Source organism: Pseudomonas sp. ANT_J28, assembly GCF_008370005.1.
GTDB lineage: Bacteria > Pseudomonadota > Gammaproteobacteria > Pseudomonadales > Pseudomonadaceae > Aquipseudomonas > Aquipseudomonas frigoris.
Genome location: NZ_VOBM01000039.1, coordinates 1 through 57,671, shown reverse-complemented (window position 1 = coordinate 57,671; position 57,671 = coordinate 1). Strand labels below are relative to the sequence as shown.

The 57,671-nt window shown below is 55.8% G+C and carries 49 protein-coding genes, 4 tRNA genes, 1 pseudogene and 1 riboswitch (1 of these 55 running past the window's edge); of the genes and pseudogenes, 26 read left to right on the top strand and 28 right to left on the bottom strand.

The features are described 5' to 3' along the window. From FQ187_RS23485 to FQ187_RS23445, 11 genes are all read left to right on the top strand, one after another. Positions 1-651, top strand: the final stretch of a protein-coding gene (locus tag FQ187_RS23485) for an undecaprenyl-phosphate glucose phosphotransferase (protein ID WP_149631294.1). The gene continues 741 nt to the left of window position 1, outside the view; only the last 651 of its 1,392 coding nucleotides appear in the window; its start codon lies beyond the left edge, outside the window; the stop codon is at positions 649-651. 251 nt (positions 652-902) lie between these two features. Further along, the gene (locus FQ187_RS30970; protein ID WP_371925553.1) at positions 903-1,271 is read left to right on the top strand and encodes a UDP binding domain-containing protein; all 369 of its coding nucleotides are present in this window, start codon (positions 903-905) and stop codon (positions 1,269-1,271) included. A gap of 1 nt (position 1,272) precedes the next feature. Continuing rightward, the gene (locus FQ187_RS30965) at positions 1,273-1,488 is read left to right on the top strand and encodes a UDP binding domain-containing protein (RefSeq protein ID WP_371925552.1); all 216 of its coding nucleotides are present in this window, start codon (positions 1,273-1,275) and stop codon (positions 1,486-1,488) included. After that, a complete protein-coding gene (locus FQ187_RS23475; protein WP_149631293.1) occupies positions 1,485-2,192 on the top strand; it encodes a WecB/TagA/CpsF family glycosyltransferase in 708 nt (235 codons plus the stop codon). The genes FQ187_RS30965 and FQ187_RS23475 overlap by 4 nt, the downstream gene beginning before the upstream one ends. Positions 2,193-2,202: 10 nt before the next feature. Continuing rightward, the gene (locus tag FQ187_RS23470) at positions 2,203-3,288 is read left to right on the top strand and encodes a glycosyltransferase (protein WP_256667416.1); all 1,086 of its coding nucleotides are present in this window, start codon (positions 2,203-2,205) and stop codon (positions 3,286-3,288) included. Continuing rightward, positions 3,285-4,397 carry a glycosyltransferase gene (locus FQ187_RS23465; RefSeq protein WP_149631292.1) on the top strand — a complete coding sequence of 371 codons (1,113 nt, stop codon included), beginning with the start codon at positions 3,285-3,287 and terminating at the stop codon, positions 4,395-4,397. Before FQ187_RS23470 ends, FQ187_RS23465 begins: the two co-directional genes overlap by 4 nt. Further along, positions 4,394-5,689, top strand: a complete 1,296-nt coding sequence (locus FQ187_RS23460; RefSeq protein ID WP_149631291.1) for an O-antigen ligase — start codon at positions 4,394-4,396, stop codon at positions 5,687-5,689. Before FQ187_RS23465 ends, FQ187_RS23460 begins: the two co-directional genes overlap by 4 nt. 32 nt (positions 5,690-5,721) lie before the next feature. Continuing rightward, a complete protein-coding gene (locus tag FQ187_RS23455; RefSeq protein ID WP_149631290.1) occupies positions 5,722-6,657 on the top strand; it encodes a glycosyltransferase family 2 protein in 936 nt (311 codons plus the stop codon). Between the two features lie 41 nt (positions 6,658-6,698). Then, the gene (locus FQ187_RS23450; protein ID WP_149631289.1) at positions 6,699-8,117 is read left to right on the top strand and encodes an oligosaccharide flippase family protein; all 1,419 of its coding nucleotides are present in this window, start codon (positions 6,699-6,701) and stop codon (positions 8,115-8,117) included. Positions 8,118-8,146: 29 nt separating this feature from the next. Continuing rightward, on the top strand, positions 8,147-8,305 hold the full coding sequence (locus FQ187_RS30025) for a hypothetical protein (protein ID WP_178122752.1): 159 nt from the start codon (positions 8,147-8,149) through the stop codon (positions 8,303-8,305). A 129-nt stretch (positions 8,306-8,434) separates the two neighbouring features. After that, complete coding sequence (locus FQ187_RS23445; protein WP_178122751.1) at positions 8,435-9,910, top strand: family 16 glycosylhydrolase; 1,476 nt, start codon at positions 8,435-8,437, stop codon at positions 9,908-9,910. 229 nt (positions 9,911-10,139) lie between these two features. Here FQ187_RS23445 and FQ187_RS23440 read toward each other — a convergent pair. After that, a tRNA-Arg gene (locus FQ187_RS23440) sits at positions 10,140-10,216 on the bottom strand. A gap of 292 nt (positions 10,217-10,508) precedes the next feature. Here FQ187_RS23440 and FQ187_RS23435 point away from each other — a divergent pair. Then, positions 10,509-10,742 carry a hypothetical protein gene (locus FQ187_RS23435; RefSeq protein WP_149631287.1) on the top strand — a complete coding sequence of 78 codons (234 nt, stop codon included), beginning with the start codon at positions 10,509-10,511 and terminating at the stop codon, positions 10,740-10,742. 22 nt (positions 10,743-10,764) lie between these two features. Next, positions 10,765-10,944 (top strand): PA3371 family protein, encoded by a 180-nt coding sequence (locus tag FQ187_RS23430; protein ID WP_056741414.1) that lies wholly within the window; start codon positions 10,765-10,767, stop codon positions 10,942-10,944. Here FQ187_RS23430 and phnN read toward each other — a convergent pair. Together phnN and FQ187_RS30020 are read right to left on the bottom strand one after the other, a co-directional pair. Further along, a complete protein-coding gene (gene phnN, locus FQ187_RS23425; RefSeq protein ID WP_149631286.1) occupies positions 10,919-11,491 on the bottom strand; it encodes a phosphonate metabolism protein/1,5-bisphosphokinase (PRPP-forming) PhnN in 573 nt (190 codons plus the stop codon). The genes FQ187_RS23430 and phnN overlap by 26 nt on opposite strands. Positions 11,492-11,611: 120 nt before the next feature. Further along, positions 11,612-11,767, bottom strand: coding sequence for a hypothetical protein (locus FQ187_RS30020; RefSeq protein WP_178122750.1), 156 nt, complete (start codon positions 11,765-11,767; stop codon positions 11,612-11,614). 110 nt (positions 11,768-11,877) lie between these two features. Here FQ187_RS30020 and FQ187_RS23420 point away from each other — a divergent pair, with 110 nt between their 5' ends. Continuing rightward, entirely contained in the window at positions 11,878-12,204 is a 327-nt protein-coding gene (locus FQ187_RS23420) for an Arc family DNA-binding protein (protein ID WP_003178899.1), read from the top strand. 104 nt (positions 12,205-12,308) lie between these two features. Here FQ187_RS23420 and mgtE read toward each other — a convergent pair whose 3' ends face one another. Next, positions 12,309-13,751 carry a magnesium transporter gene (gene mgtE, locus FQ187_RS23415; protein WP_134417954.1) on the bottom strand — a complete coding sequence of 481 codons (1,443 nt, stop codon included), beginning with the start codon at positions 13,749-13,751 and terminating at the stop codon, positions 12,309-12,311. A 319-nt stretch (positions 13,752-14,070) separates the two neighbouring features. Between mgtE and FQ187_RS23410 the strand changes: the two genes are divergently transcribed. Continuing rightward, positions 14,071-14,592 (top strand): cell envelope protein SmpA, encoded by a 522-nt coding sequence (locus tag FQ187_RS23410; protein ID WP_149631285.1) that lies wholly within the window; start codon positions 14,071-14,073, stop codon positions 14,590-14,592. Between the two features lie 19 nt (positions 14,593-14,611). On the opposite strand, the gene FQ187_RS23405 is transcribed toward FQ187_RS23410, so the two are convergent. The 7 genes from FQ187_RS23405 to ltaE all read right to left on the bottom strand — a co-directional run bounded on the left by FQ187_RS23405 (position 14,612) and on the right by ltaE (position 20,580). Then, positions 14,612-14,688, bottom strand: a tRNA-Arg gene (locus FQ187_RS23405). Positions 14,689-14,759: 71 nt separating this feature from the next. Further along, positions 14,760-14,836, bottom strand: a tRNA-Arg gene (locus FQ187_RS23400). A gap of 107 nt (positions 14,837-14,943) precedes the next feature. Beyond that, positions 14,944-15,034: transfer RNA gene (locus FQ187_RS23395), tRNA-Ser, on the bottom strand. Positions 15,035-15,096: 62 nt separating this feature from the next. Beyond that, positions 15,097-15,285 carry a carbon storage regulator CsrA gene (gene csrA / locus FQ187_RS23390; RefSeq protein ID WP_002554426.1) on the bottom strand — a complete coding sequence of 63 codons (189 nt, stop codon included), beginning with the start codon at positions 15,283-15,285 and terminating at the stop codon, positions 15,097-15,099. Positions 15,286-15,472: 187 nt separating this feature from the next. Continuing rightward, entirely contained in the window at positions 15,473-16,714 is a 1,242-nt protein-coding gene (locus FQ187_RS23385; protein WP_129437628.1) for an aspartate kinase, read from the bottom strand. Positions 16,715-16,804: 90 nt separating this feature from the next. Beyond that, positions 16,805-19,429: an alanine--tRNA ligase gene (gene alaS / locus FQ187_RS23380; protein ID WP_149631284.1), complete on the bottom strand. Its 2,625-nt coding sequence runs from the start codon at positions 19,427-19,429 to the stop codon at positions 16,805-16,807. A gap of 146 nt (positions 19,430-19,575) precedes the next feature. Beyond that, on the bottom strand, positions 19,576-20,580 hold the full coding sequence (gene ltaE, locus FQ187_RS23375; protein WP_149631283.1) for a low-specificity L-threonine aldolase: 1,005 nt from the start codon (positions 20,578-20,580) through the stop codon (positions 19,576-19,578). Between the two features lie 196 nt (positions 20,581-20,776). Beyond that, positions 20,777-20,946: riboswitch (FMN riboswitch) on the top strand. 102 nt (positions 20,947-21,048) lie between these two features. On the opposite strand from ltaE, the gene FQ187_RS23370 reads away from it, so the two are divergent. Further along, positions 21,049-21,558 carry a 6,7-dimethyl-8-ribityllumazine synthase gene (locus FQ187_RS23370; protein ID WP_007943897.1) on the top strand — a complete coding sequence of 170 codons (510 nt, stop codon included), beginning with the start codon at positions 21,049-21,051 and terminating at the stop codon, positions 21,556-21,558. A gap of 38 nt (positions 21,559-21,596) precedes the next feature. Here the strand turns inward: FQ187_RS23370 and astE are convergent, their stop codons facing one another. The 7 genes from astE to FQ187_RS23335 form a co-directional block, all read right to left on the bottom strand. Next, positions 21,597-22,607 (bottom strand): succinylglutamate desuccinylase, encoded by a 1,011-nt coding sequence (astE, locus tag FQ187_RS23365; RefSeq protein ID WP_149631282.1) that lies wholly within the window; start codon positions 22,605-22,607, stop codon positions 21,597-21,599. Between the two features lie 12 nt (positions 22,608-22,619). Then, a complete protein-coding gene (locus FQ187_RS23360) occupies positions 22,620-22,907 on the bottom strand; it encodes a hypothetical protein (protein WP_033056735.1) in 288 nt (95 codons plus the stop codon). A 19-nt stretch (positions 22,908-22,926) separates the two neighbouring features. Further along, positions 22,927-24,273, bottom strand: a complete 1,347-nt coding sequence (gene astB, locus FQ187_RS23355; protein WP_149631281.1) for an N-succinylarginine dihydrolase — start codon at positions 24,271-24,273, stop codon at positions 22,927-22,929. Positions 24,274-24,428: 155 nt separating this feature from the next. Further along, the gene (gene astD, locus FQ187_RS23350) at positions 24,429-25,898 is read right to left on the bottom strand and encodes a succinylglutamate-semialdehyde dehydrogenase (protein ID WP_178122753.1); all 1,470 of its coding nucleotides are present in this window, start codon (positions 25,896-25,898) and stop codon (positions 24,429-24,431) included. Further along, positions 25,895-26,920, bottom strand: coding sequence for an arginine N-succinyltransferase (astA, locus tag FQ187_RS23345; RefSeq protein ID WP_129437640.1), 1,026 nt, complete (start codon positions 26,918-26,920; stop codon positions 25,895-25,897). The genes astD and astA overlap by 4 nt, the downstream gene beginning before the upstream one ends. A gap of 53 nt (positions 26,921-26,973) precedes the next feature. Then, the gene (gene aruF, locus FQ187_RS23340) at positions 26,974-27,993 is read right to left on the bottom strand and encodes an arginine/ornithine succinyltransferase subunit alpha (RefSeq protein ID WP_008154316.1); all 1,020 of its coding nucleotides are present in this window, start codon (positions 27,991-27,993) and stop codon (positions 26,974-26,976) included. A gap of 223 nt (positions 27,994-28,216) precedes the next feature. Continuing rightward, positions 28,217-29,437, bottom strand: a complete 1,221-nt coding sequence (locus FQ187_RS23335) for an aspartate aminotransferase family protein (RefSeq protein ID WP_149631279.1) — start codon at positions 29,435-29,437, stop codon at positions 28,217-28,219. Between the two features lie 287 nt (positions 29,438-29,724). Between FQ187_RS23335 and FQ187_RS23330 the strand changes: the two genes are divergently transcribed. Next, on the top strand, positions 29,725-34,590 hold the full coding sequence (locus tag FQ187_RS23330; RefSeq protein WP_149631278.1) for a leucine-rich repeat domain-containing protein: 4,866 nt from the start codon (positions 29,725-29,727) through the stop codon (positions 34,588-34,590). 32 nt (positions 34,591-34,622) lie between these two features. On the opposite strand, the gene FQ187_RS23325 is transcribed toward FQ187_RS23330, so the two are convergent. The 7 genes from FQ187_RS23325 to acs form a co-directional block, all read right to left on the bottom strand. Further along, a complete protein-coding gene (locus tag FQ187_RS23325; RefSeq protein ID WP_149631277.1) occupies positions 34,623-35,603 on the bottom strand; it encodes a GlxA family transcriptional regulator in 981 nt (326 codons plus the stop codon). Positions 35,604-35,849: 246 nt separating this feature from the next. Next, on the bottom strand, positions 35,850-36,614 hold the full coding sequence (locus FQ187_RS23320) for an ABC transporter ATP-binding protein (RefSeq protein WP_008154324.1): 765 nt from the start codon (positions 36,612-36,614) through the stop codon (positions 35,850-35,852). A 27-nt stretch (positions 36,615-36,641) separates the two neighbouring features. Further along, positions 36,642-37,766, bottom strand: coding sequence for a M14 family metallopeptidase (locus FQ187_RS23315; RefSeq protein WP_149631276.1), 1,125 nt, complete (start codon positions 37,764-37,766; stop codon positions 36,642-36,644). Between the two features lies 1 nt (position 37,767). Next, the gene (locus tag FQ187_RS23310; protein WP_008154328.1) at positions 37,768-38,466 is read right to left on the bottom strand and encodes an ABC transporter permease; all 699 of its coding nucleotides are present in this window, start codon (positions 38,464-38,466) and stop codon (positions 37,768-37,770) included. Then, positions 38,463-39,152, bottom strand: coding sequence for an ABC transporter permease (locus FQ187_RS23305; RefSeq protein WP_111451529.1), 690 nt, complete (start codon positions 39,150-39,152; stop codon positions 38,463-38,465). The genes FQ187_RS23310 and FQ187_RS23305 overlap by 4 nt, the downstream gene beginning before the upstream one ends. A gap of 91 nt (positions 39,153-39,243) precedes the next feature. Continuing rightward, positions 39,244-40,017 carry an ABC transporter substrate-binding protein gene (locus FQ187_RS23300; RefSeq protein WP_149631275.1) on the bottom strand — a complete coding sequence of 258 codons (774 nt, stop codon included), beginning with the start codon at positions 40,015-40,017 and terminating at the stop codon, positions 39,244-39,246. 703 nt (positions 40,018-40,720) lie between these two features. Continuing rightward, the gene (gene acs / locus FQ187_RS23290; protein WP_149631273.1) at positions 40,721-42,676 is read right to left on the bottom strand and encodes an acetate--CoA ligase; all 1,956 of its coding nucleotides are present in this window, start codon (positions 42,674-42,676) and stop codon (positions 40,721-40,723) included. Positions 42,677-43,090: 414 nt separating this feature from the next. Between acs and FQ187_RS23285 the strand changes: the two genes are divergently transcribed. From FQ187_RS23285 to FQ187_RS23275, 3 genes are all read left to right on the top strand, one after another. Next, positions 43,091-43,354 carry a DUF2790 domain-containing protein gene (locus FQ187_RS23285; RefSeq protein ID WP_123368728.1) on the top strand — a complete coding sequence of 88 codons (264 nt, stop codon included), beginning with the start codon at positions 43,091-43,093 and terminating at the stop codon, positions 43,352-43,354. A gap of 46 nt (positions 43,355-43,400) precedes the next feature. Next, positions 43,401-43,637, top strand: a complete 237-nt coding sequence (locus FQ187_RS23280) for a hypothetical protein (RefSeq protein WP_149631272.1) — start codon at positions 43,401-43,403, stop codon at positions 43,635-43,637. A 518-nt stretch (positions 43,638-44,155) separates the two neighbouring features. Next, positions 44,156-45,406 (top strand): ribonucleotide-diphosphate reductase subunit beta, encoded by a 1,251-nt coding sequence (locus FQ187_RS23275; RefSeq protein ID WP_008034875.1) that lies wholly within the window; start codon positions 44,156-44,158, stop codon positions 45,404-45,406. Positions 45,407-46,033: 627 nt separating this feature from the next. On the opposite strand, the gene FQ187_RS23270 is transcribed toward FQ187_RS23275, so the two are convergent. Both FQ187_RS23270 and FQ187_RS23265 read right to left on the bottom strand, forming a co-directional pair. Continuing rightward, complete coding sequence (locus FQ187_RS23270; protein WP_149631271.1) at positions 46,034-48,004, bottom strand: hypothetical protein; 1,971 nt, start codon at positions 48,002-48,004, stop codon at positions 46,034-46,036. A gap of 30 nt (positions 48,005-48,034) precedes the next feature. Then, complete coding sequence (locus tag FQ187_RS23265; RefSeq protein ID WP_149631270.1) at positions 48,035-48,385, bottom strand: ATP-binding protein; 351 nt, start codon at positions 48,383-48,385, stop codon at positions 48,035-48,037. Between the two features lie 76 nt (positions 48,386-48,461). Between FQ187_RS23265 and FQ187_RS23260 the strand changes: the two are divergent. From FQ187_RS23260 to FQ187_RS23235, 6 genes and pseudogenes are all read left to right on the top strand, one after another. Further along, a pseudogene (locus FQ187_RS23260) lies at positions 48,462-50,549 on the top strand (type VI secretion system Vgr family protein); the annotation flags it as partial. Positions 50,550-50,694: 145 nt separating this feature from the next. After that, a complete protein-coding gene (locus FQ187_RS23255; RefSeq protein WP_256667415.1) occupies positions 50,695-52,332 on the top strand; it encodes a triacylglycerol lipase in 1,638 nt (545 codons plus the stop codon). Between the two features lie 107 nt (positions 52,333-52,439). Continuing rightward, positions 52,440-53,606, top strand: coding sequence for a T6SS immunity protein Tli4 family protein (locus FQ187_RS23250; protein WP_149631268.1), 1,167 nt, complete (start codon positions 52,440-52,442; stop codon positions 53,604-53,606). Positions 53,607-53,663: 57 nt separating this feature from the next. After that, positions 53,664-53,987, top strand: a complete 324-nt coding sequence (locus tag FQ187_RS23245; protein WP_149631267.1) for a hypothetical protein — start codon at positions 53,664-53,666, stop codon at positions 53,985-53,987. A 179-nt stretch (positions 53,988-54,166) separates the two neighbouring features. Beyond that, on the top strand, positions 54,167-54,427 hold the full coding sequence (locus tag FQ187_RS23240; protein WP_149631266.1) for a PAAR domain-containing protein: 261 nt from the start codon (positions 54,167-54,169) through the stop codon (positions 54,425-54,427). Between the two features lie 1,321 nt (positions 54,428-55,748). Beyond that, positions 55,749-57,239, top strand: coding sequence for an Hsp70 family protein (locus FQ187_RS23235; RefSeq protein WP_149631265.1), 1,491 nt, complete (start codon positions 55,749-55,751; stop codon positions 57,237-57,239). A 335-nt stretch (positions 57,240-57,574) separates the two neighbouring features. Here FQ187_RS23235 and FQ187_RS23230 read toward each other — a convergent pair. Beyond that, the coding region (locus FQ187_RS23230) for a transposase domain-containing protein (protein WP_149631264.1) at positions 57,575-57,671 on the bottom strand (97 nt) is incomplete at its 5' end.

Here is a 57,671-nt window from a genome sequence, read left to right as displayed (position 1 = left end):
TCGATCTCGGAAATCGAGCGAATGCCGGCTATCTACCTCAATGAAAGCCTGATCAGTTCGCATCCCGGCAGCCTGCTTTGCAAGGAATTATTCGAACGCAGTCTCGCTGGCGTAGCCATCATTTTACTCAGCCCATTGCTGCTGATCGTTGCGATAGCCGTCAAGGTCACCTCCCCCGGGCCTGTGCTGTTCAAGCAAAATCGTCACGGCTGTAACGCGGAGGTGATCAAGGTTTGGAAGTTCCGCTCGATGCGCGTACATGACGATAGTGAAGTGCGCCAAGCCACTCGTGAGGACGAACGCATTACCCCTATCGGGAGCTTTTTGCGCCGTAGCTCGATCGACGAGCTTCCACAGTTGTTCAACGTGTTGTTCGGCAAAATGGCTCTGGTCGGGCCCCGACCGCATGCCGTCACTCACAATATTTACTACACCGGCAAGGTACGCGCCTACATGGCCCGTCATCGCCTCAAACCAGGCATTACCGGGTTGGCCCAGATCTCAGGGTATCGAGGTGAAACCGAGACGCTGGAAAAAATGCAGCTGCGCGTCGCCCAGGACCTCAACTATATCAACCGATGGTCTCTGTGGCTGGACATCAAGATTCTCGTCAAGACGCCCTTCACGTTGTTCTCAAAAAACATCTACTGACCTCTAAGGGGTTATATGAAGTGAATGTATTTGGAATCAGCTATGTTGGCCTTGTGCAGGGTGCTGTTCTGACAAAGATGGTTCGGCAGAGTGATGTGCTGAGTATGGATCAAACCATCGCGATGAACATGCAGCGTCATTAAATCGTCGTCCGTAAATCTACCGTACCGGTCGGCACCGGGGACGTCGTACGCACGCGCCTTGCTCAGGTACTGTCAGACAACGACCGTCACGATTAGACCAATTCGCGCATATGTTATCAATTCATCTATCGAGATCTCGTCTACGGCGGCGCGTGCTTTCCCAAGGACGTTCTAGCGCTAATTCATACCGCTAATAGCGTCGATTTTGACGCACAGGTACTCAAGGCGGATGAGTCGCGCAACAACGAACAAAAAACCACGCTGTTCAACAAAATTCTCAACCACTTTGACGGCGCTCCTCACGGCAAGATCTTTGCCCTGTGGGGCTTGAGCGTCAAACCCAATACCGATGACCTGCGCGATGCCCCAAGCCGAGAGTTGATGGAGGCCTTATGGTGCGCCGACGCCAGCGTCCAGACATTCGACCCCAAGCCATGGAGGAAGCCCAGCGTAACTATGGCTCGCGCGATGACCTGACATTCACGGCACCAAGGATGCGGCACTGAAAAATACCGATGCGCTGATCATCGTAACGGAGTGGCAATCGTTTAGGGCACTCGACTTTCTCAGTCGGCAATTCAGGCAACCGCTTATTTTCGACGGGCGCAATCTGTTCGATCCACAGCGCAGGAGAAGCCGCGGTTTTTACAGGCATTTCCGTGAGGCGACAGACTCACTAGGAGTCAGGTCATGATCAGTTTGGAATTAATCGGGCATTTCTCACCGCAGTTGCTGGAAACCAACAGGGTGTTTTCTTTCATCAATTTTGCATCGATCGGCAATTTTTTCGATCATACCCCGGACACCATTGCTTATTTTTGCGACGGCATGCTGATGTCTACGTTCATGTCTCGCGTCACCGGTCGGACGATCGACCGGGTCAGTTTCGACTTTACCTCCATCGCCGACTCTGTGTTCGGTTGCGCCGAAAAACAAGGCAAGCGTGTGTACTTTGTCGGGGCCAGGCAAGACGAACTGGATTTGTTCGTCAAGAAGATCAAGCTCCTCTACCCAGCGTTGATAATCACCGGTCATCACAATGGTTACTTCGACGCGACGCAGGCTGCGCGCATTCAAGCAGACATCTGCCTCAGCGAAGCGAACATACTGATCGTGGGCCTGGGCGCCGGGCTTCAAGAGCAGTTCGTACTGGATGCTCTGCAGATCGGCTTCAGCGGTGTGGCATTCACCTGTGGCGGGTTCATCCATCAGGAAGCTATAACTAAACATCATTACTACCCAGAACTGATCAACCGCCTGAACTTTCGCGCGTTCTATCGAATGTATCGCGAACCACGCACCATCAAGCGCTACGTGCTCGATTACCCGACCAACTTTGTTCTTCTATTGATAATGATCGTTCGACACAAATTGACCATAAACGTCTCTGCACCCTGAGCGCCGAGTCATGACCATGCATATTTTATTTATCCTCAAGGATTTCAAGCCGGGGGGTGGCGTGGAGTGTGTCCAGCAACGCCTGGCCAGGCAGTTTATGAGCGATGGACAACGCGTTAGTTTTTTCGTCATGAATGGCGATTCTCCGGACGACGAAGGTATTGAAACCATCCATGGCGGCGGCAGTGGAATAGTCGGTATGCTTAAGTCCGTCGTGCTGCTACGCCGAATCATTCGTCATGACTGTGTGACCCACCTCATCGCCGCCAAGGAGCAAGCTAACCTCTGTACCTGGTTTGCCTCCATAGGTAGCACCTGCAAGGTTATTTATACCCGTCACGCGGCACTGGATTGCAGTGAACAGATGACCAGCCCTAATAGCCTGCGCCTGCTCTACGCATTGTATCTCTGCGGCAATGGCAAGGTGGTGACAGTCTCCAACGGACTGCGGCAGTCTCTCGCCGAATTGATGCCATGGGGGTACCAACGTATCCGCTATTGCCCCAACGCGGTGATCACCGAGCAATTATTCAATGCTGCACAGGCGCCCTTGCTCTCTGACTTGCCAGACAAATACTGGTTAAGTGTGGGCCGGCTAGTGCAGCCGAAGGGTTTCAACCTGCTGCTCGATGCTTATGCCATGGCATTGCGCAGCACTGCTTTGCCCGATCTGGTCATCGCCGGCGACGGCCCGGAACTCGACGCGTTAACCTCGCAGGCACGTCGCCTGGGAATCGAGCTTCGCGTGCATTTTACCGGCTTCCTGAGAAACCCCTACCCACTGATCAGGCAGGCACGATTGCTAATTCTGAGTTCTTTCCATGAAGGCTTGCCGACCGTACTGATTGAGGCCCTGGCTTTGGGCACACCGGTGTTGGCCTGCGACTGCGACTCCGGGCCGAGGGAATTACTAGATAACGGGCGCCTCGGCCAACTGGTCACAGTCAACGATGTGCCCGCGCTGGCCGAAGGAATGCTGCGAAGCCTGGCCTTGCAAGACCAGGCTGCGCCGGGAGGGCAAGTTACCTCCGATGCGGTCCGGCAGTACACCAGCAAACATGCCGCACAGGCTTATTACCAGGTATGGAATCAATGAAAAAACTGCTAATAATCCTGCATGATTTGAACGCAGGCGGGGCCGAAAAAATGATGGCGCGCCTGGCTGGTGCGCTGGCAGAAGCAGGCAATGACGTGACCTTGCTGATGCTCACCGGCGGCGGTATAAACGCTGAACGCCTCGACCCGCGAGTCAAGCAGGTCGAATTGCGTAGTGCGCGCAGCTCGACTGCGGTGCCGGCTCTGGCACGGTTTCTTCGCAATAATCGCTTTGACGCGCAATTGGCCGCCCTCACCCATGTCAACGTCGTGGCTATCGCCGCTGCGGCACTGTCAGGGACCTTGGCGCGTCTGCACGTTAGTGAGCGCAATGCCTTTTCCTACGACAAACACGTCAACCCAGCAATGAGAGTGCGGGCAGCCTATCTGTTGGCACCGCTACTGTATCGACTCATCCCCAACCCGGTCATCTGCGTCTCGCATGGCGTCGCACAAGACTTGATCAATACCACCATTACACGCCGTCAAGACGTCACCACTGCCGACAATCCGGTGCTCGACAACGACTTTCGCGAGAAGGCGCCGGGGTGTCCAAGCCACACCTGGCTTCAGGAAAAGACCATGCCGGTGATTATCGCCGTCGGCCGTCTGGCTCGGCAAAAAGGTTTCGACACCTTGATCGCAGCCTTCGCCCGGTTACCAAATCTCAGCACCCGTTTGATCATTTTCGGTGAAGGCACACTCAGGGCCCAGCTGCTTGAGCAGGCACGCGCCTTGGGTGTGGCCGAGCGGTTCGATTTGCCGGGCTATATCAGTGATCCAAGGGCAGAAGTGGCAGCGGCCGATTGCTTTGTGCTGTCGTCGCGATTCGAGGGCAGCCCCAATGTGCTGATCGAGGCCCTGTCCACCGGCACACCGGTGGTATCGACCTGTTGCCCCTATGGCCCGCAAGAAATTCTCGAAGATGGCGCGATCGCCCCTCTGGTGGCCGTCGACGACCCCGCCGCACTGGCACAGGCAATAACTCTCGAACTGACATCACCGCGTGATTTAAACCGCCAGGCCCGCATAGATGCCGCTGCCCGCTTCATGAGTGCGCGCGCGGCTAACACCTATCTCGCCGCGTTGCTCAGGAGCCAGCCATTATGAAAAAGTTGGAAGTCAGGTATGCCACTCTGCGCGACGCTTTCACGCTGTTCGGTGTGCTGTTCTACACCCAACTGATCAGCTTTTTTCTCGGGTTGGGTGAGACGTCAAATCTGGACATGGCTGACAAGGACCTCGAAGGCAATATTGTCAACCAGATCTGCGGCCTGACTACCCTGCTGGTACCGCTGTTCTTCTTCATCCGCAACAAGGTATTCCTCAGCAAAAGCTTTTACAGAAACAACTTCTTTGTGCTGGTATTCCTGCTCTGCGTAGCAGTATCGATCAGTTGGTCCAACGACCCTATTTTAAGCTTTAAACGTTTTATTGCGATGATCAGTGTGGTCTTCTTTGCAGGCTTCATTGCCTACAACTACAGCATCGAAAAAATCGCCTTCATGCTCGGCTGTGTCATCGGCGCCGCAGCGTTGATTGGATTAATATTTGCGCTGATCAGGCCCGACATCGCATTCATTTCCGGCGGAATTCGTGATGGTGCTTTCAAAGGGATCTTCCCGGAAAAAAATGCCGGCGCCCGGATCAACGCGATTGCCATTCTGTTACTGCTGCCGATGATCCGCCAACGCAACCCTTGGGCGATCGTTTATTCGCTATTCTCGCTGATCGCCATTCTGCTGGCTCAATCTGCGACAGGAATAGCGCTGATTTGTGCCGGCACGGTGAGCTACTGGTACTTCCTCACAATGATCCGCTTGCGCATCAACCGTTCGCTGACGGCGTTCTTCGGTTCTACGCTCATCTACTTACTGATTTGCCTCTTCCTGTACGGTAATTACACGCTGCTTTTGGAGCTGGTTGGTCGTGACCCATCACTCACCGACCGCACACTGATTTGGGACCTGCTCACACCGCTTATCGATGCCGAGTTCATCAACGGGTACGGCTTCGGCGCATTCTGGTCCAGCCCAAGCGCCACAGCATTTATAGCCCGCTGGGGCTACATCGGAAACGCCCACAGCGGCTACATGGAGACCCTGCTCAACGGCGGCGCCGTACAGTTGACGGCACTGATCCTCATGCTGGTTGAAGCGTTGGTCAAACAGTACCGGGCCGTAACGGCGAACAAATCGGCACAGTTCCGCGCCAGCGCATTGGTGATCATCGGACTGTTCATCGCCACCAACTATGTGGCGTACGTCATTCCCAACTACCGCTCCGCAGAGTTTTTAGTATTTTTCACCCTGACCCTGTCATTCCGGCACCACCACGTCAAACGTTCCGCCCTGTCACCGAGCACTGTCATGCCCTGTGGCACCTTTGTGCTCAAGGGCTGATCCGCCAAGGCTATGTCCAAGGAGAAAAATACGTGTTAAACGACGCCGCTCAATCACTCTGTTCGGTTTGCGTAGTCATTCCGATGTACAACGCCGTGGGCAGCATTCAACAAACACTGGAGTCGGTGAGCCATCAAACCCGCCTGCCTGACAACGTTATCGTCATAGACGACGGTTCCAGCGACCAGGGCCCACAAGTCGTCCAAAACTACCCCGCCTCCTTTCCCTTGACGCTCTTGCAGCAGGCTAATGCAGGGCCGGCGAGTGCACGGAACAAGGGCATCCTGCACGCCAAAGAAACCTTCATTGCCTTCCTCGATGCCGATGACGAATGGCATCCACAAAAACTGGAAAAGCAATTGGCGCTCTATGAGGAGCTCACTCGCAGGGGACGCCGGGTGGGTCTCATCGATTGTTACCAAATTAGCGAGTTCAGCGACGGAACCAGACAGCTGGAGGATCGACGCAAGGGCGGTCTCCATTTCGTCGACTTTATCCACGAAAACGTCATCAACGGTACGTCCGGCGTACTGGCGGTGCGCGAAGTGGTTGTGGCCTTGGGCGGTTTCGATCAAACCCTGCGCTTTGCCGAAGACCGCTTGTTATGGACTCGGATCGCCGAGCACTGGGAGATTCACACCGTACCGCAGATACTGCACCGGCGCTGGGTCAACAGCGGTAACATCACCGCGCAACCTCAAAAATACTATCCGCACAAAGTCAAATTCATCGAGCTATACCTCGCCCGCTACGATAAGAAGCTGACAAAGCAGGCGCGTATCGACTTCGTGCTGGCCAACCATGTTGAATTTCTTAATGCCTTCTCCAGGCGCGGCGAACACTTGCAGGTAATCGAGGTGTTCCGGCGGATGCTTGAGCACTCCTGGCAGGCACTCATTTTCTCCAATGGTAAACCGACCCTACGTTATCTCTATGCGCGAGTAAAAACATTGCACAAGACTTCCTGAGATAACTTGCGCCCATCGATCGTATTAGTCGGTCTCCCCCCATGGCCAATCATCGCTTGGTTACATTGATCTGGATCTTCACCGAAAAAATCGGCTTGATTTTCCTGTCCATGATTACTTTTATCGCTTATGCCAGGCTTCTGTCGCCAGCGGAGCTGGGGCTTGGCACGGTGATTATCGCCATCGTAGAGGTGATCGGCATCATCTACTCTTCGGTGCTGGAAGACCCGCTGGTGCGGCTGGAGCACCTGGAAGACCAGCACATTTGCACGGCCTTCTGGTGCGCGGTGATCGTCAGCCTGATGTCCGTCGTCGTCATAACGTTCGCGGTGATGTTGTATACGACGGACCCGATGCTTCGTTGGATGACTGCGGTTGCCTCGGTGAAAATCCTCTTCACCATGATGGCCCGTGTCTATGTGGTTCAAATGCGCCGGAGCGGTAACTTCAAGATGCTGGCATCGCGCACGCTAATGGGTAAAGTATTCGGTGGCGTTGCCGGTATCGCAGTCGCGCTCTGGGGTTTTGGAGCCTGGGCGGTGATTACTCAGGCGCTGATCATGGAATTCGTTTCCATCGTCGTGTTGATGCTCAGTGATCGACGCCGCATTGCCTTTTATATTGACGGGGCTGTTCTACGCGCACTGTTGACGGCCGGTATCCCGGTCGCCATTAATGTATTGAGCTCCCAAACGCTTCAGCGCGGCGTCAACGTTTTGCTGGGCATCACTGCGGGCACTAACGCTGTCGGCATATTCAACATAGCAATGCGCATCATTGATTTGCCTCGCACGGCACTCTACAACGGCCTAATGAGTTATGCGCTGCCGGCGTTCGCCCGACGCAGTGCAGACCCATCTCGGTTGATCGGGATCATCTGCGACTCGACGGCGATCAGTGGTTTCGTGCTCACGCCAATATTCGTCGGCATCGCGGTCACGGCCGACGACATCATCCTTTTGATCTTCGGCACTAAGTGGGCAGAAGCCATTCCTATGCTGCAAGTGCTGGCCTGCGCTGCGGCCCTCGGAAACACTGCCATGTATGCCACGACAGCGCTGGTGGCAGTCAATTGCACCCGCCTCACCCTCAAGGCTGAAGTGGCAACTACCCTGCTGGCGCTAGCGTTGGTCTACGGGTTAGGGCATCTCTATGGAGGCATGGCTGCTGCCCTAGCCTTGCTGGCGCGGATGGTTCTAATCACGCCACTACAGATCCGGGGGTTGAACACGGCAATAGGCTATGACTGGCGATCATTTTTCGAATCCAACTATCGCAGCGTGATCGCCTCGCTCTTCATGGCCGCGGCCGTGGTGTTTGTTTCTCCGCAGCTGGGTTTACAGGGCTATTGGCACCTAGCCTGCAGCATCGGTATCGGCACAGCAACTTACGCACTGGCATACAGCGCATTGCACCCGCAATGGCCGCAAGAATTCAAATTGGTTTTCACCGCTCGCTGAATTCAGTTCTTGCGTCAGGAACACTTATTGTGAAAATCACGCTGATTACGGGTGGGGGCGGTTACATTGGCTCTTTACCGCCCTTACCCTTATCGATGCCGGCCGTGCTGGTGCTCGATAATCTGTGTATCAGTTGCCAGGAGGTGCTCGCGCGCCTGTGGCGACTGACCCGGATCGTCGATACCTGACGCACGCACTCGTATAATCCGCATGGGTACCGATCCTAATCCGAATCATTGCCATTGTTCGCGGTGAAGTAGCGGGTGTCAGCAATGCCCTGAAACGTCTCGGCTCTCCATTGCCCCCTAGGAATACACATGCTCAGGGAGTTTTTGCTGGCCGTCTTAGCGGCCTCGGTTGTTTGTCACGCGCAAGCAACCCCATCCCGCCCGCTTGTCAGCGGTCTGGTGCTATGGCTCGACGCCGCCGATATGTCAAAAATGACCCTCAATTCACAGAATCGTCTTCTTCGGTGGCACGACAAGTCTGGGAAATCTAACGATGTTACCGTAGACGATGCTGCCGCGACTTCGCTCCCGCAACGCGTGACAAACGCCATGAATGGCTACTCGGTGGTGCGCTTCAGTGGCGCTTCTGCGTTTGTTGGCAAGACAATCCGCGCAACAAAAGGCCCTGTTACCGTATTGGTCGTATCACGCCGACTTCCCGATCAAGCCGGAGGCAAGACCTGGCAGCGATTGTTCAGCTCCCGCCCGCAGATCGCCGATAACGACAACGTGGCACCGAATTTCGGAATTAGCGTGCAACAGACCACAGCTTACGAGCCGACCCTTGCTTTCCTGGAACTTAACGACGTGCCCATCGGCCCATACGCGGTGGGGCGAAACGTGGTGGGGACCTCCGAAATACTGCGCGGCGACATCGCGGAAGTATTGGTGTACGACCACTCCTTAGTCACTCAGGAAGAGCGACAGAGCGTGTTTCAATACCTGGCGGACAAATGGTCCGTCGCCATACCCAAACCTGCCAATTCCTGGACCCGCGTTGGTCCGCTGGGCACGGTACCGAAACAGATCCACACCAATCTGCCGTTGTCCGATCAGGCCAATGTTGGCCAATGGAGTCTGGACTCGAGTCTTTCTGACGACTTCAATGGCGCAGCCCTCGACCCCGAGCGCTGGCACGTCAACGACGCCACTGGAACCGACTCGCTTGGGCGTAAACCGGCGCTGTTTACATCGAAAAATGCTACCGTCAGCAATGGCAACCTGAACATCATATTCCGTAAGGAAACCTTGCCGGAAAAGTATGTCCGCTTAGGGTTCAAGGATTATACCTCGGCGATGGTGCGCACGATCGAACGCGGTTCTTACGGCTACTATGAAGCACGCGCCATACCCATGAACTCGGCAGGCTCCAGCGCGTTCTGGCTTGCATGGACAGGGCTTACCGACAACTCAACCGAAATCGACATATTCGAGATCGGAGGCAAGACAAAAGACGCCGTCTTCGACCGCCTGTACAACATGAACACCCACGTTTGGGCTACACCTCAAAGTACCGAGCATCTGAGCGATGGCAGCAGCTGGCTCAGCCCACGGCGCCTGGCAAATACCTTTCATGTCTACGGCTTCGACTGGCAGCCTGAGACCCTGCGCTGGTACGTCGATGGTGTATTGGTCAGGGAAGCCAAAAACACCCATTGGTTCTTCCCGATGCAGATTGTCTTTGACAGCGAGGCCATGTGGAACTGGTTCGGCGTTGTCGAGGACGTCGACTTACCCTCCACCTTCAGAGTCGATTACATCAAGGTGTGGCGGCGCGGTAGATAACGTGGCTTAGAGACGGAGCGCATCGTGCGCTCTCGATCGGGATGCAATTTCACAGGTACTGAGAAAGAGCAAAGCATTAGTCTCGGCAATCAGACAAAAGAACTCAAGTACCTTGGGCAGTTGATCACTCGGCACTGTACGTATAGGGAAGTGGGCACCAAAGTAGGGACGAGGGAGAAAGATCGGTCGAACAACCTATCGCTAAACTTCTCTAACTATCTGATTATAGTGGTGTCCCAGGGCAGGTTCGAACTGCCAACCTTCCCCTTAGGAGGGGGATGCTCTATCCAATTGAGCTACTGAGACACAGATCGACCACGAAGAAACGCGGTGCGATGGACGGCGTGCATGTTAACGGGCAGGCCCGCTTTTGTCATGTCGTCCGTTTGGCTTTTTAAGTGTAGGCAGACGCCCCGCAGAAGCGTGGCTTTGTTTACCGTGCAAATTGCATCACCGCAAAATGCCATCATTGCAAAATGCAATGCAGGCACTTCAGTGAAATATCTTAATTCATTGTTTTTAAAGGATTTAATTACAGTTAAACTCTTGGCATGCGGGCTGCTTTAGCTGTTCTCGAAGAACAACGGAGGCAAGCCTCATGAACAGCGCCCTTTTACTCTCGATCGCGATCGCTCTGGCGGTTGTCTTGGGCTTTCATTTTGTCCCCGAGAGCGGTGTTGAGCCGGTTGCTCAACGCATGCCTCATTACCTTCAGGTGCAAAGAGCACCTCAACTGGCGGTAATGAGCGATCAGCGCAGCTTTGTCAGCCAAGAGGTGAGCCAGGAAGGCATTCTGCTGCCGGCGCAGTCTTCAGAACGTTTGGTATTTTGAATCACCCCATCAGGAGCACCGCATGTCCAAATCAGCCGCAGGGTTTTTCATCCTCGCCTTACTGAGCGGCATTCTTCATCTGTCAGTGGTCCAGGATACGGTCCTTACCCTGCCTTTGATCGCCAGCGGCGTGTTCGGTGCGCTGTTTGTGCTGGCGCTGATAGCCGGGCGCAAGATCAAGTTCGATCCGGTACTGCGTTAATTCTCAACAGGTCCAGCAAATTGGCAACTGTGGTGGACAGTTCGCCTGAATTGTCGAGTCGATGGATCCGCGTGTCTCCGTTTGAACCCTCTGCCGTGAATAACCCATTGCGGTGCAGCCTCGCTTCAATCTCAGCAAAACTTTCGCGACCACGGCGCAGCAGGCGCTCTCGCAGGACTTCATCCTTGACCGTCAAAAGAACAGGCAACAGCGTTGGATACTGGTGCAGCGCTTCAGCCAGATGGCCACGAGAACCGTTGACCAAGACATGCCGACCGTCGTTGAGCCATTGATCTATTTCGATCGGAATACCGTAATCCAGGCCATTGGCGTTCCAGCACAGCGCAAAATCGCCCTGGACTCTGTGTTGCTCGAACTCTTCCCGGGAAATGCCAATCGCATCTTCGCCCACTGATTCGGCCGAACGCGTGATGACCCGACGCACCACTTCACAATTGAGCCTCTGCAACGGCTCTCGAGCGGCTTCGATGAGGCTGTCCTTGCCGGACCCAGAAGGCCCCATCAAGTAAATCAGCCTGCCATCCATCCTGAAATCACCTCCCACTGCATGCCTCCCCCTAGTAAATCGGCCAATTGCCACTATCCTGTACAAGTAAGGAACACTGATCGAATCTGCACAGCATGCGCCTTCAGGCGTCCCAGGACATCATCTGTCGGGCAAGAGGAAGCGGTCAGTAATACGGACCAGCGCAAACTTTTCAAACCAGTCCGCATTTCTGATAATTGGTGCTGGCATAACGCCTTTATCCAGTTCAATATTTGTCACGGAATTGACGCCAACGAACTGGCTACTTTGAGGCATGATGCGAGCCTGTATCAATTCAGGTTGAACATTTGGCCAGACCGCTTGTCCTATCAGACATCCTGCGGCCAATCCCGAGAACCGCTCCCCTGAACTAACCGGTTAAATATATGCGCCCATTGAAACAGGCAATTTATTCCAGCCGTACGGCTGACAAGTTCGTCGTACGTCTGCCAGACGGAATGCGTGAACGCATTGCCGAGGTGGCTCGCAATCATCATCGCAGCATGAACTCCGAAATCATCGCGCGCCTTGAACAGAGTCTTATTCAGGAAGGCGCGCTGGGCGAAGAATTGAGCATGCGCCTGGACAGCCCGGAGCTGTCATTGCACGAACGCGAACTGCTGCAACGCTTCCGCCAACTCTCCCACCGTCAGCAGAATGCTCTTGTTTCGCTGATTGCGCATGATGCCGAAATGGCCGCAGACGCTTCCTGATTTCATCCGAAAGCTCAAGCCAGCTTAATCGCTGGCTTTTTTTTGCCTGAAATTCGGACATAAAAAACCCGCCGATTGATTGGCGGGTTTTTAACGTAAAGAAGTCAGAGCAGGAAGATCGTCGCCAACCCGAGAAAGATGAAGAACCCGCCGCTGTCCGTCATGGCGGTGATCATCACACTGGCGCCCATCGCAGGATCGCGCCCAAGCCGCGCCAGGGTCATGGGAATCAATACCCCCGCCAATGCCGCCAGCAACAAGTTGAGCGTCATGGCAGCGGTCATCACCACCCCCAGGGACCAGCTGCCATACAGCAGATAGGCAACGACACCGATCACACCGCCCCACACCAGGCCATTGATCAGCCCTACCGCCAATTCCTTGCGCATCAGGCGCGAAGTATTGCCGGTGCTGACCTGATCCAGCGCCATGGCCCGAACGATCATGGTGATCGTCTGGTTACCCGAGTTGCCACCGATACCGGCCACGATCGGCATCAATGCCGCCAGCGCCACCAGTTTCTCGATGGAGCCTTCGAAAAGACCGATCACCCGGGATGCGATGAACGCGGTAATCAGGTTCACGGCCAACCAGGCCCAACGGTTACGCAGGGATTTCCAGACTGACGCAAAAATATCTTCTTCTTCGCGCAGACCCGCCATGTTGAGAACTTCGTTTTCGCTCTCTTCACGAATCAGGTCGACCATTTCATCGATGGTCAAACGGCCGATCAGCTTGCCGTTCTTGTCGACTACAGGCGCCGAGACCAAGTCGTAACGTTCGAACGCCTGAGCCGCGTCATAGGCGTCTTCGTCCGGGTGAAAACTCACCGGGTCGTTGGCCATGACTTCAGAAACCTGTTTTTCCGGGTCGTTTACCAACAATCGCTTGATTGGCAACACGCCCTTGAGGACACCGTCATAATCGACCACGAACAATTTGTCCGTGTGGCTCGGCAGTTCCTTGAGGCGGCGCAGGTAACGCAAAACCACTTCGAGACTGACGTCCTCACGGATCGTCACCATCTCGAAGTCCATCAGCGCACCGACCTGCTCCTCGTCATAGGACAACGCAGAGCGGACGCGCTCACGCTGTTGACCATCGAGGGTTTCCATCAGCTCGTGGACGACGTCTCGCGGCAGCTCGGAGGCCAGGTCAGCAAGTTCGTCGGCGTCCATGTCCTTGGCCGCAGCCAGGAGCTCGTGATCATCCATGTCGGCGATCAGCGTTTCACGAACCGAATCGGATACTTCGAGCAGAATGTCGCCGTCGCGATCGGCCTTGACCAATTGCCAGAGCGTCAGACGATCGCCCAGCGGCAAGGCTTCAAGGATGTAGGCGACGTCGGCGGAGTGCAGATCATCGAGCTTGCGTTGCAACTCGACGAGGTTTTGTCGGTGAACCAGGTTCTCGACCCGGTCGTGATGCGGACCTTCCTGGCGGTGAGTCAGGTCTTCGACCACCCGCTGACGCTGCAGCAGCTCAACAACTTGAGCGAGGCGGTCCTGCAAGCTTTCCTGCGTTTTCTTTACTTCAACTTCAGACATAGGCGAACTCCACTCCCAGCAGCGGGGCACGCCGGAAGGATCAATCAGTCAATTCATGATTGGAAAAACGGGGTACTAAGTAACTACTGGGTAAGTCCATGGAGGTATTCCACAAGCCCCGGCGGGGCTGACGGGCGCAATGATACACCGCCCGACGGTTTTAAACGTTAAAAAATCGTGGCTGAAACAAGCGCTTGCAACACAAACCTGAGCGCTGCCTGATCCATCAAACTGCGACGACTCATCCTGAAAAGAAAACACACCACAGCCGAAAAATGTAACGACTACCCTTCAGATGGACCGTCATGGAGGACGTTTGATGCGATCGAATGCACATTATTTTTTATTGATCACCCTGCTCTGCCCGTCGTCGCCCTGGGCGCTTGCCACGACCGTTCACCGCTGCGAGGCGGCCAACGGGCGCATTACCTTCACTACGTTGAGCTGTACGGCCGGAGACAGCCTTTCGCTTCAGGATGTCCGCACCTTCACACCGGGCAGCGTGACCGCTCTCATGCCGGAAGCCGGCATTCGCGAAACATCAGGTATGAAAATCAAAAGGAGAGATCCGACCGTCGTCGGCAAGACCGAGGACAAATGTGGAAACCTCATCAGCGCTAAAGAACGCCGCGAAGCGATCATCAATCAGCGGGTTGTTGCCGGCATGAGTGAGCAGGATGTCGAGAGCGCCCTTGGCAAGCCAGACAAGATCAGTATTCGCAATTCGGCCACGAGCTACCGTTACGACACCCAGCGAGGTCGTAGCGCACACGTTGAGTTCGATGAGAGAGGATGCACCAAGGGTAAAGCCAAATCCCAGACGGCAAAAAGCCCGCGTTAAACGCGGGCTTTTTGGTGTTTGGTGCACTCGACAGGATTCGAACCTGTGACCGCTCGGTTCGTAGCCGAGTACTCTATCCAGCTGAGCTACGAGTGCATTTGTGTTTTTATACCAGATCACAACTGGTTGAAGCCAAGTCATTCACATTACTGCAAACAACTCTTAAATGGTGCACTCGACAGGATTCGAACCTGTGACCGCTCGGTTCGTAGCCGAGTACTCTATCCAGCTGAGCTACGAGTGCATTTGTTGCCGCGCATTATAGACCGTTTAATCTCTATGTAAAGCACTTTTTCTAGTAATTTCAAACACTTACCGAAGAAGCTAGATTACAACGTACTACGCAAATAATGGCGGAGAACGGGGGATTCGAACCCCCGACACCCTTTTGAGGTGTACTCCCTTAGCAGGGGAGCGCCTTCGGCCACTCGGCCAGCTCTCCGCAACACGGGGCGTATGTTAACCAGCTTCTTCCCCGTTTGCAAACATAAAAAACGATAAAAATTAATGGCTTGGTTCTTCGTCCTTCTCTTTCTTTATACGCAGGTAAATTTCTTCACGGTGGACAGCAACCTCTTTCGGGGCGTTGACACCGATACGCACTTGATTTCCTTTAACGCCGAGCACGGTCACGGTGATTTCGCCATCACCAATAATCAGGCTTTCTGCGCACCGACGAGTCAGAATCAGCATACCTTTCTCCTCACGCATTTCATTTCAGGGACAACAGTCTGCAAAAAAAAGGCACTCGACCTACAACCTGAACGATCGCAGCCCTACATGCCTGAGTATTGACTAGCGCGAGCAAAAGAACAGCCTCGGGTCGCACCATTCAAAAAAACAAAAGGGCGCGGTCAGACCGCGCCCTTCGGTTAACGCATCACTCGCCCTGACGGGCCGGTGCGTCCAGTTCGAAAGCCGTGTGCAGAGCGCGCACAGCCAGTTCCAGGTACTTCTCTTCGATCACTACGGAGACTTTGATTTCCGAGGTCGAGATCATCTGGATGTTGATGCTTTCCTTGGCCAGGGATTCGAACATGCGGCTGGCCACGCCTGCGTGGGAGCGCATGCCGACACCGACGATCGACACCTTGGCAATCTTGATATCGCCAACGACTTCACGGGCACCGATCTCGCGAGCGGTGTTTTCCAGCACGGTTTGCGCGGCCTGGAAGTCATTGCGATGCACGGTGAAGGTGAAGTCGGTGGTGTTATCGTGCGCAACGTTCTGCACGATCATGTCGACTTCGATGTTCGCGGCACTGATCGGGCCGAGAATCTTGAACGCAACGCCCGGGGTGTCTGGCACGCCACGGATGGTCAGCTTGGCTTCATCGCGGTTGAAAGCGATGCCGGAAATGATCGGCTGTTCCATGGTTTCCTCTTCATCAATAGTAATGAGGGTGCCCGGACCCTCCTTGAAGCTGTGCAGTACGCGCAGCGGAACGTTGTACTTGCCGGCGAATTCCACCGCACGGATCTGCAATACCTTGGAACCGAGGCTGGCCATTTCCAGCATCTCTTCGAAGGTAATCTTGTCCAGGCGCTGAGCCACGGACACCACACGCGGGTCGGTGGTGTAGACGCCGTCGACATCGGTGTAGATCTGGCATTCGTCAGCCTTCAAGGCTGCCGCCAGCGCCACGCCGGTGGTGTCGGAACCGCCACGACCAAGGGTGGTGATGTTGCCGTGCTCGTCGACGCCCTGGAAACCGGCGACAACAACCACACGACCAGCCTTCAGGTCACCCCGAATCTTCTGTTCATCAATCTGCAAGATACGCGCTTTATTGTGCGCACTGTCCGTCAGAATCCGCACCTGACTGCCTGTGTAAGACACCGCTGGCACGCCGCGCTTGATCAGCGCCATGGCCAACAGCGCAATCGTCACCTGCTCACCGGTGGAGACGATCACGTCCAGCTCACGAGGAACCGGTTGGCCGTCGCCACTGATTTGCTTGGCCAGATCGATCAGACGGTTGGTTTCGCCGCTCATTGCAGACAGCACGACCACAAGGTCATCGCCGGCCTCGCGGAATTTCTTAACCTTGTCGGCGACCTGCTCGATTCTCTCGACAGTGCCGACCGAGGTGCCTCCAAATTTCTGTACGATCAAAGCCATTTCAAAGCCGCCTCTGCCCATGAAGGGCCCCAAATAATCACTCAAACAGCGTTCCGGCCCGCCACTAGACCGCGGGCCGGACACACTGCCTTATAAACCCTGCTCTACAAATGGAACAGTCAGGGCCAATGCCGCATCCAGTGCGCCAGCGTCAGTACCACCGCCTTGCGCCATGTCTGGACGACCACCGCCCTTCCCGCCCACTGCCGCAGCGGCTTGCTTCATCAAATCACCGGCTTTGAGTTGGCCAGTCAGGTCTTTGGTTACGCCTGCAACCAGAACGACCTTTTCCTCATGGACACTGCCGAGCAGGATCACTGCGCGGCCGAGTTTGTTTTTCAGTTGATCGACCAGCGCCAGCAGCGCCTTGCCGTCCTGACCGTCCAGACGCACGGCCAACACTTTCACGCCTTTGACATCCAGAGCAGAAGCCGACAGATCGTCGCCCGCCGCGCTGGCAGCCTTGGCCTGCAACTGCTCGAGTTGCTTCTCCAGCAGACGGTTGCGCTCCAGCACAGCCGACAGCTTGTCGATCAGGTTGTCGCGGCTACCCTTGACCAGGTTGGCCGCTTCCTTGAGTTGTTCTTCAGCAGCGTTCAAGTATGCCAGCGCCGCGGCGCCAGTGACCGCTTCGATACGACGCACGCCGGAAGCCACACCGCCTTCGCTAATAATCTTCAGCAGGCCGATGTCGCCGGTCCGGTTGGCGTGGATACCACCGCACAGCTCGACGGAGAAATCACCGCCCATGCTCAGTACGCGCACATTGTCGCCGTACTTCTCGCCGAACAGCGCCATGGCGCCCTTCTGCTTGGCGGTCTCGATATCGGTTTCTTCGGTTTCAACTTCGGAGTTCTTGCGAATCTCGGCGTTGACGATGTCTTCCAGCGCCTTCAACTGCTCAGGCTTGATGGCTTCGAAGTGGCTGAAGTCAAAGCGCAGGCGCTGACTGTCGACCAACGAGCCTTTCTGCTGAACGTGATCGCCCAACACCTGACGCAATGCCGCGTGCAGCAAGTGAGTCGCCGAGTGGTTCAGCGAAGTCGCGTGACGCACTTCGGCATCAACATGAGTTTCTACCGGCGCGCCGATGGTCAGGCTGCCCGACGCCAGCACGCCGTGATGCAAGAAGGCCCCACCGGTTTTGGTGGTGTCGCGTACGTCAAAGCGCGCGTTGCCGACCTGAAGGAAACCGCAGTCGCCAATCTGACCGCCGGATTCAGCGTAGAACGGCGTCTGGTTCAGTACGACCACACCCTCTTCACCTTCACTGAGCACGTCGACCGACTGGCCATCTTTATAGAGACCAACGACTTTCGCCGAACCTTTAGTCGCTTCATAGCCGGTAAATTCGGTGGCCACATCAACCTTGACCAGGCTGTTGTAGTCCATGCCGAAGGAGCTCGCAGAACGGGCACGGACGCGCTGGGCTTCCATTTCGCGCTCGAAGCCTTCTTCGTCGATGGTCAGGCTGCGTTCGCGAGCGATGTCGCCGGTCAGGTCCATCGGGAAACCGTAGGTGTCGTACAACTTGAACACTACGTCGCCCGGCACCACGTCGCCTTTGAGCTCGGCCAGATCCTGCTCGAGGATTTTCAGGCCCTGCTCCAGGGTCTTGGCGAACTGCTCTTCTTCAGCTTTCAGTACGCGCTCAATGTGCGCTTGCTGGGATTTCAGCTCAGGGAAGGCTTCGCCCATCTCGGCGACCAGTGCCGCAACGATCTGGTAGAAGAAGCTGCCCTTAGCGCCCAGTTTGTTGCCGTGACGGCAAGCGCGACGAATGATCCGGCGCAGCACGTAGCCGCGACCTTCGTTGGACGGCAGCACGCCGTCGGCAATCAGGAAGCCGCAGGAACGGATGTGGTCAGCCACGACTTTCAGCGAAGCCTGAGCGTCGTTGGTGCAACCGATGGCCTTGGCCGATGCGCTCAGCAGGCTCTGGAACAGGTCGATTTCATAGTTCGAGTGAACGTGTTGCAGCACGGCACTGATCCGCTCCAGGCCCATGCCGGTATCGACCGACGGCGCTGGCAGCGGGTGCAACACGCCATCGGCGGTGCGATTGAACTGCATGAACACGTTGTTCCAGATTTCAATGTAACGGTCGCCATCTTCTTCCGGCGAGCCCGGTGGGCCGCCCCAGATGTCGGCGCCGTGATCGTAGAAAATCTCGGTGCAAGGACCGCACGGGCCGGTATCGCCCATGGTCCAGAAGTTGTCGGAAGCGTACGGCGCGCCTTTGTTGTCGCCGATACGAACCATGCGCTCGGCCGGAACGCCGATTTCCTTGGTCCAGATGTCGTAGGCCTCGTCATCGCTGGCGTAGACGGTGACCCAGAGCTTTTCTTTCGGCAGGTTCAGCCACTTGTCGGACGTCAGGAAGTTCCAGGCGTAGGTGATCGCATCGCGCTTGAAGTAATCACCGAAGCTGAAGTTACCCAGCATTTCGAAGAATGTGTGGTGACGGGCGGTATAACCGACGTTTTCCAGGTCGTTGTGCTTGCCGCCGGCGCGCACGCATTTCTGGCTGCTGACCGCGCGGGTGTACGCGCGTTTTTCCTGGCCCAGGAAGCAGTCCTTGAACTGGTTCATCCCCGCGTTAGTGAACAGCAGGGTTGGGTCGTTGCCCGGAATCAAAGAGCTGGAGGCTACACGGGTGTGGCCTTGCTCTTCGAAGAAGCGAAGGAAGGCTTCACGGATTTCTGCGCTTTTCATTAGGTTCTTCCACGGAGGCTGCGGCCAAAGGCCTGTGCGAAACGTCAACAGACGAAGCGACGGCAAAGGGCCGCATTATATCGGCCCTGCGCGCGGGGTACAGCGTGTTTATACGATAGAAACGGTCAATTGGACCGCTAACGCTATCAGTTGCGCGAAAACTCGACGAATGTCGCGACGACCTGCTCGATTTGAGCACGGCTGACGTCCATGTGCGTGACCATGCGCAGACGTCCGGCAGCGCTCAGCTTGATCCCGCGTTCGGCGGCAAACGCCTTGATGGCCTCGGCCTTGTCGCCCATCTGCACGTAAACCATGTTGGTCTGCACCGGCTCAACCTCGTAACCCGCCGCTCGCAAGCCTTCGGCCAGCAACTGCGCATTGGCGTGGTCGTCAGCCAGACGCTGAACATGGTTATCCAGCGCGTACAAACCTGCCGCCGCCAGAATCCCGGCCTGGCGCATGCCGCCGCCGACCATCTTACGCAGACGCCGCGCCTTGCCGATCAACTCGACCGAGCCGCACAGCACCGAACCGATCGGCGCGCCCAGGCCTTTGGACAGACAGACCGAGACGGAATCGAAATACTGGGTGATCTCACGGGCATCGACACCCATCTTGACCGCCGCGTTGTACAGCCGCGCGCCGTCCAGGTGCAGCTGCAACCCATGTTCACGGGTAAAGCTTCGAGCCCGCACCAGATACTCCAGCGGCAAAACCTTGCCCTGCATGGTGTTTTCCAGCGCCAGCAAACGAGTGCGGGCGAAGTGGAAGTCATCCGGTTTGATCGCGGCGGCGACATGTGCCAGGTCCAGCGAGCCGTCGGCCTGCACTTCCAGCGGCTGTGGCTGGATCGAACCCAGCACCGCCGCACCGCCCCCTTCGTACTTATACGTGTGCGCCTGCTGGCCGACGATGTATTCGTCACCGCGTTCGCAGTGGGCCATCAAGCCCAGCAGATTGCTCATGGTGCCCGTCGGCACAAACAGCGCCGCGGCAAAACCCAGCCGTTTTGCCAGTTCGGCTTCCAGACGATTGACCGTTGGATCTTCGCCGTAAACGTCATCACCGGTGGCTGCTGTGGCCATCGCGTCGAGCATCCCTGCGGTCGGTTGGGTGACGGTGTCGCTGCGAAGATCGATAACGCTCATGAATCTGGCCTCGGTTTGCAGGGGAAAATCCCTTTCAGTCAGGAATTACTGCGGTCATGCCGACGAATAATCAACCCTTGGGTAAGAAAAGGCTTCTTGAATCGACGAAAAAGTCGATAGCAATCATCAGATAGCAGCAATGCACAGGTGAGAAATATGTGTTAAAAACGCTTCGCCGCCAAACAATCTGGCGGCAAAACGTTCTCAGGGCGGGGTGCAACTCCCCACCGGCGGTAATTGCGCGCAATGCGCATAGCCCGCGAGCGCTTGGCGACAGGCACGGCAATGGCTGTGTGTTGGCAAGGTCAGCAGACCCGGTGTGATCCCGGGGCCGACGGTCATAGTCCGGATGAAGAGAGAACGGGATTGGCGCCAAAGGGCCGTCCGCAGGCATTCGTGCGAGCGTGCGTACCCTTAAATCCCATTCGATTCATATGCCCTGTTTTTTACATAAACAGGAGTCAGAACATGCAACCCACTGCAATCGATAGCAAAAGCAAAAACCATCAGGGCGAGCGCGTTGCGTTCATCCAGGCCTGCTGGCACAAGGAAATCGTCGATCAGAGCCGTAAGGGCTTTGTGGCCGAAATGATTGCTCAGGGTTATCAGGAATCGGAGATCGATTTCTTCGAAGTCGGCGGCGCCTTTGAAATTCCGCTGCACGCCAAGCTGCTGGCGAAGTCCGGTCGTTATGCCGGCATCGTCGCGGCGGGCCTGGTGGTCGACGGCGGAATCTACCGCCACGAATTTGTCGCCCAGTCGGTCATCAGCGGCTTGATGCAGGTTCAGCTGGAAACCGAAGTGCCGGTGTTCTCGGTGGTTTTGACCCCGCACCACTTCCATGCTGGCGAAGAACATCAGAAATTCTTCTTCGAGCACTTTGTGCATAAAGGCCAGGAAGCAGCGAAGACGTGCGCGGATACGCTGCACAAGATGCGTGCGCTGCGTCGCAGCGAGCCACGGGCAGTAGCCGTCTAGTTGAATGATCGATCCCACGCTCTGCGTGGGAACGATCGTCAGGCGAGGTTTTCGTCAGTAGTCGGCACAATCAGGATGCCGGCGCGCAGGCCGTTCTTGACCTTGGGGTTCGGGAAGATGATCCGGGCACCCTCCTCCTCAATGATCCACCGGGTCTGGGCGATGTCTTCGGCCAGCAGGTAACCCACTTCCAACTCCGAAAAGTTCTCGATGTCCGCTGGCAGGTTCAAGCGGAAGCTATCGCTGTGCTTGATGATTTCCCGCGCCACGCTAAACAGCTGCAAGCCGTCCAGCGCCTCTTCGGTCTGGGCCGGCTCGTTGCCTTCGATGATCTGTTTGAGGCGGGTTTCCAGCAGATCGACGTTGACCCCATCGTTCTGCCCGAATGGCCGCGCCTTGCCCAGTTCAAGGGTAAAAGACTCGGCACCGAGCTTGTCGTAAGTGTAGGAGCTGAAAACGATGGACGGCTTGTTTTGCAGCAGCACCGCTTCCATGCCGGCAGCGCACAGGCGTGCCAGTTCCAGGCGTGAATGCTGACGGCCTTCTTTCCAGGGATACAGCGCGAACTGCTCGATTTTCGAGCCACGAATCGCGGTGTGAAGGTCATAGTGCAGGCGGTTGCGATCCGGCAGGCTGAAGAAACTCGCAGCCAGCCGCTCCAGTTCACACGCGCGCAGGGCTTCGGAGCCGCTGCTTTGTTCGTGACGGCCGTTGAACAGCCGATTGACGTCCTGCTCGATGAAACGCTCACCTTTGCGAATAGCTTCCGGGTTGCCGAACAAGAACAGAATACGTGCGCGCGGCTTAAGATCGCCGCGGGCAATGTCGTGCAACAGGCGATCAAGCAACTCGATCGGCGCTGTTTCGTTGCCATGGATGCCGGCCGAAAGCAGCAAGTCCAGGCCGTTGTCGCGAGCTTCAGGTGGCCGGACTTCCAGCGCACCTTCGCTCAACCAGCGCATGCGCACGCCTTCGACAGTCAGTTGAGTCTTCTCCGCCGGTTCGCGGCCGGCGAGGGTCAGTTCAAGCAGTTTGCCGAGGGCGAGCATAGAGCGGCTTCCTTAGTGGTCGTGTGCGCAATCCGGGCCGTGCACGTGGTCTTCGTCACCGACTTCAGCCGGCTCCATTTCCAGTTGCAGACTTACCAGATTAGTCGCCAATGGGCGCAGCAGCAGGTTTGCGTATTCAGCGTCACCTTCTTCGACGTCCACGCCGATCAGCAATTGGCCGCGGCCGTCTTGCTGAATCCACAGCTCTTTGCCTTGCCACATGACCGCGACGCGGGTGCAGGAGGTTTCCAGTTGCGTGCCGTCGGTGTCTTCAAGGATCAGCTGCAGGGTATCGCTCATGTTTTTACGCTCTCGACGTTCAATTGATCTGGAATGGATAAACCGCGCCCAGTTTAAGGATTTGCGTCAGTTCATCCAGTGCCGTCCGGCACTCAAGCAGCAATTGCGGGTCCGCGAGATCGTTTTCGGTCATGCGGTCGCGGTAGTGCTTGTCGACCCATTCGGTCAGCGTGCCGTACAACGGTGCCGTCATGATAACCCCTGGGTTGACGGCCGCCAGTTCGGTATCGTTGAGCGCGACGCGCAGTCGCAGGCAAGCCGGGCCGCCGCCGTTCTGCATGCTTTGCTTCAAATCGAACACTTTCACTTCGCGGATCAGGCCGCCGGAGCTGGTCAAACCTTGCAGGTACTGCCAGACACGCTCGTTGCCACGGCATTCTTCCGGCACGATCAACAGCATCGAGCCGCCAGGACGCGACAGCAGCTGGCTATTGAACAGGTAGGAACGAACGGCGTCTTCCACGGTTACCGCGGAACGCGGTACGCAGATCGACTGAAATTTCCCACCGACTTTTGCGAGCTTGCTTTGTAATTCAGCGAGCATCTGCTCGGTGTCGAGGAACGCGTCCTCGTGATAGAACAGCACCTCGCCATTACCCACCGCGATCACATCGTTGTGGAACACGCCCTGATCGATCACCGAAGGGTTCTGCTGAGCGTAGACCACGCCGTCATCGCTCAAGCCGTGCAGGCGGGCAACCGCCTGGGAGGCTTCGAGGGTCTGACGGGCCGGGTATTTCTGCGGTGCCGGGTAACGGGTGTCGAAGGCGCTGCGACCGAACACGAAGAACTCGACGCCTGCTTCGCCGTATTCACGGCAGAAGCGGGTGTGGTTGGCTGCGCCCTCGTCCCCGAACTGCGCCACGGCCGGCAATGCAGCGTGGTGAGCGAAGTGCTTCTGGTCAGCGAACATCGCCCCCAGCACGCGACTGGTGGTCGGGTGTTCGATGCTGCGGTGATATTTGCAGTTCAGGTTGGCCGCGGTGAAATGCACACGGCCATCCGCGGTGTCGGCGCTCGGGCTGACAGTGGCGGCGTTGGCCACCCACATGCTCGACGCCGAGCAACTGGCTACCAGCAGCGGCATTGCATCTTTGGCGGCTTGCTCAATCACCTGAGCGTCGGTGCCGCTGAAACCCAAACGACGCAGGGCTGCCACGTCCGGGCGTTCCTGTGGTGCCAGAACACCCTGCTGAAAGCCCATTTCCATCAGCGACTTCATTTTCGCCAGGCCTTGCAGCGCAGCTTCCTTCGGGTTCGAAGACTGCTGGCTGTTGCTCTGGGACGCGACGTTGCCGTAGGACAGGCCGCCGTAGTTATGGGTCGGCCCCACTAGACCGTCAAAATTGACTTCATAGGATTTCATCAGCGAGGCTCCACGAGAATCTGTTGTTATAGGCATCAGTAAATAACTGTTCAGTGCGACCGAGTCGCGGCCATCGTCGGAACGCCGCCCGGAGCCAGCTCGCTCCCACATGGATTGCACAAAACCTGTGGGAGCGAGCTTGCTCGCGAAGCGGTCTACGACATCCGCACGCCCGGGGTTAGCGAGGCTGGCAAAGTCAGGCTCGGCGTTTCCAGCGAAGCAACCGGGTACGCGCAGTAATCTGCCGCGTAGTAGGCGCTGGCGCGGTGGTTGCCCGAAGCGCCGACACCGCCGAATGGCGCGCTGCTCGCAGCACCGGTCAGCTGTTTGTTCCAGTTGACGATGCCCGCACGGCTTTCCAGCCAGAACTGCTGATAACGTGCTTCGGAATCCGACAGCAGACCGGCCGCCAAGCCATAGTCGGTGTCGTTGGCTTCAGCGATCGCCGCCTCAAAATCAGCGTAGCGGATCACTTGCAGCAGCGGGCCGAACAGCTCTTCGTCAGGGCGATCAGCCACTGCCGTTACGTCCAGAATGCCCGGGGTCAGCAAGGCAGCTTGTGCTTGTGGCTGAGTCATTCCCAGCAGCGCAACTGCGCCGTTACCCAGCAGCTGTTCCTGCGCATCCATCAGTGCTTTCGCAGCGCCGAGAGAAATTACCGAGCCCATGAACGGTGCCGGTTGCTGATCAAACGCGCCGACTTCAATCGTGCGGCTGACCTCCACCAGACGCGCCAGCAGTGTGTCGCCCCAGGCGCCCTGCGGCACCAGCAAGCGGCGGGCACAGGTGCAACGCTGACCGGCAGAAATGAACGCCGACTGGATGATGGTGTAAACGGCAGCATCGAGGTCTGCGACCTGATCAACAACCAACGGGTTGTTACCGCCCATCTCCAGCGCGAGGATCTTGTCCGGACGACCGGCGAATTGCTGGTGCAGGTGATTGCCGGTGCGGCTGGAGCCGGTGAAGAACAAGCCATCGATGCCCGGGTTCGCCGCCAGGGCGATACCGGTCTCGCGAGCGCCTTGCAGCAGGTTCAACACGCCGGCCGGCAGACCGGCTTCGATCCAGCACTTGACCGTCAGCTCGGCGACTTTCGGCGTCAGCTCGCTGGGTTTGAACAGCACGCTATTACCGGCCAGCAGCGCCGGCACGATGTGACCGTTCGGCAGGTGACCAGGGAAGTTGTAAGGTCCGAACACCGCGACCACACCGTGTGGCTTGTGGCGCAACACGGCGGTGGCGTCGCCCAACGGGCCGCTCTTCTCGCCCGTACGTTCGCGGTAGCTCTGCACCGAGATCGCAATCTTGTTGACCATGCTGGTGACTTCGGTCGCCGCTTCCCACAAAGGTTTGCCGGTTTCCTCGCCGATAGTGCGAGCCAGTTCGTCAGCATTGTTCTTCAGCGCGGCGGCAAAGGCCTCCAGCACTGTGATGCGCTCTTCCAGGGTACGTCGGGCCCAGCTCGGAAATGCCTGGCGTGCGGCTTGCACGGCCGATTCAACCTGAGCAGTGGTCGCGCCTTCGCCGGCCCACAGCACTTGCTGGGTTACCGGGTTCAGCGACTGAAAGGCTTCACCCTGGCCGGCCAGCCATTCACCTGCGATGTATAGCGAATTCATTATTTCGACTCCCTGGCAGCGGACAACGGAACGGCGCGCACTTGATCGCCGGCGTTGAGTTGAAGACGTTTGGCGGTCAGTGGGTCGACCACCAGCGTACCGGCGGCGAAACGTGCAGGAGCAGCAGTGATCCGGCAGTCTTCGCGCTTGCGGTTATGAATCAGGAACGGAGTGGCGTCGTCACCCGGCGTGCCGATGGCCAGCACCAGCGCCTGGCTGTCGCGCACTGCGCGGATCTTGCCGGTTTCACACTCAACAGCAGGACCGGCGTCGAAGATGTCGACGTAACCCTGATAGCTGAAGCCTTCGCTTTTAAGCATGGCCAGCGCCGGCTCGGTGTCCGGATGAACCTGGCCGATCACGTTGCGTGCATCTTCCGACAGGAAGCAGGTGTACAGCGGGAATTTCGGCATCAGTTCGGCGATGAACGCCTTGTTGCCCACGCCGGTCAGGTAGTCAGCCTGGCTGAATTCCATCTTGAAGAAGTGACGCCCCAGACTTTCCCAGAACGACGAACGCCCGGCTTCGTCGGACATGCCGCGCATCTCGGCGATGATCTTGTTGCCGAACAGCTGCGGGAACTCGGCGATGAACAGCATCCGCGCCTTGGCCAGCATGCGGCCGTTGAGGCCGGTGCGGTAGTCGGCGTGCAGGAACAACGAACACAGCTCGGAGTTACCGGTCAGGTCATTGGCCAGGAACAGCGTCGGGATTTCGCGGTAGATGTTCAACTCTTGCGAAGCGCTGACGGTCAAGCCAACCCGGAAGTTGTACCAAGGCTCACGCAGACCGACGGCACCGGCAATGGCGGAAATACCCACCACGCGGCCGTCATCATCTTCGAGCACGAACAGGTAGTCCGCATCGCCCCGCCCGGCTTCGCCGCGGAAGGTCTTCTCGGCCCAGCCGACCCGATGGGCCAGACGTTCTTCGTTGGCCGGCAAGGTGGTCAGGCCGGTGCCGGTGCTGCGGGCCAGGTCGATCAGAGCGGGTAAATCGCTGCTGCGTACGGGACGAACGATCATGCTATCTCCTCAAACGGGCCGCTTGCGCCACCCGTGAAACACTCTGTAAGGCGTTAAACCGCCACCAGGCGCACGCTGGCACCTTCGCCGACGCCCAGGGCTTCGGCTGCTTCAAGATCCAGGGTCACGGGTTTGCCCGGCGCGTAATCGAGCTCAAGCAAAACGGCGCGGTAATCCTGCAACTGGGCGTTGGCCACCAGGTACTGACGACCGGCGCCTTTGACCGGCTCGCCGATTTTCACCGGGACTACTCGGCTCTGGGCGATCGAACGGATCCCCGAGACACGGGCGTGCAGGGTCGGGCCGCCGTCGAAAATGTCGATGTAGTGATCGGTCTCGAAGCCTTCGCGCATCAGGATGTCGAAAGTGATCTGCGCCCGTGGGTGCACTTGGCCCATCGCCTCTTGAGCGGAGTCCGGCAGCAGTGGCACATAGATCGGGTAATGCGGCATCAACTCGGCCAGGAACGTCCGGCTCTTCAGACCGCACAGACGCTCTGCAGCGGCGTAGTTGAGGTCGAAGAAATTACGACCGATGGCATCCCAGAACGGCGAATCACCGTTTTCATCGCTGTAACCGACGATTTCGGTCACCACCGAATCGGCGAAGCGCTCCGGGTGGCTGGCGACGAACAGCAAGCGACCCCGGGAATTGAGTTCCGACCAGGCCGAACCCACCAGCTCCGGCAACACGTAGAAACTGGTCAGCAAACTGTTGCCGGTCAGGTCGTGGCACTGGGAGAGCACGTGGATCTTGTTATGAATCTTCAGCTCGCGGGAAGCGTGCACGAAGGTTTCATTACGGAAGCTGTAGAACGGCTCGGAATAACCGGCCGACGCAACGATGGCCGAGCAGCCCACCAGTTTGCCGGTGGCGGTGTCTTCGAGGACGAAGAAATAGCTCTCTTCACCGTTGAAACTCACTTCGGCGGCGAACGAGGCTTCGCTTGCTGCGATCTTGTCGCTCAGGCGTTCAACGTCATCCGGCAAGGAAGTGACACCAATCGGGCTGTCCGCAGCCAGACGCTGTACCTCGCCCAGATCAGCCATTTGCGCGGGGCGCATCACCAGCATGGTGTCACTCCTTTCTAAAAATTCTTTGAGGAAAATAAGCCGGGCGAGCATTCAAGCTACTCAGTGTCCAGTGTGGGAGCGGGCTTGCTCGCGAAGGGGTCATAACATTCAACATCAATGCTGAATGTCAGTCCGCCTTCGCGAGCAAGCCCGCTCCCACATTGAATCTGGTCCGGCATAAAAATTTGGTTCGACGCCTGAAACTCAGGCGTCGAAGGGCCTATCAGGCTTGAGTCAGTTTGGCCGCGGCGCGCTCGAAACGGTCCAGACCGGCATCGATATCGGCGTCTTCAACCACCAGGCTTGGCGCGAAACGAACCACGTCCGGGCCGGCTTGCAGAATCATCAGACCCTCTTTTTCAGCGGCGTTGAAGATGTCCTTGGCCTTGCCTTTCCAGGCATCGTTCAGCACGCAACCGATCAACAGGCCCATACCACGGACCTGGGTGAACAGGCCGTACTTCTCGCCGATCTGCTCCAGGCGAGCCTTGAACTTGTCGTGCTTGGCGTTGACGCCGGCCAGCACTTCAGGGGTATTCACGACGTCGATCACGGCTTCAGCGACCGCGCACGCCAGCGGGTTGCCGCCATACGTGGTGCCGTGAGTGCCGACGACCAGGTGTTTGGCCAGGTCTTCGGTGGTCAGCATCGCGGCGATCGGGAAACCACCGCCCAGGCTCTTGGCGCTGGTCAGGATGTCCGGGATCACGCCGTATTGCTGGTAGGCGAACAGCTTGCCGCTGCGGCCCATACCGGTTTGCACTTCGTCGAAAATCAGCAGCGCATTGTGCGCGGTGCACAGTTCACGGGCACCTTGCAGGTATTCGAGTTCGGCCGGAATCACGCCGCTCTCACCCTGGATCGGTTCCAGAACCACAGCGCAAGTCTTGTCGGAAATGGCGGCTTTCAGCGCAGCCAGATCGTTGTACGGCACGTGGGTGATGCCGGTGATCTTCGGACCGAAGCCATCGGAATACTTCGACTGACCACCGACGTTCACGGTGAACAGGGTACGACCGTGGAAGCTGTTGAGCGCCGCGATGATTTCGTACTTCTCGCTGCCGAAACGATCGAAACCGACGCGACGGGCCAGCTTGAAGGCGGCCTCGTTGGCTTCGGCGCCGGAGTTGCAGAAGAACGCGCGCTCGGCAAACGTGGCGTCGATCAGCTTATGGGCCAGGCGCAAGGCCGGCTCATTGGTGAAGACGTTGGACACGTGCCACAGCTTGTTCGCCTGCTCGGTCAAGGCAGCGACCAGCGCCGGGTGCGCATGGCCCAATACGTTAACGGCAATCCCGCCGGCGAAGTCGATCAGCTCGCGGCCAGACTGGTCCCAGACGCGGGAACCGGCGCCACGCACAGGGATGAATGCGGCAGGCGCGTAGTTGGGAACCATTACCTGGTCGAAATCGGCGCGTTGTACCGCAGCGTGCTCAACGGACATCGGAGTCTCCTGATGAGGAACACTCGCCTGAAACTGGCGAGCGATGGGGGGATTGTAAGGACAGTTTTCAGCCCGGCCTTGCCGCCAAGCGACAACTTCTTATAGCGCAAACCCCGGTTTTTCCCGGGTTTACGGCAATGCGACATATAGGGTCGCAAAGGCGCAGTTTAAACCGCCGACACAGGTTATAGGCAGGCTTGTCGAACGGTGCGGTAAATATGTACCGCACGGAACCGATCATCGTCTGTTTTGCTGGCGGCTCATTCAAAACGCTAAGGGAATAGCGCATGAGCCGATACGAGAACGATCGCCTTTCCACTACTGGAGGCAGTGAATCCGCTACGCAACCGGACGATCACTATCATCACCTGTTCAACAATCTGCCAGTCTGGGTATTAGAAGCATCGTCCAGTACACACCGAGCTCTCAAGAACGCCACGCTTATGACGCCGGACTGGCATGGCACCGCAACACCGCAGCAGCACCAGTCGCTGAAAAAGATCAGTCAGGAGCACTGGACCCATCGAAATCGTCTGGATTCAATGCTGTCGAAGCTGCTAAGCGCACAAGCCTTTGCCGAACCGCTGCTGAGCGACGCCCTGAAAACCCGGTTTGACCTGGACCTGGACGTCAAAACCACCTTCCTGCGCCTGTACATCCCTAAAACCGTGCCGCTTTTCGGAATCAAGACTGGCGCCGCGCGCACCTGGACCGTATCGATGCTCGACGCCGCCCTGCATAACTTTCAGGAATCGGAAACAGCGACAGGGGCTTACGAGCCAGCCTCGACGTTCATCACCAAACCTTCGCCCACAGGGCAGTTCGATACGCTGCCGGCGGTCAAGCAAAAGCTCACTATCCCGGCCTTTACCCGGTTATGCCGGGAACTGGATATCGGCGCCCGGTACAACGCTTACCTCAAAGACAATCTGGGACTGTCCAACCCGGTAGCCGGCGCGGTGTTGAAATCGAAGGTCATCGGCTCGCACAAAACAGCACTCCAATCTGCGCTGCAGATGGCGCAAGTCCGAAAGGATATTCCAGCGGATGCCCATCTCTCGATTCTGCGCATTCTGGAAGGGCGTTCGGGTGCTCGACTGGATGGGCAGCCACTGTATGGTCACGACCTGACAATGATGTCCTCCTCGCTGACCGGCATTGTCATTTTTGCGGCGAGCCTGGAGCGCGCACGCACGGCAACACGGATCATTGCCTACATTCCCGATGATCCAGAGCATCCTCTCAAGGAATACCCGAACACGTTGGCGTTCATGACCGAGCTGACCCGCAAACTGCGCTCGCCCGCTTATCAAACGTTCTTCAGTCGTTTCGTCGACCACAAGGAAAGAGGACATTTTTTCGCGGACCTCAACCGTCGCCTCCAGAGCGTGACCTGGCATCAACACCGACAGGGCGACCCACTGCCGAGCTGGCGCGAAACGCCCATCGACAAGCCTGATTTGCGGTTTTCAGCGATCCCGTTCAGAGCGGACCTGTGGAACCATATCTTTCAGCGACAGCTGAACAAGATCGTCAACGATGCAAGCACGCTCGCCGTCTCCACCGCCACTGCCGACAGCAACGCGCGATGGGCATTGTGGAATGCCTTCAGCAAAGTGGCCTCGACAATCCTTGAAATCGCGACGTTCGTTGCGCTGCCTTTCGTCCCGTTTCTCGGTGAATTGATGCTGGGCTACATGGCCTACCAGTTACTCGACGAAACCTTCGAAGGCATAGTGGACCTGGCTGAAGAGCTGAAAACAGAAGCGTTCGGGCATCTGATGACGTTCGTCGAAACGGTGGTTCAGGTGGGAACATTTGCGGTGGGCGGCATCATCGCTGCCCGGACCCTCAGCCGTCTGCTCTCTCGTGAAGCTATTGCGCTTGTCGACCCCCTCAAACCCGTCACAACGCCCGAAGGAAAAACCCGCTACTGGAAGCCGGTTCTCAAGCCTTACGAACAAGCACTCATTTTGCCCGAAGGAGCAAAACCCGATCATCTCGGCCTCTATCAAAACGAGGGCAAGACGCTGCTGCCACTGGAGGGAAAACTGTATGCCGTGAAGCCCGACCGCGTGCCAGGCACGTTTCAGATTGAGCATCCGAACCGAACTGATGCTTATCAGCCACCTCTGCTGCATAACAACCACGGCGCCTGGCGCACAGAACTGGAGCAACCGCTGAACTGGGATCGGGAAAAGGTCATGCGCCGCCTCGGCCATAGCGTCGAGTCGTTCACCAGCGCCGAGCGTGAACAGATCCTGCGGGTCAGCGGTTATCACGACAACGTAGTGCGCGAAATGCATGTCGAACATTATCGCCCGCCTTCGCTGCTGACAGACACGATCAAGCGCTTCAGGATCAACCGGGACATCGAAACCTTTATCGAACAGATCGGCAGCGACCAACCCGAGCGCTATCGGAAGGCCGATGTGACCCTGCAACACCAACTGCTGACCAGCTTCGATTCATGGCCTGTCGACACGCCAATGCCGGCACCGGAAACCCAAACGCGAGCCTTCAGAAAACTAACGGCCGAACTCGCCCGAAAGCACGACAAATCGCTGTTCGAGACACGCTATCGCGCACAGGAAAGAACCGATGATCAGCACCTTCAGCGATTGCTCGACGACGTGACGGAATTGCCGACCGATGTCGCGCAAGAGCTGGTGAGCAATGCAACCGGCACCGAATTACGCCAGCTGCACAACGGTCGCGCGCCCCAACGACTCAAGGAGGCAGCACTAAAAGCCATGGAGGCCGTACGCGCAACCCGAGCCTGTGAAGGCCTTTATTCCGACATTCTGGACAACACCGACACCCACCGACTGGCCTTGCAAAGCCTGAATTCGCTGCCCGGTTTTCCCGCCGAGCTGCGTATTGAAGTGAGGGATTACGCCCATGACGGTCTTGTGCGCGACAGCATTGGCCAGCTCGATGCACCGATTGTGAAAACACTGGTACGCGCTGAGGATGGTACTTACCAGGTATATCAAGACAGCGAATCGGAGCCCGGTGATTTTTATCAGGGACTTTTTCAGGTGCTGCCGCAAGCACAGCGCAATGCGTTGAACCCATCGATCGCAAATGCTCAGGCACTCAAACTACACATAGCCGAACATGCACTGAACCAACCGGCACTACGCAAGCTGTTTGCAAAAAATCCCAATCGAAAACCGTTCTACGATCCGACTACCATGCGCTTGCCTGGCGGCTCGGATGGATACCGGCGCAGTCACTTCCCGACGCCATCCCTCAACGAGCGTGTTCGCGAGGTTTACCCCAGCCTTTCCGAGGAGGAACTCCAGTCTGTTGTTCTCCAGTTAGAAACGCATCCCGCCGGCGCTCGCATGGAGCTCTCACGCCTGTCCAGCGAGCTCTCGCGACTGCATCAGGACCTGAACACCTGGATAAATGACTCGCCCACTGCTCACCCGCAAACCCGAGTCCCCTTGAACGAATTGGAACGACAGGCCGTTCAACACAATCGCAGACTGCTGGCCCAGGAAATCCAGCGCAGCTGGCGCCGACAATCAGAGCGGGACTTCGATGCCCCGGACGACACGCCGCGCTATGTACTTAGATTTGCCGAGCCGATCCTTGGCGATCTACCCACGCTGACGGCCGATTTCCCCCATGTGTCATTGCTGTCCCTTGAAGGCAGTCATGCTGTGCAGGGTATTCCCGAGTTTCTTCAGCGCTTCAAAAGCTTGCGCCGCCTTGATTTAAAACGCTTTTCCCTGACCTCCCTCCCCGAGGCCATTCCTCGAATGACGGACCTTGATGCGCTGGTGTTAAGCGATTGCGGAATCAGGTTCGATGCAGTCAACTGGGCGAAACTGTCTTCATTGAACAAGCTGGTGATGCTGGATCTGTTCCAGAACCCGTTCACTACGGTGCCGAGTGTCGAATCTATGCCTGAGCTTGTTCACCTGGACCTGAGCCGTACCGGCCTGACCGACATTCCCGACAGCGTAGTTCTCCACCCCAAACTTGATACGGCCAAGCTGCTACACAACAGGATCAGTGAGCTGCCTTCGCAATTATTCGAAAGCCCGGTGTACACCAAACGCGCAATACACCTGACGCACAATCCGCTTTCGGATAACGCCCGACAACTGATCAAGCATCACTACTTCGACAGCTCCTACGATTTGGGTGTCTATGCCCCCGAGGCAGATATCAACCGAGTCAGGGCGCTGTACCCGAACCTGGAGGTCGAACAGGCGAGCGAGTTTGTCTATGAACTGTCAGGCACCCTGGCAGACGGCCGGATCGAGCTGACAAACCTTGAAGCGGAGTTGGCACAACTGAGCAACGACCTGGCGGTATGGACTGCCGACCTGCCGGCCCAGCACCCGTTGACGGGCGAACCGTTCACCGCCCAACAACAGCTTGTCGAGCACATGAACCGTGACCAGTTCAAACAGACACTGGAGCAGTGCTGGCGGCATGAAAGCGAACAGGATGATTTCAATGAGGCGCTGGAGCCCACCTATGAACTCGTTTTCGAATCCTCCATCAACAGCGACCTGCCTACCCTGAGCGCCGACTTCAGTCATGTGACATCGCTGGAGTTACGCAGCGCCGACGGAGTGACCCGCGCCGGGCATTTTCTGGAGTCTTTCCCCAACCTCAAAAGCCTCAGGCTTCGCGCTTGTAATCTGGGCAATATTCCCGATGCGGTGTTCAAGATGGGTCAACTGCGGTCACTATCCCTCCCTGAATGCCGCGTCAGACTGTCAGCGCAATCGGCAAGTGCGCTGGCGGGAATGGAACAGCTCGAATATCTCGATCTGGCCCACAACCCCCTGGGGCAAACGCCTGACCTGAGTCAGATGATGGAGCTCGCGACCGTACTGCTGAATGACACCGGCATCACCGAAATACCCCACGGCCTGCTGCAAATGACAGAGCTGGACTGGGCCGACCTCAGTGACAACGCCATCACCGAAGTCCCCAGCGACGTACTGGAACTGCCGGTGGAAATCGCTGAAAACATCAGTTTCAGAGGCAATCGGTTTTCCGAAGAGAGCCTGCTACGGCTGATCGGTTACTTCGAACGGACGGGCATGGACTTTGGCGTGGAAGAGGTGATCAATCGAGGTGAGATGGATATCTCGACTTCTGAAGGCTCCGACATAGAGGAGTAAATCAGCCTTCAGCAGGTGGCGCGGTTGCTCTGTCACCCACGCTCCGAGGGCACCGACGACAGTTCGAACGGGCTGCTGCTGCGCCGCTGGTTGCGATCTTCCCGCGGCGTGGCACCGAAGAAGTTGCGGTAGGCGCTGGAGAAGTGCGGCCCCGAGGAGAAACCACATGACAGGCCGATCTGGATGATCGACTTGCTGGTTTGCATCAGCATCTGCCGGGCCTTGTTCAGACGCAGCTCCAGGTAATACTGGCTCGGCACACGGTTGAGGTATTGCTTGAAGATCCGCTCCAGCTGCCGACGGGACACGCATACATGCTGGGCGATTTCGTCGGTGGTCAGTGGCTCTTCGATGTTGGCTTCCATCAGCAGCACGGCTTGCGTGAGCTTCGGATGGCTGGAACCGAGACGATTCTGCAGCGGAATGCGTTGGCGCTCGCCACCCTCGCGGATGCGCTCGACCACCAACTCTTCGGATACCGCACCGGCCAGTTCCGCACCGTGGTCACGGGCCAGCACGGCCAGCAGCAAGTCGAGTACCGACAGGCCACCACACGCGGTCAGGCGATCGCGATCCCAGTCGAACAGATGACTGGTGGCGATGACTTTCGGGAAGCGCTCGGTGAAGTCGTCCTGCCAGCGCCAATGCACGGCAGCGCGGTAACCGTCGAGCAAACCCAGTTGGGCCAACGGGTAAACACCGGCCGACAAACCGCCAATGACACAACCGGCTCGCACCAGTTGTTTCAACGAACTGCTGAGCGCCGGCGCGAGTGTGGTCGGCGGTTCATCAGAGAGCAAAAACAGTTTCTGGAAGTTCTCGAGCTTGCCGGCCCACGGCTCACCCGGCAATTGCCAGGCGCCTTCGGTCGGCGGTTCGGCCTGCAAAAACGACAGTTCGTAGACAACGTCCGGATGCACACGCTGGGCAACACGCAAGGCCTCCTCAGCCAGCGCAAGCGTCAGTGCTTTAGTGCTGGGCCAAATCAGGAAACCAATTCGATGGGCAGTCATGGCGGGCAATCCGAAACGAAAACAGTGATGAAGGCATGGGCCAATGCTAGCCCGTAAATGAACGCATATCTCGAAACCGGCAGAGATCAAATGTGGGAGCGGGCTTGCTCGCGAAAGCGGTGTATCAGTCAACATCGTTGCTGTCTGAACCACCGCTTTCGCGAGCAAGCCCGCTCCCACAAGGGATCGGGGTCAGCCTCTAGATTGCGAAGCATGCACTATCCCGGTGCGCAACGGGAGATCGGTTTACTTGAGGCTACCCGAGAGGAATTGTTGCAGACGTTCGGACTGTGGATTGACCAGCACCTCACGCGGGTTGCCGCTTTCTTCGACGACACCTTTGTGCAGGAACACCAGCTGGTTCGACACTTCACGGGCGAAGCCCATTTCGTGCGTCACCACCACCATGGTCCGGCCTTCCAGCGCCAGGGCCTGCATGACTTTCAGCACGTCGCCTACCAGTTCCGGGTCGAGCGCCGACGTCGGTTCGTCGAACAGCATCACCTCAGGTTCCATCGCCAGCGCACGGGCAATCGCCACACGCTGCTGCTCGCCGCCGGACATGTGGCCCGGATAAGCATCTTTACGATGCGCCACACCGACCTTGTTCAGGTAGTGCTCAGCCTTCTCGCGGGCTTCGGCCTTGGACATGCCGAGCACGTGGACCGGCGCTTCCATGATGTTTTCCAGCGCGGTCATGTGCGACCACAGGTTGAAATGCTGGAACACCATCGACAGGCGCGAACGCATGCGTTGCAGCTGTTTCGGGTCGGCCGCCTTCAGCGCGCCGTCCTTGTTGGCGACCAGTTTCAGCTCTTCGTTGTTGAGCAGAATCTTGCCCGCGTGCGGCTGCTCCAGCAGGTTGATGCAGCGCAGGAAAGTACTTTTGCCGGAGCCACTGGAGCCGATGATGCTGATCACATCGCCAGCCGCCGCTTTCAGGGACACGCCCTTGAGCACTTCGTGACTGCCATAGCGTTTATGCAGGTCTTGGACTTCAAGTTTGTACATGCGGTCGGTTCTCACAAAAACAGTCAGTCAGTCGTTGAGCAAGCGCCCGTGACGCAGCGCTTCGCGCCCCGCCACCTTGGCCAGCCAGAAACCGGGTTGGGCATAACGCAGCCGTTCAATGGCAAACAGCACCCCGGACGTACCAGCACACACCGTGCTGACCCGATCCGATAACGGATCGATCACTTCGAAAATCTCATCGCCGGCTTCAATCCATTCACCGGGTTTACGCAAGAAACTGATCACGCCAGGGTGTGGCGCGAACAGTAATTCGGTGCCTTCGAACGGCATGCCTTCGCAAGCATCTTGCGCAGGTTTTGGCCATTCGCCGCTGATCAAGCCTTGCTCGGCAAGGAACGCCAGAATGCCTTCGGCGTAAGCCATCGCCTCTGGGCGGCCGGTATCGGCCTGACCACCTAATTCAATGGTAGTCGCCAGGCAGGCCAAGGGAATCTGCGCATCAGGAAACAGACGCGACAGACGCAACCACGGCAGCGAGCACGCTTCGTCAAACGAACTGCCGCCAGAATCTTCCGCCAGCAGCCCCACCTTTACGTTCAGGTGCGCGGCCAACGAACGCCATTGCGGCCAGTGTTGCGGCAAGGCGTACATGTGCAGCGCCGCTTCGGCATCGCAATGCAGATCCAGCACCACATCAGCAGTGCAGGCATGGCTGAGCAAAATGCGCTGCATGCCTTGCAACTGACTGGCGGCTGGCGGCAATGCGGCGAGCACATCACTCATGGTCTGACGGATCAGCTGAATATTGGCGTGCGGATCATCACCCAGGTGCCCTTCCAGCTCGGCGGCCACTGGCGCGCTCAGCTCGACGAAATCCCGGTTGAAGTTCTTGCCGCTGCCCGCCTCAAAACGCCCTTGATGACTGCCCTGAAGCAATTGGCCGAGTCCCAGTGGATTGGCCACCGGTACCAGTTCGATCACACCGTTGAGCAAGCCTTGGGCTTCGAGTTCGGTCAGGCGCTTTTTCAGCTCCCAGGCCGTACGCATGCCCGGCAATTCATCGGCGTGCAGGCTGGCCTGGATGTAGGCCTTGCGCCCGCCACTGCGCTCCCTATTGCCGAAACAGAACACCGAAATCTGGCGTTCGCTGCCCAAGTGGCTCCACGGCAATGAATGATCGATGCGTTCCATATCAGTGCTTCCGCGGGGCCAGATAGCCCAGCCAGCGGCGCTCGGCCAGTTTGAACATCCGCACCAGAATGAAGGTCAGGCACAGGTAAAACACGCCGGCGGTGATGTAGGCTTCGAACGGCAGGTAGAACTGCGCGTTGACCGTGCGTGCGGCACCGGTGATGTCGATCAGGGTCACGATGGACGCCAGACTGGTGGTCTGCAGCATCATGATCACTTCGTTGCTGTACTGCGGCAGTGCCCGGCGCAGGGCCGACGGCAGCAGGATGCGCTTGTACATCTTGTAGCGCGACATGCCCATCGCCTTGGCGGCTTCGATCTCACCGTTCGGCGTGGCCCGCAGGCTGCCGGCGATGATTTCAGCGGTGTAGGCGCTGGTATTGATCGCGAAGGCCAGACACGCACAGAACGTGGCGCTGGACAGCCACGGCCAGAGGAAGCTTTCACGTACCGCTTCGAACTGCGCCAGACCGTAGTAGATCAAGAACAGCTGCACCAGCATCGGTGTACCGCGGATCACGTAGGTATAGAGCCAGGCGCTCATGTTGACGGCCGCGTTTTTCGAGACGCGCATCAAGCCCAGCGGCAACGCGCACAGCAGGCCGAAAAACAGCGACAGCGCGAGCAATTTGAGGGTGGTCACCAGGCCGCCGAAGTACAGCGGCAGGGCCTCCCAAATGACGTTGTAGTCGAAGATCATAGATCAGCCGCCCTTACGCCTACCGAGTAGCGCTTCTCAAGGTGACGCAATGCCAGCAACGAGACGCTGGTGATCACCAGGTACATCGCCGCCACTGCGAGGAAGAAGGTGAAAGGCTCACGGGTGGCATCTGCCGCCTGCTTGGCCTTGAACATCATGTCTTGCAGCCCCACCACCGAAATCAGCGCGGTGGCCTTGGTCAGTACCAGCCAGTTGTTGGTGAAACCCGGAATCGCCAGGCGAATCATCTGTGGCACCAACACCCGGAAGAACACCTGAAAACTGCTCATGCCGTACGCCATGCCGGCTTCTGCCTGACCTTTCGGGATCGCCATGAAGGCACCACGGAAGGTTTCCGACAGGTACGCACCGAAGATGAAGCCCAGGGTGCCGATACCGGCGGCCAGCGGGTTGAGATCGATGTACTCGTCAAAACCGAGCATCGGCGCAACGCGGTTGAGCAGGTCCTGACCGCCGTAGAAAATCAGCAGGATCAGCACCAGGTCGGGAATCCCGCGGATCACCGTGGAATACAGATCGCCCAGCCAGGCCAGCCAGCGAATCGGGGAAAGACGCAGCGCAACGCCGATCAGACCCAGAACAATGGCCAAGACCATGGACGACAAGGCGAGCTGAAGCGTCAGCCATGCGCCATCGAGGATGACAGCCCCGTAGCCTTTCAACATGTTTCAGGTCCTCGAAAAGGGGGATGAAAAAATGGCGCAAACCTCAGAGATTCTGTTGCTTGCGCCATTTCGGACTTGTCGCCGGGACGTGTTATTTGCCGTAGATATCGAAGGCGAAGTATTTGTCCTGGATTTGCTTGTACTTGCCGTTCTCACGAATGGCGGTGATCGCGGTGTTGATCTTGTCTTTCAGCGCGTCACCCTTGCGAACCGCGATACCTACACCGTCGCCGAAGTACTTGACGTCGGTGAAGGCCGGGCCAACGAAGGCGAAACCTTTGCCAGCATCGGTTTTCAGGAAACCGTCATCCAGCAGCGTAGCGTCTGCCACTGTGCCGTCGAGGCGGCTAGCGGCGACGTCGAGGTAAATTTCGTTCTGCGAACCGTAAGGCTTGATCTCGGCACCCAGCGGGGCCAGCACTTCGCGGGCGAAACGTTCGTGGATCGAACCACGTTGCACGCCGATGTTCTTGCCCTTGAGCTCAGCCAGGCTGTCGCTGACTGGAGTGCCGGCCTTCATGACCAGGCGAGCCGGGGTGTTGTAGTACTTGTTGGTGAAGTCCACGGACTTCTTGCGGTCTTCAGTGATCGACATGGACGACAGGATCGCGTCGATCTTGCGCACTTTGAGTGCCGGGATCAGACCGTCGAACTCTTGCTCGACCCAAACGCACTTGACCTTCATCTCTTCGCACAGAGCGTTGCCGATGTCGTAGTCGAAACCAACGATGCTGCCGTCCGGCGCTTTGGAAGCGAACGGAGGGTAAGCCGCTTCGATACCAATTTTCAGAGGCTTTTCATCGGCGAATGTCGGCAGGGACAGCACGGACAGTGCCAGGGCGCCAAGCAGCACGAGTTTCTTCATCTTGGGACTCCATCGGTAAAGGGCTAAAACGGCAGAGTGAGCGACAGCCCAATATGCGAATGAGTGGAACCGCAAAGCGGTGCTGCGTTGTAGGAATTGCGCGCTTTTTTCAACGCAAGCAACAACGAGCGAGTGATCGGCATTCTAACGACAGGCCCGAAGCCGATATTTCTTCAATGCGACAACTAATTACAGAAGCACCGAGAAAGCCGCTTGAGCGCGTTGACAGCCTTGCAAATTCATGCAAGAGCAAAAGACAGTTAACCGATCTATCTTGCAAATTGCGGGCCTATTATTGGCAAACCCTTCTAATCCGGCAAGCGCAGCGTTGTGTCTTATTTTTTGCAGGGGCTGAGGAGGCCCGATGATGGGACTTTGCGTTTCCCAATGCCCCGTATCGGAGCGAGCGGTTACACATTCAGTTACTTGAAAGGTGATGGGTAACAGTGGGAAATCACCTACAGGCGAAGCCGATAATTATTGGCAGTTGTTTATGTGGCGTCTGACAGATCGCCTTCGCGAGCAAGCCCGCTCCCACATTGGATCTGCTTCTGGCACAAATTCTCTGCTCACTGGAGATCTAGTGTGGGAGCGGGCTTGCTCGCGAAGAGGCCCGCCCAAGCAACGGAAAATCCAAACCTGATCGACATAAAAAAACCCCACCTGGCTCAACACCTGGCGGGGTTTAGATGACTCGGAACGCTTACGCGACGTTCATGATCTTGTGCTCATCAATCAAATGCTGCACCACACCCGGATCCGCCAGGGTAGAGATATCCCCCAACCCATCGTATTCAGCCGTGGCAATCTTACGCAGAATGCGGCGCATGATTTTACCCGAACGGGTTTTCGGCAGACCCGGCGCCCACTGGATGACATCCGGCGAGGCAATCGGGCCAATCTCTTTGCGCACCCAGTTTTTCAGTTCCAGACGCAGTTGCTCGCTCGGCTCTTCGCCACCGATCAACGTGACATAGACATAAATACCCTGCCCTTTGATGTCGTGCGGCACACCGACCACGGCCGCTTCGGCGACTTTCGGGTGAGCGACCATCGCGCTTTCGATCTCGGCAGTCCCCATGCGGTGGCCGGAGACGTTGAGCACGTCATCCACGCGACCGGTAATCCAGTAGTAACCGTCTTCGTCACGACGCGCGCCGTCACCGGTGAAGTACATGCCGCGGAACGTCTTGAAATAGGTATCGACGAAGCGGTCATGGTCGCCATACAGCGTACGCGCCTGGCCTGGCCACGAATCGAGAATCACCAGGTTACCCTCGGCAACGCCTTCGATGATGTTGCCCAGGTTATCCACCAATGCCGGCACCACGCCGAAGAACGGACGTGCAGCAGAACCCGGCTTGAGCGCGTGCGCACCCGGCAACGGGCTCATCAGGGTCGCGCCGGTTTCGGTCTGCCACCAAGTGTCGACGATCGGGCAACGGGACTGGCCGACGTTCTTGTAATACCAATCCCACGCTTCCGGGTTGATCGGCTCACCGACCGAACCCAACAGACGCAGGCTGCTGCCATCGGCGCCTTCAACGGCAGCCTTGCCCGACGCCATCATCGCGCGGATGGCGGTCGGCGCGGTGTAGAGAATGTTGACCTTATGCTTGTCGACGATTTTCGCCACCCGGGTGATGTCCGGGTAGTTCGGCACGCCTTCGAACAGCAAGGTGGTCGCGCCATTGGCCAGGGGGCCATAGACAATATAGGTGTGGCCAGTAACCCAACCGACGTCGGCGGTGCACCAGTAGACTTCGCCCGGACGGTAGTCGAACACGCGCTCGTGGGTCATCGCCGCGTACAACAGATAGCCGGCGGTGGTGTGCTGTACACCCTTCGGCTTACCGGTCGAACCGGAGGTATAAAGGATGAACAACGCTTCTTCAGCACCCATCTCTTTCGGCGCGCATACAGCGCCCGCAACCTTCATCAGGTCTTCGTACCAGATGTCGCGATGCTGGTTCCACTTGATGTCGCCACCGGTGCGCTTGCACACGATGACTTTTTGAATGCTGCTGGTTTCCGGGTTGGTCAGCGCGTCGTCGACGTTGCTCTTGAGCGGGATCTTCTTGCCGGCACGAATGCCTTCGTCGGCGGTGATCACCACTTTGGATTTGCAGTCGATGATCCGGCCCGCCAGGGCTTCCGGTGAGAAACCACCGAACACCACCGAGTGAATCGCGCCGATCCGGGTACACGCCAGCATGGCGACCACGGCTTCGGGGATCATCGGCATATAGATAGTCACCACGTCGCCGCGGTGCACATCCTGGCCGCGCAGGGCGTTGGCGAACTTGCAGACTTGTTCGTGCAGCTCGCGATAGGTGATGTTGCGGCTTTCGGCAGGGTCATCCCCTTCCCAAATGATCGCGATTTGATCGCCGCGTTCGGCCAGATGACGGTCGAGGCAGTTGTAGGAAACGTTCAGGGTGCCGTCGGCGAACCATTTGATGTCGACATGGTGATCGTCGAAGGAAGTCTGTTTCACCGTGGTGAAAGGCTTGATCCAGTCGAGGCGCTTGGCTTGCTCGCGCCAGAAGCCGTCCGGGTTGACGACGGACTGCTGGTACATGGCCTTGTAGGTCGCCTCATCAGTCAGCGTGTTGGCCGCAACCTCGGGACGAACGGGATACAGAGAAGCCGCACTCATCTTTGTTACCTCGGTGGAATAGTTGTTTTTGTATGACCCAGTTGTAGCCGGGCCGGGCCTATAGAACCATTCGACGATGGTAGTAACAAGCCCCTACAAAATGTGGCTATACCTAATCGAGGCGCTCAAGCCCGGTGATTTCAGGGGCTTTGGGCATTTATGACATTGGCTTCATCAGCGAGCCAAAGGTCGATTTTCTGGGATTGTTACAGGATCTGCCAATAGTGTTTATCAAAAGCACGCCTATATGAATGTAAACCCCACGTCTAAAATCAGCCTCGCCAACCAGGCAACGTGATTAACCAAGTTGCAGCCCCCACGAAGGCAGTTAATCCAAAACCTAGTACTTAAGTTCTACACGCAACCCCAAAAAGGTTGCGTGACCCCATTCGACCTCTAAAAGGTAAATCTGAAATGAAAGCTTTATTAGTTCTGGCCCTCAGCAGCCTGTGCGCAACCGCCATGGCAGACGAGGTCCCGACTGATGTCGCACAGCAGCAACCCGCCGTTGAGGAATACACTTACTCCACTCACCTGGACATCGCCAAAGTTATATCGATGAGCGAAATCCCGAATGTGTGTGAAGTTGTTCCAGCAACAATGGAATACGACGACTCCAAAGGCCAACGCCACATTCTGCGCTACAGCGTCATGGGTAACGGCTGCTCTAACGGCTAATCAGCCGCCCAAGGCACACAACGCCAACGAACCTGGAGCCACTACCATGAAAACCAAACTGATCCTCGCCCTGACCCTCTCTGTCCTGGCCGCTAACACCTTCGCCGCTGACGGCTACGACCGCACTGGCTCGGCTGCTTACAACACGCAAGCGGCTGTCGCTTCTGACGGTCACGACCATACCGGTTCGGCGTCTTTCGCCTCCGATGGCTCCGACCACACCGGCGCTGCCAAGGTAGCTGCGGATGGTGCAGACCACGTTGGTGCGGCTCGTCTCAGCTGATCATTGAGCGTGACTTCACAGCCCGACTTCGGTCGGGCTTAGTTGTGTCTAGCAGCATCGAAAAGCGACTTAAAACACAACATGTAGTGAAAGACGTGATTTTTTGGCTATTTTTTGAACAAAAAATATTCCAGGTAAAATTTATGAAAAAAAATCTGCACCCGCGACATCCAGCCAAAGCCCTGTAAACCCTCGCTCCGACCGAAAAACCTTCCGTCTCGACCGCTCCATGCGCGGATTCGCCCCACCACGGCCGCAAAAATTTCCCTATAATGCCGCCTTAAACGGGCCTGCAATATTCCCTTACAGGGATAACAGCCAGTCTGAAGCCCACGCCGAAGTCTTCACCGATTTCGGCGCCCGTCAGAGGCTCTCGGAACCCCGTACAAAATTATGTTTATTTGCCTGCGTGTACCGCTGCAAAAAACGCTATCCAACGCGGCCAGTACGGTCGTGTGAAAAACCAACCAATCAGTTTTCACACGGGCATCTGGCCCTCACGCAGGAGACGACACGTCATGCTGAGCTGGGACGAATTCGACAAAGAAGACAGCGGCGAAACCGTTGTAAAAGGCGCCAACGCCGGCCACGCAACTGAAGCCAACATGGACCGCCTCGACACCGCTGGTGGCGTCGCGGCTCAAGAAGCCCGCGCTGTAACCGCGTCCGACTCCGCCGCAATCGCCCGTGCAAAAGCTGCCCTGGACAACCTCGACATCGCCGAAGGCCTCGCCGAACTCGAAGGCGCCTCCGCCCGTGTGGCCGTCGACGAAAAGCGCATGATCAACTGCCGCGCCGACCTCAACCAGCTCGTCCCGTTCAAGTACGACTGGGCCTGGCAGAAGTACCTGGACGGTTGCGCAAACCACTGGATGCCGCAAGAAGTCAACATGACCGCCGACATCGCCCTCTGGAAAGACCCGGAAGGCCTGACCGACGACGAGCGCCGCATCGTCATGCGCAACCTCGGCTTCTTCTCCACCGCCGACTCCCTGGTTGCCAACAACCTGGTGCTGGCCGTGTACCGCCTGATCACCAACCCGGAATGCCGCCAGTACATCCTGCGCCAGGCATTCGAAGAGGCGATCCACACCCACGCCTACCAGTACTGCATCGAATCGTTGGCCATGGATGAAGGCGAGATCTTCAACATGTACCACGAGATCCCATCGGTCGCGAAAAAAGCCACCTGGGGCCTGAAATACACTCGCTCGATCTCCGATCCGAAGTTCGAAACCGGCACCGTCGAAACCGACAAAGAGCTGCTGCGCAACCTGATCGCCTACTACTGCGTTCTGGAAGGCATCTTCTTCTACTGCGGCTTCACCCAGATCCTCTCCATGGGCCGCCGCAACAAAATGACCGGCGTCGCCGAGCAGTTCCAATACATCCTGCGCGACGAATCCATGCACCTGAACTTCGGCATCGACGTGATCAACCAGATCAAAATCGAAAACCCGCACTTGTGGGATGCTGAAATGAAGGAAGAAGCTTCGCAGATGATTCTGCAGGGCACTCAGCTGGAAATCGAATACGCGCGTGACACCATGCCTCGTGGGGTGTTGGGTATGAACGCGGCGATGATGGAGGATTATCTGAAGTTCATCGCTAACCGTCGCTTGTCGCAGATTGGGTTGAAGGAAGAGTATCCAGGGACTACGAATCCGTTCCCTTGGATGAGCGAGATTATGGACTTGAAGAAAGAGAAGAATTTCTTTGAGACGCGGGTTATTGAGTATCAGACTGGTGGGGCGTTGAGCTGGGATTGATTCCTGGAGCCGTAGTTTTTCAACGTCTTCTGAAATTTTTTCAACAAGACTGAAACCATCCGTCAAAAGAAACACCTAAATACCATCGAGGGGTCAGCCCTCGGTGGTACTTCACTCTCACGCCTCTCACCTTCTGACAATCCTTCGCCCTCCCCTCCCCAAAAAAATCAGCCGTCTCTACTCTTTAAATTTAAGCACTACGAACATCGTTGAGCGGCAATTCGCCTAGAATCCGAAGTGCTACGCTCGCGTGTCATTTCAACTGGCGAACATTGCGAGCATAACGAGTATCTCCGCCAAGTCCAAAGTATGAGTAGCATCATGACCGCAGCTCAACACTGGGCAGTCAGATGCAAGATTCTGCGGATGGAAGTGGCTACGTCATCATTGACTTGTCGCCTGCCCCCTCCGCGAGATTAGGACAACGTATCGGCAAAGTACTGATTTCACGGAAATTGAATCTATCTTAGCATTGGGAGATTGATAAGCTTTTGAGCAATGGTAGCTTGTGACTTCCCCCCGTAAGTCGCTAATAATTTCAGCCCAATAAAAAAGGCTTCCACTGAGGGAGCCTTTTTTATCGAGCTAATCATAATCAGCCATCTAAGCTTCAAAGACAAACAAAAATCAAATATCAACACTCTCTTTATGAAACTGTATGGATGGTAAAAATGTAATTTGCACTCTAGGAGATGGAACATTTCTTTCTACACGAGGTAAATCTTTCAACACCATTACTACACCAGATGGAATTGACTGAACCTTATCCTCTCCTAACCCTGCAATTGGGTCTCTCGAAAAGCCGTCTATCATACCCTCTTTAAACTTTACAAAAGTACTGAATGATTCAACACTTTTCAGAGCAGTAGAAACATCCGTTACGTTCTTTATTAAGCCGGTTGGAAATCCTTCCTTTAGGAGCATTTCACTCAAACGACTTAACAACCAACGACGAAGCTCCCCAGAGAACAGCAGTCTTTGCTTGATTGAGCTAGCGACCTTTTCACTGCGCAGCACGGCCAAGACAGAACTATTATTCAAACTAACAAAATAATCAGGAAGTTCCGCCTTTGCAGAGAACACCCGAATTTCAACGGCACCAAAAAAAACACGATATCCTGGCACAATTGGGACACCAATACGACCTAATTGATGAAGAGCTGTGTGCTGAACCTCTAAAGCATAAATTTCGTTAAGTCGCCCTAAATAAGAAAAACCCACCTCTTTACTTAATGTTTTTTGGTCGACAGTAAGGAGATTTTTATTACCCCACTCGATCTGGGTAAACTTTTCGCCATCTCGTATTAAGACATCACCATCAGAACCCATTTGTTTTATTGTAGCGCGCAACAAATCAATTTCAGTAGATTCGACTTGTCGCCCACTACCTTGAACACACAACACTTGGCCATTTGTGATTTTTCCTTGTAACAAATCACAAGTTTGGGAGATAACCATTAAAAAGGTCGCATCCGACCCGTTAACGATAGCTCCCTTTCCTCTACCGCTGGATATTTTAGGTGGCAGCTTTACAAAAAGATCGCCAAAACGAATTTGCCTTTGCTTGTTCTTATTTCTAAAAAGCTCCCCCGATGCAGGTTTAACGGAGGAAAAGTCAGAAAACAAATTAGACACGTTTTGCGTTGGCTCACAGTGCCCCAGCAATACCTCGTAGCTTTCCGCTGGAAGATCCATAGACTTCTCGGCCAGTACGATATCTCTCTGGATAGAGGCGGTCAAAAGCTGACCCGAGAGCCAACCCAAATAGTCAGATAAAGGTTCTTTCTCTGTGACCAATTGCGCAGTATAAAGAGTAGCTAAATCCTCCAGCTCAAGCCCTTCAATTTGCTCAAGGAGATTATGTGCAGCTGATGAGATGGCCTTCTCAAGGCTAACATGAACACTCCTAAATTTTTTTAATTCACCCTCTTGAAGGGAAAATGTATCTACGGCATCAGCAAACTCCGCCTCGGCTGTTAGCTTTCTTACAAACCGAAAAAAACCTCCGGGAGTTGACGCACATTTGCGAAAGTTATACGCATCATTCTCCGCTAAATTGGGAAGACTAGAAATAAGGATTACGAAAGGATGAGTACAGCCTTCCTCTTGTTTTGCGCGACAAACTATTGATTTCAAAAACGCAATACTTTCCGCAACCTTCCCTTCTATATCATCCGGCACTTCATTACTAAGAAGATAATCTATAACTATTAATGAGACATCCGTTTCAACAAGATCCAAATCTGGAAGAGAAGGCGTTTTCACCACACTCCACCCTCTACTTTTTAAAATCCTTTCGATTTTAGACAAGGGAGTATGATGTTGGCTAAGCTCTTCAACCAAATCAGAAAAAACTTGTTCAACCAGCTGCTTCTTTGATGGTAACTTATTGCGTATATTCCAGAACCTCAAAATCTCTTCAGGTTTAGAGGTGAGAGGCTCAAAATACAAACGTCCATTTGCCTCACCAACAAGTCCGAACTGTTGATCAAACCAATTTTTGGTCTCAACATTATCCGTTAGAAACCGTCGTAATCGCACAGTTTGCTTCTGAAAATCAGAAACAGTAGGACGCGCAAAAGCATCATCGATAAACAATGCTTTTCTCTTCAACTTCCTTGTAGCCATTTATTTACTCTCAAATCCGAATACAAAACCAGCATGAGAATCTCGAGAATCTGCCTTAATCAGTGATACCGAGATATTATTTTCAGCGCACAAGTTCTTCACTATATACAACCCGATCCCGCGACCTGACGGTTTTTTACTAAAGAAAGGATCGAAAACCTTCTCACCATCGGCTTTTCTTATACCAGGCCCGTTATCTCTAAAAATAATTTCTCGAGCATCAACATCAACTGCAATTTCTATACAAGGCAAATAGTCATTTGTTTCGCCATTAGCTTCAAGAAGCATCGCGCTGTGATGTGTTAACCAATAGACTGAGTTAGATATCAGATTTTCAAAAATTTGATACATTTGGCCTTGAACAACGGTAGCGAAAAAATGGCTAGGCTCTTCAAATGAAACGGTAATCCCATGCCTCTCAAATTGAGAACATTTGCCCCGCGAGTACTGCGCTCAGGCCGGCGATACCGACCTCTACCTGTTCGACAGGCTTTCTACCGAGGAAGGCCTTTTCTACTATTTCAAATTCGACGCAAGCACTCACACTCTAGTTCATGGCGACAAGCTCTATGTTCAGGAGCGTATCAAGGGTGGGCCGGTGCTCTACACTACTCAGCCAGCAGCAGATGCCGAGCATCCGGTGCTCTATGCGTTCAGTTACACCGAAAACGTCCGCACGGCTGAGCAGACGCAGCGCGATTACACCTTTAAACGCCCCACCTTCGACCAGCAGCAGAATCTTGCCGGTGATGACCTGAATAATCAGGCCCAGGACTACGAACGTTACGATTACCCTGGACGCTACAAGGCCAGTGCTGTCGGCAAACCTTTTACTGAGAATCGCCTACGCGGTCATCGCCGTGATGCGCAGATTGCAGTGGTCGAAGGAGATGATCCTCGTCTGATTCCCGGCCTGTCGTTCCAGCTTACTGGTCACCCTAGAGAAGATTTCAACCGGTGGTGGCGTTCGGTCCGAATCACCCATAAAGGTGTACAGCACGCCAGCCAGCAAGAAGAATCTGCCGGTGCGGAGATGGGGGTTAGTTACGATTTTACCGCCGAGATTATTTCCGAGGAAACAGAGTGGCGCCCTGCGCCGATGCCCAAGCCCCGTATCGATGGGCCACAGATCGCCAGCGTGGTGGGGCCTGAAGGCGAGGAAATCTACTGCGACGAATGGGGACGGGTAAAAATCCAGTTCCCATGGGATCGGGAAGGCAAAAACAATGAGTTCAGCACTTGCTGGATCAGAGTGTCGCAAAACTGGGCCGGCGCGGAATGGGGGCACATGGCGATTCCGCGCATCGGACAGGAAGTTATCGTCGACTACCTCGATGGAGATTGTGACCAACCGATCATCACTGGCCGCACCTACCGTGCGACCAACTCTCCGCCATACCAACTCCCGAATCACAAAATTCTGAGCACCATCAAAAGCAAGGAGTACAAGGGGACCAGGGCCAACGAGCTGCGCATCGACGACACTACCAAACAAATTAGTGCTGCATTGATGAGTGATCATGGCAGTACCGCATTGCACCTGGGCTATCTGACTCACCCGCGTCCAAGTGGTGGAGAGCCACGCGGTGAAGGTTTCGAGCTGCGCACAGACGAACATGGCGCGCTTCGCGCAGCCAAGGGCCTGCTGCTCAGTACTGAAGAGCAACTGAATGCCAACGGTGGGCATCTCAACCGCGCCACTGCCGTTCAGGTATTGGAGGCCGCTCTTCAACTGGCTAAAGAGTTGGGCGACTACGCCGCAGATCATCAGGGTGTTGGCCATGACACCGAGCCACAGAAGACGCTCAGTGAGGCGGTTCGTGACTTGGGTAATGGTGCCAATGATGAGTCTGGAAAAACCAACGGTGGTAAACCTGCTATTGCTTTGAGTGGTCAGGCCGGTATCGCGGCGGTGTCTCCCAATAGCGTCACTCTGGCTGCTGGCGAGCATATCGATAGCGTTGCGCAACAGAATCAGCAATTCACCTCGGGCCAGAAATTCGTAGTTAATGCAGGCACCGACTTGGGGCTATTCGCTCAAAGCGGTGAGATGCGACACATCACTCACCAGGGGCCGATGCTCCTACAGGCTCAAAAGAACAACATCAGCTTGGAGGCGGATCAAAGCGTGGAGATTAGCGCGAGCACTCAACACGTGGTGATCTCTGCCAAGGAGCACATCACCCTGACCTGCGGCGGTGCCTACCTAACCCTTAAGGGAGGCAACATCGAACTGGGTATGCCCGGCAATTTTATCGTCAAGTCGGCCAAGCACAGCTTTATCGCCCCAGCTCACGCGTCCACCGTCTTTAACACGTGGGCCCAAACTCCGTTCAATGAGCGAGTACGGGTGGTACGCAATGGGACGCCATTACCGAATTACCGTTACGCACTTACGCGAAGTGATGGTGCCCGGGTGGAAGGCGTTACTGATGGTGATGGTTGGGCCGCAATGCAGCAGGGTCTGACGACTGAAGGTTATGAGTTTCATCTACTTGGTCCAAGTGAGACATGACCATCATGCAAATCCCTAATATCGGAAAAGCCAGAATCTACATTGAAAGTCGTCAAAACAAGGCAGGGAGAGCCTAATGAGTGAGCCAACAAGGCCGGTACCAACCCAAATTGGCCCAGATGGGAACGTTACCGCACGTGTGACCATGAGCCGCACATCCAACAATGTCCGCGCTGAACTCAACGCACCTCCGGACCACGCCATCCCGATTATTTTTGTGCCCGGCATCATGGGCAGTCCGTTGTTGGCGACGGGAGCCAACGCTCGCATCATGGGCAACGATAATCGATGGGCGTGGTTTCCTGATGATGCTGCTGGCTGGGTGGCGGGAGTCACCAAATGGAAAAGCTACAACAGTTTGACCCCAGTTGAACGCAAGCAACTACTTGACCCGCAACTAACCCGCGCTCTGTCGAACCCTCAGGATTCCGATCTCGAAACGGTGAGCAAATTTGTCAGCACGCTGCCGGTTCAAGAGGCAAGGAATCGTGGCTGGGGATCCGTGTCGCTCGATTCTTATGGGAGCATTCTCAACTTCCTTGAAGTACAGCTACGTTTCATTGCAACCCCAGAGGGCAAGCCCTACCCAGGGGTTATGGCTGCGGTGCCAAACAATGTTTCGGCTTGGGGCGAGCTCAAGGGCTACAGTCCACTGAAACCAGAAGCATTGAAGGCTGCGGCTGAATTTCGGTACCCCGTCTATGCAGTGGGTTACAACTGGCTCAACTCCAATGCCCAAGCCGCTGACTATCTTGCAGGTCGAATCCAATCCGTTCTTGAACGATGCAGAAAAGAGCTGGGTGTTAAGTGTGAGCATGGTGTGATTTTGGTCACTCATTCCATGGGTGGATTAGTGGCGCGCATGTGTGCCAAGCGCAACCCAAACCTGATCCAAGGCGTGGTTCACGGTGTCCAACCAGCCATCGGTGCAGCAACTGCCTATCGTCGTGTTCGAGCGGGATGGGAGGATATGGCAGGGGCCATTGGGCTCGGCGGGACTGGCAAAAAAATCATGCCAATCTTTGCAAATGCTGCGGGGCCCTTGGAGTTGTTACCTAATCAGCGTTATGGCGCTGGTTGGTTGAGCATCACTTGCAATGGAAAAGAATTATTTCAGATGCCTACTGGGCCAGATCCATACACGCAGATTTACTTAAAGAAGAACGCGTGGTGGAAACTGATGGATGCCGCCTGGATAAATCCAATCGGGAATTCATCCCCGGGCACGCTAGCCAGCGCTTGGAGCAACTATGAAAAAATGCTCAGTCAAGCAAAGTCTTTTCACGCTGGGCTAGGTACTTATTATCACCCCAACAGCTTCGTTCATTACGGGGCAGATAGCAGTCATCAGGCGTTCCATCGAGTCACATGGAAGCTTGGCACTGGAGTTATCCCTTCCCATAAGCCAGGAATGCCCGCTACCCCCGTTCCGACGCCCTCACGCGAACATGCTTTGTCTCTACGACTGAGGGGTGAAAATCACGAAGGGCGAGCGTGGATGGTTGATGACATCAGCGAGGACCAGTTGATTAACCAGTACGGTGTGGGAATTGGCCATAACACCCGTGGTGATGGTTACTTCGCTGATCTTCAAGGCCAGGATCAAGCGGGCGACGGCACCGTGCCTGCACATGCCGCCGAAGACGCTGCGGAGCAAGCAGTGTTCGCTGCCCGTATGACAGGCTATGACCATCAGGGCTCCTACAAGAACCGCAATGTACAGAACCTAACGCTGTATTCGGTTCTGAGAATAGGTGCCAATGCCAAGAAGCTCTCGGCATGATCGCTCGCCGCCATCTTCTAATCGTTGCCCTTGTAGTCTCAATACTGGGGGCTTCCGCATACGGATGGCACCAGTGGCGCTTACCCCATTCCAACCAGAGCCATAACATGAGTGACTTGACACAAAATATGCAGACCTACTGCGTCGGTCGGCTACTAGTCGACCTGCCAAAAGGGACCACTTGGACCTCCCAGGCAAGTGGCGCGCAATTAGGCAACATGGCACTTTCCGTGACTACTGGCGTTACCCAGCAGCAATACGACGAGCTAGTTGAGCATCGATGGCAAGAGGTGCTGGCAATCAAGACAGACAACAATGGAAAAGCTTATTTGCGACCCTCGGAACGCGTTGCAACGCCCGAGGGAGGAGCCGTCTTTGTCTATGAGTTTGAACACGTGGATGGTTTGGCTGAGGATGACGAGACTGTTGTTCAGCAGCTTTTTCACCAAGCCGAAGGCTATCTATGGCGCGACGGCACTCTCTTCAAAATCACACCATCACTCAACAGCAAAGATGCCATTGCCAAACTGTTTCCTCGACTGCATGCGCGAGCAGCGGACGAGATACCGAGTCGCCCTGGCTTATGCTTGAGCGGCGCATTTGTGGATGGGTACTACGACCTCGCCAGTGGTGATCAGGAAGAAGTGAGCTGGGGATTTACGCTGCCTCGCAACTTGGGCGTGGTAGTGCGACACGGAATGGTGTGGGAGCCTGAGCAGCCTATGCTTGAACGGCGTCGTGAAGCCGACAGGGAAAGCGCTGGATTGATAGCTCGCATGCTAGCGGACCCTGGTGTCGTTGCTGGGCGCAAAGAATATCGAGCGGCAACGCGAGTTGTTGGAGAGCTGGATGGCGAGGAATACGTCATGGGTGGAACAGAAGGCAAAGGTCCACAAGAATTCAAAACCAATGTTGGTGGTGAATGGAACTTTGTCGGACATGGAGCTCCTACGCCATTGCCAAGTGTTAATTTGGGTATGGACACTACCTATCTGACATCTATAAAACCATCGGCATTGGGCGAGTTTCCTAATTTTGAAGATGTATCTGGAGGCCCAACCGAGGCAGAGTTCTTCGAGATCTGGGACGCCATAATTGAAAGCGTGCGCTTTCGTCCAGGAGCCCTGACACCACCGTCAGGAGGAAAACCCCTCATTAGTCCTTCTAGCCCAGTGACATCAACTGTGGTCAGCAAGCCAGGAGCAAATGACTACGCTCTGGAGGAGTTCCTTACTGGGCTACCACCGTCCCAGGACTGGATGGATAAGCTTTAGTGCTGATCAGCGCTGGTACATATCAAACCTTCGAACGCATACAGGGATGGAAAAGTAATGCACCCACCTACCACCGACTCGATCAAACCGGATCACTCTCGACTTGCTGTCGCTTCAGTCCTCGTCGTGATATTTGGCTTGCTATTCATCGTGCTGCGTATCGCTCAGCAAAATTACATGATGGCCATTGGCGCGGTCTGGGTAGCGAACAGCCTGACAATGGTCTTGCATGCGCTGTATTGGCAGCGCTATGGTTTGTCGGGGCCATATAAAGTTGCTGTTGTGGCTCAAGGTCTGATTACGATCGCCCCGCTGCTGTTCGGACAGTCCGGCCTAGCACTGATTCTTTTCATGCTGGGCGGAGAGATCCGTTTTTGGTAGTGCAGGTGGGCAGGTCAGCTAATCGCGGACATCCCGATAGTTAATTCAGGCAATCTCACGTTCGCAACAGGTATGCGAGCAACTCCCCTGCGGTCACACAGGTCCTCAGGGGCCCGTCAAGCAAGCAACCTTTAAGCGTTTACAGGTCAGCTTCGGTGATGCACCTCAAAGGAAGAGACATGGATATCATTCGACTCGGCGACTCCACCAGTCACGGCGGAACCGTTATTGAAGCTTTCAGCCAAACTGACTTATATGGCAAACCCATGTCTGGAGTTGGGCATAAGGTCGACTGTCCTAAATGCAAAGGAACATTTCCCATATCTGAGGGAAGCGCCACGCTGGATGTCGATGGTGTACCCGTAGCGCTCCACGGCATGAAAACCTCCTGCGGTGCCAGCCTGATCGCGAGCAATCCCAACGGCAACGCTGATAGTTGAGAATTGCAGAGCGCATTTTCGATGGTCACTTATCCTGTGCTGCATTTGAGTCTAATCAGCTAAACGAAGCTTTTATGTCAGAAAAACCACCTCAACATGTGGTCCTAGACCGTTCCAAGCGATTGCGCCAGGCCACTGAACGCTTGGGTTTGTCGAGCGATGCAACTCTTTGGTCTGGTTGGCATGTGAAATACCAATTCATTTGCTTGTACGGACACCTCTTCAGCACGACTCCCGTCACGCTATTGAGTCCGACCGCCAAAGGCTGCCCAGAGTGCAGCGCACAGCGCTCCATGCAAGTTTTGCTAGATGCGGTCCAGTTACAGGGAGTGTCTTGCCTTTCTACGCAGTGGAAGGGCGAGAAAAGCCTGTACGATTTTTATTGTGGATGCGGTCATCGTTGGCAACGCAATGCCAGGAATGCTTTGCGTCATCCAGGCTGTCCTGCCTGCGTTAAACGGGCTCGATACCAGAAGACTCGCTTAACCGATGGCCTTGAAAGGCTTCAAAAGGCAGCGGAGAAAAAGGGAGGTCGGTGCCTGAATGAAACCTATTTGGGAACGGGCCGACGTCATCAGTTTATTTGCGCTCAAGAACATACGTGGTCTGCCATGGGCCACGAGATCTTACGAGACTCATGGTGCCAGCGTTGCGCAATCGGACAGTTTTCTAAACAACGATTGCACCCGGAAGGATTCGAACGTATTCGAGCTATTGCCGCTAGTCATGACGGGATTTGCTTGAGTGAGGGGGAATATCTAGGTGTACGCCAACGTGTGCTTTTTCGTTGCAAAGTGGGGCATGAGTGGGAAACGCTTGGCCGCCGGGTGATCAGAGGCACATGGTGCCCGATATGCAGCATTGATAAGCGCCGATTAACGCTGGCTGATGCACAGAGCGCGGCATCCGCGCACGGAGGACAGTGCCTTTCAATGGCCTATGAGAATAACGCTGTGTACATGGAGTGGTTGTGTCATCGCGGCCATCACTGGCGAGCGTCTTTGGCGGCGATACGAGCTGGTCATTGGTGTGCACAATGTGCCGTTATTGCGCGAATCAGTAACCGTAAATCTAAAGCTCTAATGCGCTATACATCCGTTTTTGGGGGATGAAGGCAGGTTTTTTGTTCGCGATTTTCGGCTGTCGAGTGGAAATGCATAAGGTCCTTAGGCAGCTATTACACGGGTTAGCGGCAAGAGTTTCTCGTACGCTCGCAGTTGAATACAGGAAAAATGATGGTTTTTTGCTACTACCGCGCTGACAGTATCGTCACTCTTCTATAGATTCCTGTCGTATTGCACCTCCAAGGCAGGAACCGCTCATGAAGATAGGCATCGATTTTGGCACCAGTTACTCCAGCGCCGCGGTTTTTCGCAATGGCCAGATCGAACACATCATGTTCGATGGGCAGCCGCAATTTAGGACGGCGGTATTCTTTCCCGATCGCGCCGCCGACCTCTCCAGGTTCGAACTTACATCGCTTCACGAGCAAGAAGTCAGCGATGGAATTCGCTCAGCCAAAGCGGCTTATGCCAGACGATTGTCGGATTACAACAAGGATATCGTCGCGATAGAAATGCGCGCTCGAGCCGCAGCTCGCTTAAAAAAACCGATGTCCGCGCAGGACAAGGAAGAGCGCCGAGCCATGATTGCTAAGCCATTCCTGAGCAGCGATCAGGACCTTCGTGAATCTGCCATTAATTCGATCAAGCGTCGTTGGCTTAGCGATGAGACTGCGAAGGCAAAAGAGGCTGACATTCGCCTTGATGCTGCAATTTTTGGCGAGGAAGCCATTAATGCTCTGTTCATTTACGAGTCCGGTCGATTGATCCAGTCCCCGAAGTCGATGCTGGGTTTTCGCCTAGAGAAGGTTCAGCGTGGCTATATAACCAGCATTGTCACAAGAATTCTTAAACACATTCGGGAACAAACCAGCTTGCAGCTCGGGGTGCAGGTCACGCAGGCGACCCTTGGTAGGCCGGTTAAATTTCGAAGCTCTCTAGGCTCAGACGGAGGGGTGCAGGCCATTTCTATGCTAACTGAGGCTGCGACTGCTGCGGGATTTAAGAAGGTCGATTTTCTGCATGAGCCGTCCGCCGCTGCCGTGGGTTATCACTCCAGTTCAACTATGGCTCACCAAGCATTGATAATAGATATAGGGGGGGGAACCACCGACATTGCATTGGCTGAAGTCGGCGCTGGGGGGCCGCAGCCTCATATTCTGAAAACGTGGGGTGAGCCCAAGGGCGGTACTGACGTTGATCTAGGTCTTTCGCTCCGCTCAGTAATGCCGCTATTCGGTAAAGGGGTATGCTCAGAGCTGTTGGCACCGGTATTCATGGACGCCGCATTGGTGAGTGATCTTAATCGTCAGAAGTCGTTTCGGAAACACAGCTTCCCACGTACACCGCTTCCTTACTCTGCGCGATTGGCAACGTTGCAGAACCCGGGCATCCCAGTTCGCTTGAACAGTGATGTTGAGAAACTGAAGATTGAACTGAGTCTAGCTGCATATAGCGAGCGCTCATTGGATTACATCGAAACGGGACTAGTGGCGCGGGCGAACGAAACCCACTTGGCATTGGGGGCAGAGAGTTTCATGCGCACATTTCAGCAACTTCTTGCGCAAGTCAGCACAGAAATCAAGAGCCTTGCTCCCGTGCTGTTCTTGACCGGCGGTATGTCTCGAGCGCCATATGTGGTTGAAGCGGTAAGGCAAGCGTTCCCACAATACGAAATGGTTCCCAGCGAAGCGTCACTGGGAGTTGTCGATGGGCTTTCGGTTTATGCATCGTTGACTCAGGATTGCTAGGATTTATCCGGTTTATAGAATGATCATATTTGGCCATTCGCGACGCATCAGCAGCCATAGCTTCTTGCTGAGCGACAGCAGGCAATGGTAGTCATCATTGCCTGAAGAGACGTGCCAGCAAGGTGTGTGGACCGAACGGTCACGTCCGAGTGACTTTCAATTTTAGACTGAGCTATATCACGCCGAAGGATTTCGACTGCAGCCCCCCATCCAAAAACTCAATTCAGTCTTTAGTGAAACCCACTACACAATTTTATTAACGCTGAAAAAGAAATTCAGTGACTTTGAAAAAAAGATGTTGAAAGGTATGCGTCCGGGCATCACGCCTTGCCTGATTAGACCGGCTGCCACCTATGCGGCAGCAACTGATCGATTTCACTCGCGCGCTGCGTCGGCAGGCGCGTGAGGACATCTTTTAGATACGCGTACGGA

Excerpts from the sequence above, each read along its gene's own strand:
- FQ187_RS23475 (WP_149631293.1), top strand. The coding sequence starts at position 1,485 with ATGATCAGTTTGGAATTAATCGGGCATTTCTCACCGCAGTTGCTGGAA.
- FQ187_RS23470 (WP_256667416.1), top strand. The coding sequence starts at position 2,203 with ATGACCATGCATATTTTATTTATCCTCAAGGATTTCAAGCCGGGGGGT.
- FQ187_RS23465 (WP_149631292.1), top strand. The coding sequence starts at position 3,285 with ATGAAAAAACTGCTAATAATCCTGCATGATTTGAACGCAGGCGGGGCC.
- FQ187_RS23460 (WP_149631291.1), top strand. The coding sequence starts at position 4,394 with ATGAAAAAGTTGGAAGTCAGGTATGCCACTCTGCGCGACGCTTTCACG.
- FQ187_RS23450 (WP_149631289.1), top strand. The coding sequence starts at position 6,699 with ATGGCCAATCATCGCTTGGTTACATTGATCTGGATCTTCACCGAAAAA.
- FQ187_RS23445 (WP_178122751.1), top strand. The coding sequence starts at position 8,435 with ATGCTCAGGGAGTTTTTGCTGGCCGTCTTAGCGGCCTCGGTTGTTTGT.
- FQ187_RS23435 (WP_149631287.1), top strand. The coding sequence starts at position 10,509 with ATGAACAGCGCCCTTTTACTCTCGATCGCGATCGCTCTGGCGGTTGTC.
- FQ187_RS23430 (WP_056741414.1), top strand. The coding sequence starts at position 10,765 with ATGTCCAAATCAGCCGCAGGGTTTTTCATCCTCGCCTTACTGAGCGGC.
- phnN (WP_149631286.1), bottom strand. The coding sequence starts at position 11,491 with ATGGATGGCAGGCTGATTTACTTGATGGGGCCTTCTGGGTCCGGCAAG.
- FQ187_RS30020 (WP_178122750.1), bottom strand. The coding sequence starts at position 11,767 with ATGCCTCAAAGTAGCCAGTTCGTTGGCGTCAATTCCGTGACAAATATT.
- FQ187_RS23420 (WP_003178899.1), top strand. The coding sequence starts at position 11,878 with ATGCGCCCATTGAAACAGGCAATTTATTCCAGCCGTACGGCTGACAAG.
- mgtE (WP_134417954.1), bottom strand. The coding sequence starts at position 13,751 with ATGTCTGAAGTTGAAGTAAAGAAAACGCAGGAAAGCTTGCAGGACCGC.
- FQ187_RS23410 (WP_149631285.1), top strand. The coding sequence starts at position 14,071 with ATGCGATCGAATGCACATTATTTTTTATTGATCACCCTGCTCTGCCCG.
- csrA (WP_002554426.1), bottom strand. The coding sequence starts at position 15,285 with ATGCTGATTCTGACTCGTCGGTGCGCAGAAAGCCTGATTATTGGTGAT.
- FQ187_RS23385 (WP_129437628.1), bottom strand. The coding sequence starts at position 16,714 with ATGGCTTTGATCGTACAGAAATTTGGAGGCACCTCGGTCGGCACTGTC.
- alaS (WP_149631284.1), bottom strand. The coding sequence starts at position 19,429 with ATGAAAAGCGCAGAAATCCGTGAAGCCTTCCTTCGCTTCTTCGAAGAG.
- ltaE (WP_149631283.1), bottom strand. The coding sequence starts at position 20,580 with ATGAGCGTTATCGATCTTCGCAGCGACACCGTCACCCAACCGACCGCA.
- FQ187_RS23370 (WP_007943897.1), top strand. The coding sequence starts at position 21,049 with ATGCAACCCACTGCAATCGATAGCAAAAGCAAAAACCATCAGGGCGAG.
- astE (WP_149631282.1), bottom strand. The coding sequence starts at position 22,607 with ATGCTCGCCCTCGGCAAACTGCTTGAACTGACCCTCGCCGGCCGCGAA.
- FQ187_RS23360 (WP_033056735.1), bottom strand. The coding sequence starts at position 22,907 with ATGAGCGATACCCTGCAGCTGATCCTTGAAGACACCGACGGCACGCAA.
- astB (WP_149631281.1), bottom strand. The coding sequence starts at position 24,273 with ATGAAATCCTATGAAGTCAATTTTGACGGTCTAGTGGGGCCGACCCAT.
- astA (WP_129437640.1), bottom strand. The coding sequence starts at position 26,920 with ATGATCGTTCGTCCCGTACGCAGCAGCGATTTACCCGCTCTGATCGAC.
- aruF (WP_008154316.1), bottom strand. The coding sequence starts at position 27,993 with ATGCTGGTGATGCGCCCCGCGCAAATGGCTGATCTGGGCGAGGTACAG.
- FQ187_RS23335 (WP_149631279.1), bottom strand. The coding sequence starts at position 29,437 with ATGTCCGTTGAGCACGCTGCGGTACAACGCGCCGATTTCGACCAGGTA.
- FQ187_RS23330 (WP_149631278.1), top strand. The coding sequence starts at position 29,725 with ATGAGCCGATACGAGAACGATCGCCTTTCCACTACTGGAGGCAGTGAA.
- FQ187_RS23325 (WP_149631277.1), bottom strand. The coding sequence starts at position 35,603 with ATGACTGCCCATCGAATTGGTTTCCTGATTTGGCCCAGCACTAAAGCA.
- FQ187_RS23320 (WP_008154324.1), bottom strand. The coding sequence starts at position 36,614 with ATGTACAAACTTGAAGTCCAAGACCTGCATAAACGCTATGGCAGTCAC.
- FQ187_RS23315 (WP_149631276.1), bottom strand. The coding sequence starts at position 37,766 with ATGGAACGCATCGATCATTCATTGCCGTGGAGCCACTTGGGCAGCGAA.
- FQ187_RS23310 (WP_008154328.1), bottom strand. The coding sequence starts at position 38,466 with ATGATCTTCGACTACAACGTCATTTGGGAGGCCCTGCCGCTGTACTTC.
- FQ187_RS23305 (WP_111451529.1), bottom strand. The coding sequence starts at position 39,152 with ATGTTGAAAGGCTACGGGGCTGTCATCCTCGATGGCGCATGGCTGACG.
- FQ187_RS23300 (WP_149631275.1), bottom strand. The coding sequence starts at position 40,017 with ATGAAGAAACTCGTGCTGCTTGGCGCCCTGGCACTGTCCGTGCTGTCC.
- acs (WP_149631273.1), bottom strand. The coding sequence starts at position 42,676 with ATGAGTGCGGCTTCTCTGTATCCCGTTCGTCCCGAGGTTGCGGCCAAC.
- FQ187_RS23285 (WP_123368728.1), top strand. The coding sequence starts at position 43,091 with ATGAAAGCTTTATTAGTTCTGGCCCTCAGCAGCCTGTGCGCAACCGCC.
- FQ187_RS23280 (WP_149631272.1), top strand. The coding sequence starts at position 43,401 with ATGAAAACCAAACTGATCCTCGCCCTGACCCTCTCTGTCCTGGCCGCT.
- FQ187_RS23275 (WP_008034875.1), top strand. The coding sequence starts at position 44,156 with ATGCTGAGCTGGGACGAATTCGACAAAGAAGACAGCGGCGAAACCGTT.
- FQ187_RS23265 (WP_149631270.1), bottom strand. The coding sequence starts at position 48,385 with ATGTATCAAATTTTTGAAAATCTGATATCTAACTCAGTCTATTGGTTA.
- FQ187_RS23255 (WP_256667415.1), top strand. The coding sequence starts at position 50,695 with ATGAGCCGCACATCCAACAATGTCCGCGCTGAACTCAACGCACCTCCG.
- FQ187_RS23250 (WP_149631268.1), top strand. The coding sequence starts at position 52,440 with ATGAGTGACTTGACACAAAATATGCAGACCTACTGCGTCGGTCGGCTA.
- FQ187_RS23245 (WP_149631267.1), top strand. The coding sequence starts at position 53,664 with ATGCACCCACCTACCACCGACTCGATCAAACCGGATCACTCTCGACTT.
- FQ187_RS23240 (WP_149631266.1), top strand. The coding sequence starts at position 54,167 with ATGGATATCATTCGACTCGGCGACTCCACCAGTCACGGCGGAACCGTT.
- FQ187_RS23235 (WP_149631265.1), top strand. The coding sequence starts at position 55,749 with ATGAAGATAGGCATCGATTTTGGCACCAGTTACTCCAGCGCCGCGGTT.